This is a genomic window from Pandoraea sp. PE-S2R-1 (genome assembly GCF_002179865.1).
In the GTDB taxonomy this organism is placed as follows: Bacteria; Pseudomonadota; Gammaproteobacteria; order Burkholderiales; family Burkholderiaceae; genus Pandoraea.
This window is the reverse complement of the sequence record NZ_NGUR01000017.1, coordinates 57672-115342: the sequence shown is the minus strand read 5'-3', so window position 1 is coordinate 115342 and position 57671 is coordinate 57672. Positions and strand designations below refer to the sequence as shown.

Below are 57671 nucleotides of genomic sequence, written 5' to 3'. Positions count from 1 at the left end.
TCGCCATGTCGCTGCTCGTGAATGCGCGACACATTCTGATGGGTGCGGCGCTTGCGCCGCGTATGCGTCACGTACCGTTGCGGCGTGCGCTTGCCGCTCTCTTCCTGATGTGCGACGAGAGCTGGGCCATGGCGTTGGCCGATGCCGACGCGCGCGGCAAGGAGCGCATCAGCTTCGGGTATTACGTCGGCGCCGCGATCAATCTATGGCTGACGTGGGTGGCGTTCACGGCACTCGGTGCGGTGCTGGGTCCGGTGTTGGGCGATATCGAGAAGTACGGCTTCGACATGGCCTTCACGGCGGTGTTTGTGGTGCTGCTCAAGGGCATGTGGAAAGGCATGAAGGCCAGCCGTCCGTGGTTCGTGAGCCTCGTAGTGTCGGCGATCACGTATCTGCTGGTGCCCGGCGCTTGGTATGTCGCTGCGGGCACCTGTGCGGGGTTGATTGCGGCCGTCCTTCTGGAGAAGAAAGATGCTTGATGCGATGACGGTCCTGACCATCGTGTTGATGGCCGCGTCGACCTATGCGACGCGTATTGTCGGCTTTGTAGCGCTGCGTGATCGCACGTTGAGCCCGCGTATGCGAGCGATTATGGAGAGCGTGCCCGGCTGCGTGCTGATCTCGGTAATTGCGCCGGCCTTCGTGTCGCGTAACCCGGCCGATTTGGTCGCGCTCGCGGTGACGTTGCTGGTGGCGACGCGGTTTTCGTTGTTGCCGACGGTGGTGATCAGCGTGGTGGTGACTGGGGTGTTGCGGCAGGTGATTTGATTTCGTCGATTCGCGAGAGGTGCCTTTGACTTTGCTGACGTTGTCTCCGGGGGACTTGGACGGCCTGATCGTGCGGCCGCGCTGGCCTGCGCGTCAGGTGCATGTCGACGCACGGGCGCTGAGCAAGCTTCAGGCGATACAGCATGAATTACCGCCCGAGATCGCTTTGATTCTGACGCGAGGCTTTGAGCCGAAAGCTTCAAATCTCGGGTTCGCGCGGCGCCAGTTTCGTGCGTTGGGTATCGGTGTATTCCGCTTGCTCTACCCCGCACGACACAACGAACTCGCCGACATCTTTGGCAGCAACGGACATGATGTCGACGGCACACACGTCGACGTGTCTTTTCGTTTGCATGGCCGACGTGTACGAATGCTGCCGCTAGGTGTTTTTACACCGCCATCGTGGCAACGGCGTCGTATAGAACGTTGTGCTTCGGCGTTGGCGTTGGTGAAGTCAGCGCTCGTCAGCCAAGGGTTTTCGATTCATCACAATGAGACGGAGAGTCTGCAAATTCATTGTGATTTGGCTAGCTAGTGCTGGTCACGCTTCGGACCGCATTCACGAAGGCATCCAGCGCCGGCGTCTGTTGTGTCTCCGCGCGCGTCACTAATCCAACGGCTGGCATCGGCCACTCGTGTGACGCGTTCAGCATCGCAATGACGCCGAGCTTCGCATATTGAAGCGCAATTGGCCGAGGGAGGAATGCAAGCCAATCGGTGTCTTGCAGCATCTGTAGGTTCGCAAGCACCGACACGCATTCGACCTTGGGCACCGGCACTGGCATCGCAGCGTCGGTGAAGAATTGCCGGATCGATGTTCGCAACGGCGCATCGCCGCCCGGGAATATCCAGTCTGCCGATGCCAACATGGCCGCCGTGATGGTCTTGCGCCGAGCGATTGGATGACCGCTTCGCGCCACGATGCAAACGCTCTCGTCAAACAGCGCCTCTCTGCGAAAATGCGTCGCCGCTGTGCCGTCGCCCAGCCGGCAAATAACGCAATCGAGCTTGCCCTGCGCGAGCGCCCCCAGCATCCAGTCAAGCGATCCTTCATGAAACTCCGCCACCACGCGCGGGGCATCGTTTCCCAATTGCAGCAAGACCTTGCTCAACAGCGTCGGCATAGCGACCGGCATGATGCCGACGCGTACTTTGCCTAGCGCACCGTTGGCAATGAGTTCGAGATCGCTGCCGAGCTTCTGCATTTCTACCAACATGATGCGTGCCCGATCAATCACGATCTGGGTCGCCGCCGTCGGGCGCAAGCCACGTGGATGGCGCTCGAATAGTTGGGTGCCGAACAGCGTCTCCAATTCACGAAGCGATTTGCTCGCGGCGGGCTGCGTCATGTGAAGACGTGCCGCCGCGCGGTGAATGCTGAGCGTGTCCGCAAGCGTGACGAGCAACGCCAGATGCCGCGCCCGCAAGCGAGCGAGAAGATGTCCTTCTACGACTGATGGCATGGAATACCCCGATACCGGGAAGTTATCAGCACCTGAAAAGAAAGCATTACCGACGTACAGAAGCGCCGTGTAATTCTACCTACGCGAGATTTATCGACACATCAAAACGACCGGAGACCCGTATGAAGAACATGCTTCGAAAATGTGGAGCGATCGTAACGTTGCTATGCGCCGTTGGCTATGCACCATTGAGCACGGCAGCGATGAAGGTGACGCTTCTCGGCACGGGTACGCCGATTTTGAACATCGACCGGTTTGGTATCAGTGTGTTGGTCGAAGCGGGCTCGCAGAAACTGTTGTTCGATGCAGGACGTGGTGTCGCCATGCGCTTGCATCAGCAGCAGGTTCCGCTTCGCGACATCTCCGGCGTCTTCATCAGCTTACTGAATTCGGACCATATCACCGGACTGCCCGATCTCTATGCGACGGCACCACTGCCGACCGATGATGGCCGTTTAAAAACGCCCAGGCGTCTCTTTGGTCCAGCCGGGATAGAGAACGTCGCGCAAGGCATCGAACTCATGTTCAAGGATCAGAACCGGATGCGCATGCTGGAAGGTGAAGTAGTCGAACCGGCTACACACTTCACGACGACGCGGGTCGAGCCCGGGACCGTTTATGAAAAGGATGGGGTGAAGGTCACAGCCTTTTTGATCGAACACGGCCACGTCAAACCTGACTTCGGCTATCGCATCGAATACGACGGGCATGCGGTGGTCATTACCGATGACACGACGTATTCCGAAAACCTCGTCGTGCATTCGAAGCACGCAGACCTTATGGTGCAGAGTGTCGCAATCGGTAGTCGCGCTTTGGAGCGCGCAGCACCGGATTACGTCAATCACTTCTATGGCTATCTCGCCAGCCCGGAGAATGCTGGTCGAATTCTCGCGGAAACCCAGCCGAAACTCGCGGTCTTTGCTCACATCTCGCTTTATAGCCAACCGGGCATCCCGCGAGCAACCGTGGATGAATTGCGCGAGCGCGTTCAGGCAGCCTATCGCGGGAATTTTGTTATCGGTGAAGATTTGATGAGCTTCTCCATCGATGAGCGCGGCGTGACACAACTGCCCTACTCAGCGGAAATCCGGCACAAGGAGCCGGGCAGTCCCAATTTGCCGTAATTTCACGAAGCTCGTCGACATCGATCGATGCTTTGTGGTGCGCTTATCTCAATGGGTCGAAGTGTTTTCCGGCCCATTTTGATTGGGCGAACTCTGACTACGCGCCTTAAGCCACGCAATCAACTTCGCCGCCGGCATCGCTTTCGAGAAAAGCCAGCCTTGGCCGTATTCGACGCCCTTGCTCTTCAGGTACTCAACCTGAGCCTCGGTTTCGACACCTTCCGCCACGATGCCCAGGCCCAGTTCGTGTGCCATTTCAATGATGTGCGGCGCAACGACACTCGAAGCCGCCCCCTGCCCGATCGTGTCGACAAACGATTTGTCGATCTTCAGCACGTCGACGGTGAAGGATTGCAAGTAAGACAGGCTGGAATAGCCGGTGCCGAAGTCATCGATATACACAGGGTGACCGGCTTGCCGCAGCGCAGCGATGATCTTTCGTGCTGACTCGGCTTTGAGCAGACCGCGTTCGGTCGCCTCGATTCTGATTTGAGATGGATGGATGCCCGTGCCCGACAAGCTCGTATTCAGCTTTTTAATAAACCGGTCGGTTTGCAGATCCTCGCCTGCCACATTGATCGACACATAGAACGATGGCTGCGCTCGCAGCAATTCCTGAAGCTCCCGGACCGTCTTCTCGAGCACGAGATCCGTCAGCGGCTGGATAAGGTCGTTTTCCTCGGCGACGGCAACAAAAATATCCGGCGGGATATTCTGGCCGTTCAAATTCCAGCGAACGAGTGCTTCAGAACCGACGCAAACGCCGTCTTCAAGGCGCACGATCGGTTGGTAGTGCACCTCGATGTACCGGCGTGCGATGGCCCATTCGAGCGTGGCGGGGAATGAGACTTGGCGGGAGATTCGCTTATACGAAAGCCAGCCGATCAGTCCGCCTACGGCTACCCCAATAGCGAGCCAGACCGCGAGCAGCCCCGTCCAGTTGGCGATCAGCCCACTGCGAGGCGCTTTGACGACGACGCCAATGGGTCGCGACGACGAGCGGGCGACCGCGTAATGCCATGTGTCGCTCTTGATCTTGCCGCCACGCCGCCACGCGTTGAGCATGTCGTCGCTGTCGGCGCCATATGACATGGCGATGATGCTGTTGGTGTCGATGTTGACGGCGGCGATGGGACGTCGCGCGGGGTCGATGATGTCCACATACGATTGCGGATTGATCGACACGTAATTGCCGTCGCGCCCGAACTGAATGTCGTCGCGAACGTCGCTGATGGGGTTGCGCTGCCGGAGCCAGATGAGATATCCGTCGTTACTGCGCCAACTCGGTGCCGGTAGCACGTAGTGTTTGTCGCGCACGTCGCCAAGCAACGGGGAACAAAGGTATTGCGAGTCGCCGTAGGCGCCCGCGTCCTGAACATAGCCGTAGTTGAAGATGACGCGGGACGCTCGCGCAATGTAGGCGGGCGAACAGCGCGGTTCTATTCCCGAAGACAAATCGGCGATGGCGGCGAATGCCTGATAAGTGACCTGCTCGGCGCGCATGACCGCTTTCGCGGCAAACTGCTGGAGGTCTTCCTGCTCACGCTTTTGCGCGTCTTCACGCGCAATGTAGATGCTGGTCAGCACTGGCAGGACCGTGCCGACACAACCGAGCGCGATGGACGCCGAAATGAGCGACAGTCGTCTGAACATTCTGCAAGCCTCCCCCGAGATTCACACACCACCAGAAGCGGTATTCCCTCGAACGGCGACAAGGGTCAGGATGCCTGCTGCGACCCGTGACTTGGTCGCATACTAGCTGAAATTTGATAGGGGTGGGATTGCCGGATGTGGCGGGGAAATATTGCGGGAACGGAAACGGGCGCAGCAAAAGAAAAAGCCCTGACAAGTCAGGGCTTTTGAATTTTGGAGGCGGGAGTCGGAATCGAACCGGCGTTCACGGCTTTGCAGGCCGCTGCATGACCACTCTGCCATCCCGCCATCAGGTATGCCGCATTGTAACCACTCGCTGTCGCCATCGAGGGCGCCCTTCGGATCGATCGCCGTGGGCTTTTCGGCAAATAAAAAGGGAAGCCAGGCTTCCCTCTGGATTTGGAGCGGGAGACGAGTCTCGAACTCGCGACCTCAACCTTGGCAAGGTTGCGCTCTACCAACTGAGCTACTCCCGCATGACACCCGACATCAAGGATTCATTCACTCAATGTCCAGTGTGAAAACTGGAGCGGGAGACGAGTCTCGAACTCGCGACCTCAACCTTGGCAAGGTTGCGCTCTACCAACTGAGCTACTCCCGCATTTTCATGCGCACTACCAATCCACACTACTCAAAATTTCGCTGCCGGGCTAACGCCGTAGCAGCGAGAAGGAGATTATGTCCAAACGTCGATTCAGTGTCAAGCACCTGCACTGAAAATTTGTGAAGAATTTTCTCCCCCACCGCGCAAATCCCGCACTTTCAGTGATTTACGCTCACATCTCACCCCCGCCACGCTCCCGAATCTGCGGCCACGCGCGGCGCAAGTAATACAGCATCGACCACAAGGTGAGCACCGCCGCCACGTAAATCAGCCACGTACCCCAGAACCGCGAGTCGAAACGCAACCCGTTCCACACCACCGTGCCGTTGAACAGCAACAACGGAATCGCCACCATCTGCGCCGCCGTCTTGATCTTGCCCAACTGATGCACCGCCACGCTGCGCGACGCGCCAATCTGCGCCATCCACTCACGCAACGCCGAAATCGTGATCTCGCGGCCAATGATGATCAACGCCACCAACGCATTGATCCGCCCCATCTGCAACAACATCAACAGGGCCGCCGCCACCATCAGCTTGTCAGCCACCGGGTCCAGAAACGCCCCGAAGGCCGAGGTCTGGTTCCAGCGGCGCGCCAGAAACCCGTCAAACCAGTCGGTCAGCGCCGCCAGCACAAAGATCGCGCACGCCACCCAATTCATCTGGACCGGGGTCAGACAAGTCGTCGGCAAGTAGTAAACGCCAACCACAAGCGGGATCAGGACGATCCGAAGCCAGGTCAGGAATATGGGGACATTAAAAGGCATGGCAGCATGAGTTCGGCAAACGGCAGTCGACACACGGCGCACTCGGCAGCCGTACCAGACCCGCATTGTGCCGTGTATGCCCCGCAGCGACAAGGCCGAGGCACCGCTGCCCGGTTGACATATGCGTGACTGTGCCCCTATCTTGCTCGCAACCACCCGCCATTAGCTCCGATCTCGTGAAACTGCTCTGGTCGTCTCTGCCCACCCTGCGACGCCGTCTGCTGCCGCCGCACGTGATCATCAGCCTGCTGGTCGGCCTCAACGGGCTGCTGCTCGTCGCCTCCGTGCTGCTGCGCGTGCCCGGCAGCTTGCTCGTCGACCTTTTCGTGCGCGGCGATCTCTCGGCGCTGGAGCGCATCGAAGCCCGTCATCTGCCCCGCCTGCTCTTCGGCCTGAACGCCATCGAGCGCATCGACTTTTCTCACCTGCCCCGCGCGCTCGTCGGCCTCTCGCTCGTCGCCCTGGCCTGTGGGCTGGTCATCCGCGCACGCACCGCATGGGCTTTTTCGCTCGTGATGCTCACCCTCGCAGCGATCATCAACGTTCATCTCAACATCCGCTTCGATCTGACCTTCGCCCTGTCGATCGTCTGCGTCCTGCTGCTGCTCTGGTACTGGCGCGAATTCGATCGCGCAAGCTTCGCCGCCGCCACGCTCTACACGCTCGTCGCCGTGTTCGCCCTGATCGTGTATGCCACGTTCGGCACGATGTATCTCGGCGCCGAATTCGCCCCGCCCGTCACCGATCTGGCCACCGCCTTCTACTTCGCCATCGTCACGATGACGACCGTCGGGTACGGCGACATCGTGCCGCACTCAACCGACGCCCGGCTCTTCACGGCATCGGTCATCATCTTCGGGATCAGTGTGTTCGCGACGTCGCTCACGGTGGTCATCGGTCCGCTCGTCGGCGGCAATCTCAAGAAAATTCTCGCCGGGAGATTTACGCACGTGATCCGCAAACAACACTTCATCGTGGCCGGCGCGTCGCCGCTCGCCATCAACGTGCACCACGAACTCACCAAACGCGGCTGGCCCGTTACGGTCATCATCGCGAGCGGTGTGGATAATCCGTATCCGGAAGACGCCGACGTGATGCACGGCGACGCCAGCGACAACGCCGTGCTCACGCATGCCGGTATCGAACACGCGAAAGCCGTGCTCGCCCTGCGCGCCGACGACTCGGAGAACGCGTTCATCGTGCTCGCCGCCAAGGAAATCGCACCCACGGTGCGGACCATCGCGTCGGTCAACGACAGCAAGCACCTGAGCAAGCTCAAGCGCGTGCAGCCCGACATGATCTTCGCGCCCCCTGTCGTCGGCGGCGAGTTACTCGCGCGCACGCTCTCCGGCGAGACGGTCGACAACGATACGGTGATGCGCCTGCTGTTTCATGGCGATACCGATAAGTGAGGGGTGGCGATTGAAGCAGCGCCGCCGTCCGTGGACGCCCCCCGCGTCAGTGCAGTTGGCGGAATATCTGCTCGGCCAACGTCGTGGAAATGCCTTCCACGCTGGCGAGTTCGTCAACGCTTGCCGCGGCCACGCCTTGCAGACCGCCGAAACGCATCAGCAGGCGCTGACGGCGTTTTGCGCCAATGCCTTCGATCTCTTCGAGTCGTGACGTCTGGCGCGCCTTCGCCCGCTTGGCACGCATCCCCGTGATGGCGAAGCGGTGCGCCTCGTCGCGAATCTGCGCAATCAGCATCAACACCGCGCTCTCGCGCCCCAACTCCAGCGGTGCACGGCCATCGGCAAAGACCAGGGTCTCCAGCCCGACCTTGCGCCCTTCGCCCTTGGCAACACCGACCAGCCGGCCAATGTCGATACCCAACTCGACGAACACCTGCCGCGCCACTTCCACCTGTCCCTTGCCGCCGTCGATCAGTACCAGTTGCGGCAGATTGGCTTCAACATCGGAAACATCCGACGGTGCGGCCGCGTCTTTCACAATGGTGTCTGGCGTTACGCTGGTGTCTTGCGAATCAACAGACGACGACGTGTCGGGCATGACCGCCGTCTCGGCTTCGGCGCGTGCCACGTCGGCCGCAACGGACGACGGGTCCGCCGCATCGCTCACCTTCTCGGCAGCCGCTTCCATCAGACGGCCATAGCGCCGCGTGAGCACCTGACGCATCGCCGCGTAATCGTCACCCGGCGTAATCCCGGTGATGTTGTAGCGACGGTATTCGCTCGTTTGCATCTTGTGATGGTGGAACACCACGCACGACGCCTGCGTCGCCTCACCCTGTGTATGACTGATGTCGAAACACTCCACGCGCAGCAACGCCGCGTCGTCGATGTCGAGCCCGATCGTCTGCACCAGCTCACGCGTGCGCGCCTGCTGACTGCCCTGCTCGGTCAGCAAGCGCGTGAGCGCCAGTTGTGCGCCTTGCTCCGCCATGTCGAGCCATGCGCGGCGTTGGCCCTGCGGTTGACGCACCATGACGATACGGCGCCCGGCCTGCTCGGAAAGCACCGTCAGCAGTTCGTCGCTGGGTAACGCATGGCTCACGACCAGCACCGGCGGCACCGACTGCCCCAGATAGTGCTGCGCCACGAAGGCTTCCAGCAAACGTGATTCGAGCGATGCTGCCGGCGTGTCGGACGGCATGTCCGACACGATCTCCGGGGAGAGGGGCGATTCGGTGTTGGTGGCTTCGGTGCTGTCGCCCGCATCAACAGGTTGCGTCACTGCTTCTGGCACGACGTCGTCTTCGTCGAATTCGTCGGCGATGCCGCCCTCGACGCCTCGCTCCACGTGCGCCGGGAAGTACGCCTTGTCACCTAAATGACGGCCGCCGCGCACCATCGCGAGGTTCACACAAGCGCGGCCACCGGCGTAGGCGACGGCAAGAATATCGGCATCGACATCGCCCGCCGTTTCCACCGACTGTTGTTGCAATACGCCCGAAAGCGCCTGCATCTGATTACGTACGACGGCCGCCTGCTCGAACTTGAGCGCCTCGGCGTACGTCATCATCTTCGCTTCGAGAGCGCCGAGCACTTCCTTCTGGCGTCCGGAGAGGAACGCCGCGGCGTTGTTCACGTCGCGCGTGTAATCCTCGTCGTTGATCGCGCCAACGCACGGCGCGCTGCAACGCTCGATCTGATGCAACAGGCAGGGGCGCGTGCGGTTGGTGAACACCGAGTCTTCGCACGTGCGCAGTTGAAACACCTTTTGCAGAATCTGAATGCTCTCGCGCACCGCCCACGCGCTCGGGAACGGGCCGAAGTATTGCCCCCGGCGATCGACCGAACCCCGGTAGTACGCCATGCGCGGGTACTTATGCTGCGTGAGCTTGAGGAACGGATACGACTTGTCGTCGCGGAACAGGATGTTGTAACGCGGGTGCAGCGCCTTGATCAGGTTGTTTTCGAGCAGCAGCGCCTCGGCCTCGGACCGCGTGACCGTCGTTTCCAGCTTCGCAATGCGCGCCACCATCAACGCAATACGCGGCGAGAGCTGCGTCTTGTTGAAGTAGCTCGACACCCGCTTCTTCAGATTGCGCGCTTTGCCAACGTAGAGAACGTTGCCTGCGGCGTCGTAGTAACGATAAACGCCCGGCAGATTTGGCAACTGGGCGAGCACCTCGCGCGCGTCGAAAGCGGGAGTGTCATCGGCTTTAGCCTTCGAAACATCTTGCTCGGGCGCGGGCGCCTGCGCAGCCTTTGCCTCGGAGGCGGCTTTCGCTTTACGAGACTTGCGGGGTGGCGTGACGTCGTTGGCGTCTTCGGTCATGAACTCTGGGCATCTGAAGCGTCCTGCGAGCGAATCAAGCGGCGTTTGATTCGCCGTTGGCGTGAGCGCTGTCGCGGTGTCACGCGTCACAAGGACTAGAATCGCAAGTTTAGACCAATCCGCGTCGCCGCCTCGTAATGTCCCTGCCCACGCCTCACCTCGATTCGCCGCCCGCCGCTTTGCCCCTCGTGCCGCGCTGCGATCTCTTCTGTACCGTCGTCGACAATTTCGGCGACATCGGCGTGTGCTGGCGGCTCGCCCGGCAACTCGTACGCGAGCACGGCTGGTCGGTGCGGCTGTGGGTCGACGATCTGACGAGCTTCCGTTATCTGCGGCCCGACATCGATCCGACGCTGGCCCAGCAACGCTGTGACGGCGTCGACGTGCGGCATTGGGGTGCGGACTTCGGCCCCATCATCGAAGACAACGCCCCGGGCGATATCGTCATTGAAGCGTTTGCCTGCAACGTGCCCGACACCTACGTTCAGGCCATGCATGCGCGCAAACAAGGCGGACGCGCGCCCGTGTGGATCAATCTGGAATACCTTAGCGCCGAGGATTGGGTGGAAGACTGCCACTTGCAGCGCTCGATTCACCCGCAACTCGGCTTGATCAAGACGTTCTTCTTCCCCGGCTTCACGGCGCGCACTGGCGGCCTGGCGCGTGAGCGTGAGTTGTTCTCCCGGCGCGACGCTTTCTACGCTTCCCCCGAATTGCGGGACGGCTGGTGGCAACGCACGCTGGGGCGGGACGCCGCGCCGAAGGATGCCCTCGTCGTATCGCTATTTGCGTATGAGAATGCAGCACTTCCGGGCTTGCTGGCGCAATGGGCCGACAGCGCTACCCCAGTAGTGTGTCTGGTGCCACAAGGACGTATCGCCCCGGCGCTCGGCGCTTGGTTTGGGCGTGACGCGCTGGGCGCACGCGAGTCGGCTACCCGGGGTTCGTTGACGGTGTACGGTTTGCCGTTCGTCCCGCAGGCCGATTTCGATGCGCTGCTGTGGGCGTGCGATCTGAATTTTGTGCGGGGCGAAGACTCTTTCGTCCGGGCCCAATGGGCGGCGAAGCCGTTCGTCTGGCATATCTACCCGCAGGACGACAACGTTCACCACGTGAAGCTCGATGCGTTTCTGGGCCGATATCTGGCGGAGAACGCCGATCCAGCCACGGGCGACATTGCCCTGCCCCAGACTTCACGCGAAGCGCTGCGGACTTTCGTGCACCTCTGGAACGGCTATGCTCAGACGCCGCCCGACTGGCCCGCACTGGCCGCCGCCCTGCCGGCACTCACCGGCCATGCACGTGGCTGGGCGAGCCGGCAGGGGGCCCTGCCCGACCTTGCGCGACAGTTGGCAAGCTTCGTGGAAAATCAGGTAAAATAGCTGGTTTTTCAACGCTTTGCTGCTGAACCTGCTGCCCCGGACCATTCCGGGCGGGCGCGGGAATCAAGCGGCGAATGAGCGTATGGAAGCGCTCAACAAGCGGCAAATCGCTTATTTCGTCACAGGATCTCGTTTTTTATGAAAACCGCTCAAGAACTCCGCGTCGGCAACGTTGTCATGATCGATGGTCAGCCGAACGTCGTGCTGAAGACCGAATACGTCAAGTCGGGCCGGAACTCCAGCGTCGTGAAGTTGAAGTACAAGAAGCTGCTGGCCGAAGGCCGTGGCGAACTGTCGTACAAGGCTGACGACAAGTTCGACGTCGTCATGCTCGACAAGAAGGAAGTGACCTACTCGTACTTCGCCGACCCGATGTACGTGTTCATGGACACCGAATACAACCAGTACGAAGTCGAAGCCGAAAACATGGGCGACGCCATCAAGTATCTGGAAGACGGTCTGGCTTGCGAAATCGTGCTGTACGACGAAAAGGCCATCTCGGTCGAACTGCCGACCACGCTCGTGCGCAAGGTCGAGTACACCGAACCGGCCGTCAAGGGCGACACCTCGTCGGGCCGCGTGCTGAAGACCGCCAAGATCAACGATCTGCTCGAAATTCAAGTGCCGCTGTTCGTCAACACGGACGATCTGATCGAGATCGACACCCGTACCGACGAATACAAGAGCCGCGCTTAAGCGATTGCCACGCGCCTGTGCCATCTCCGGATGGCGCAGTGCGGTGTGCAACGCGGTAGCCACAAAAAAGCGCTCGCCCCTTCGGGGTCGAGCGCTTTTTGTTTGGGCGCGAAACTCGGACGCGGGAATTACCCGCCGAACGTCTCGGCAATCAGCCGCTTCGCCGCCTGATACTCCGGTTGCGCGAGCATCTTCTCCCAGCCATGCACCTTGCCGCGGCCCTTGAGATGCTTGATACGGCGTTGTGACACCGAGTCGATATCCGTCTTCATCTCGCGCAGCAAACGGTCGGCCTTCTCCGGGCTGTTGCAGATGAGCACCATGTCGCATCCGGCATCCAGCGCGGCGTGTGCGGCTGTGACGACGTCGCCTGCGGCGCTCGCGCCCTGCATCGACAAATCGTCACTGAAGATTACGCCGTCGAAGGCGTACTTGCCGCGCAAAATCTCCTTGAGCCACTTGGCGGAGAAGCCTGCCGGGTTCGGATCGACCTGCGGATAAATCACGTGCGCGGGCATCACCGCGGCGAGCGACATGCCGAGCCAATCGTAAGGTTGCGCATCGATCGAGAGAATCTCGTCGAGCGAGCGCTCGTCGACCGGAATCTCGTGGTGCGAGTCAGCCGCCACAAAACCATGCCCCGGGAAATGCTTGCCGCAGTTCGCCATGCCGGCGAGCAGCAGGCCGTGATTCAGACTCTTGGCGAGCATCGCCACGACACGCGGGTCGCTGTCGAAAGCCCGGTCGCCAATCACCTGCGACGTGCCGTAATCGAGATCGAGCACCGGCGTGAAACTCAGATCGATATCGCACGCGCGCAATTCGGCGGCGAGCACGTACCCGACCGCCGTCGTCACGCGCGTCGCCTTGAAGACGTCGTCGTGCCACAGCTTGCCGAGCTTGCCCATCGCGGGCAGATGCGTGAAGCCGTCAGTGCGAAAGCGCTGCACGCGCCCGCCTTCGTGGTCGACCGCAATCAGGATGTCGTCGCGCACTTCACGAATCTGCTGCGTGAGCGAGCACAGTTGCGCGCGGTCATCGAAATTGCGCGCGAACAGGATGACACCCCCGGTCAACGGGTGTTCGATGCGGCGAATGTCGTCTTGGCTAAGGGTCAATCCGACGACATCCAGCATCACCGGACCCGGCCTGCGCTTCGTCATTGCGTATTCTCCGATGCAATCTTGCGTGAAGCGATCGCGAACGCGACCGCATATTCTTTTTCGTCCGTGATCGAAATCTCGATCGACAGTTGCCGTGCGGCCAGCCACTCGGCCAGCTCGCCCGACGCCACCACCGCGGGCTTGCCCGAGGGTGCATTGAGCGTCTGCACGGCGCGCCACGTCATCGGCCAGCGCATGCCGAGGCCGATGGCCTTGGACACGGCTTCTTTCGCAGCAAAGCGCGTACACAAGTACGCGAGGCCGCGAACGGCAGACCGGTTCTGACGCGCGTGATAAACCTTGAGTTCCTCCGGTCCCAGCACTCGCTCGGCAAAGCGCCCGCCGGTGCGCTCCATCACGCCTACGACGCGGCTGATCTGGAGGATGTCGGTGCCCACGCCGTAGAGGGTGGTCGGCGTCGCTGGCGTCACTAACGTGGTTGCTGTGGCCGGTGCTGCGATCGATGGCGTCGGCGTAGCGTCTTGGCTAGCGCCGGGCGTATCGGATGCAGCGAGTCCGTCGGGCGGGGGCGTGTCCTGAATACTCATGGGAGCGGGTTAGGGTTCGCGTTTGCGTGAGTGTCGTAACCGTCAGCGAGCGCAGTCGTCCGGCCGCTCAGCCGCGCGCCGCGATGCGGCTGGCGACCATGATCGCTTTCATCTCGCGCACGGCATTTTCCCAACCGGCGAAGATGGCGTGCGCCACGATGGCATGCCCGATGTTCAACTCGCTGATGCCTTCGATGGCCGCAATGGGCTGCACGTTTTCGTAGTGCAGGCCGTGTCCGGCATTGACCCTCAAACCCAGCGATACACCGAGCGCGACCGCGCGTTCGATGCGGGCGAACTCGGCTTCCCGTTCGGTTTCGTCATGCGCTTCGGCGTAACGCCCGGTGTGCAGTTCGACCACCGGCGCGCCCATGCGAGCCGCCGCACGAATCGGTGCTTCCTCCGGATCGATGAACAACGACACGCGGCTGCCCGCCTCGCTGAGCCGTTGCGTGGCGGCCGCCACCTGATCGTAGAGCCCCACGACATCCAGCCCGCCTTCGGTGGTGAGCTCCTGACGGCTTTCGGGCACGAGGCACACATCGTGTGCCTTGACCTTGCAAGCGATGGCGAGCATTTCTTCCGTCACCGCGCATTCGAGGTTCATGCGCGTCTTGAGCAGACCGCGCAAATTCGTCACATCGTCGTCGCGAATATGACGACGGTCTTCGCGCAGGTGCAACGTGATGACATCCGCACCCGCCTCTTCGGCCAGCAACGCCGCCTTGATTGGGTCGGGATATGTCGTGCCACGCGCGTTGCGCACCGTTGCGACGTGATCGATATTCACCCCGAGGTCGATGGGGTTGCCGTGAAAGAAGAGGCTCATAGTTTTTGCAGGTCGAGCAGGATCTGCCGGGTATTGAGCGGCACGCCGCCCAAATGGTGGTTGAGAAGAAAGCGCATGAGCAGCTTGCTTTGCTGCACGGTCTGCGCACGCGTGTAATCGTCTTGCTCCATGTCGAGCAGCGTCTGGCCACTCACCACGGGCCAGTCAGACAACTCGTCGCCGCGCGCCGGCCGCACACCCCAGTCGGGGTGAAATACGTACTGACGCTCCGGCACCACTTTGCCGCGCGTCTGTGTGCATCGGTCGAACGCCACGGCATAACCGGTCTCACGCAACAGCACACGCTCGAAGGCGCGCAGGATGATGCCGGCCGGCTCGCCATGGGCGAGGTGGTGCAAGGTCGTCAGGTAATGCTGGAAGAGCTTGTCGTGCGGATCGTCACGCGCGCAAAACTTCACCAGGAGTTCGTTCAGGTAGAAACCGGAGAGCAGCGCGTCGCCTTCGAGCGGACGCAGCCCGCCCACCCATTCGGCCTTGGTCAGCGTGCGCAGTTCGCCCTTGCCAAGCCACGCCAGCGAGAGCGGTTGAAACGTTTGCAGCGCGCCACGCAGCGCCGAATGCGGACGCTTGGCCCCTTTGGCGACCAACGCGATACGGCCGTGATCACGCGTGAGCACGTCGATGATCAGGCTGGTTTCGCGATACGGGTAGCTGTGGAGCACGAAGCCCGGCTGCTCGGTGACACGACTTTGCTCGCGTTCCGCAGCACGCGCCGGTGAAGGCGCGCGGCGCACGCGTTTGGTGGCCTTGGCAGTCTTGTCAGTTTTGGCTGGCGGCGGGTCGGCATCGACCTTGCGCTTGCCAGTCACGTCGGCCTCGCGAAAGGCTTCCGACGCTTCGTCATCGACCACCCGCGTCGCGGCACTGGACGAGCGCGAGGAACGAGTAGGACGCGCCGGGCGGGCCGGCGGGGACGACTGAGACATCTGGGGCATCTGAGATGGGGATGCGGCCCGGGCAGCCGACGCCTTGCCGGCCGTCGGCGTCAGGTCGGCCGACGTAGCAATCTCGTCACGAGTCGTGTCGAGTTCACTCGTAGCCATACGCCCGCAGGCCGGCCTCATTGTCGGCCCAACCGCCCTTGACCTTGATCCAGACTTCCAGATACACGCGGCCGTCGAAGAGCTTCTCCATATCGATGCGCGCGTCGGTGGAAATCTGCTTGAGCTTCGCGCCCTTGTTGCCGATGATCATCGCCTTGTGGTTGTCGCGGTCGACCAGAATCGTCGCGAAAACGCGGCGCAGATTGCCTTCCGTTTCGAACTTGTCGATGATCACCGTGCTCGTGTACGGCAGTTCATCACCCGTCCAGCGGAACACTTTCTCGCGCAGGATTTCGGCCGCCATGAAGCGCTCGCTGCGATCGGTCAGATCGTCTTCACCGTAAATCGGCTCGCCTTCGAGCAGGTACGGACGAAGCACGCCGAGCAGACGCTTGATGTCGTCGGCACGCTTGGCCGAGAGCGGAATGATTTCACGGAAATCGCGCACGGCACCCACTTTTTGCAAGAACGGCAGCATCTCCGCGCGATCGGTAATACGGTCGAGCTTGTTGATGATCAGCAGCACCGGCACGTTGTCAGGCAGAAGCTTCATCACTTTCTCGTCGTCCGGGCCGAAATTGCCCGCTTCGATGACGAACAGCACGATATCCACGCTCGACAGCGTGGACGTGACCGCGCGGTTGAGCGAGCGGTTCAGTGCCGTGGCGTGACGTGTCTGGAAACCCGGGGTATCGACAAAGATGTACTGGGCGTCGTCCGTGGTGCAGATGCCGGTGATGCGGTGGCGCGTGGTCTGCGCCTTGCGTGAGGTGATGCTGATCTTTTGACCGACGAGGGCGTTAAGCAGCGTCGATTTGCCGACGTTCGGACGCCCGACGATCGCCACGGTCCCGCAGCGAAAATCCGTCTTATCGTTCATGTTTGGAAACTCTCGTGATAGGGGCGGCGCACTGCGCCCTCCCCTTGAATGGTACTCAGGCGGCTGCCGGTGGTTGCTTTGCAGCTTCGACCTTGTCTGCCGCTTTGTCTGCCGCTTTGTCTGCCGACTTGTCTGTCGCCTTGTCAGTCGCTTTATCTGTCGCTTTTTCCGCGGCCGGAATCGCGACACGCGCTGCACCATGACCATGCGCGGCGGTCATCGCCGGCACCGGAATGCTGGTGGCTTTCGCTTCCTTGGCATCCTTGGTGTCCTTGGCGTCTCTGGTGTCTTTCGGCACTTCCTTCGCCTGCGTCTCCGGCGATGGCGTACCCGCCGCCTGATCGGCCTTCTTCGCCTCCGACGCCGCGGCCTTCGCCGCACGTTTCTTGGCCGCCTTCGCGCTCTTCTCGGCCTTGGGCTTCGCGAGTGCCGGCATCTTCTGCACTTCTTCAAGCGCCTTCTTGGCCGCCGCTTGCTCGGCCGCACGGCGGCTCGCGCCTGCGCCACCCACCTTGATGTCGAGCTTCGGCACCGCGCATTCGACTTCGAATTGCTGGTTATGCGCCGCGCCGTGCGTGGCCGTCACCGTGTACTGAGGCAACGCGATCTTGTGACCTTGCAGGTACTCCTGCAATAACGTCTTCGCGTCCTTGCCGAGCGTTCTCGGATCGACGTGTTCGAGCACCGGCGTGTACAGACGTTCGATCACGGCGTACGCCGCTTCGAATCCGCCGTCGAGGTACATCGCGCCAAACAGGGCTTCAAGCGTGTCGGCCAGAATCGACGGACGGCGGAAACCACCGCTCTTGAGCTCACCCTCACCCAAGCGCAGAAATTCGGAAACGCCCAACACCTGCGCAATTTCGTACAACGACTGCTGCTTGACGAGATTGGCCCGCACACGCGACAGATCGCCTTCGTCGAGTTTGGGATAACGACGAAACAGAATGGCCGCAACGGAACAATTCAGAATGGAATCGCCGAGAAACTCCAGCCGCTCATTATTGGCGGCACTATGGCTACGATGCGTCAGTGCTTGGCAAAGCAATTCCGCATCGTGGAAGCGATACTGGAGGCGTTCTTCCAGTTGATTCAGTGATTGAGGCATGGCGCAAGTATAGCGCGACGCTCCCGCCCCGGCGCGCGTCGTCGCCAAGAAACGACGGGCGAAACCGCCGTCCGACGGGCTTTTCAGACTCGCGTGAGGACGGTGGCTCAGACAACGCCGGGGTGATTGCAGAGAGATTCCCCCGGCGACCCAAGCCAGCCGCATGATTAAATACAAAATCAGAAACAATAATGCGGAAATCAGCGATTTATCGCCAATTCCCGCATTAATACTTCAAGGCTTCCGGATCTCACCTCTCGGTGAATATCCGACGCACCTTCCAATTACTGGAAGCCGCCCAGACGCTTGAGGTTCGAGAAGTTCATCCAGATGAAGAACGCCCGGCCCACGATGTTCTGCTCGGGCACAAAGCCCCAGTAGCGGCTGTCCGCGCTGTTGTCGCGGTTATCGCCCATCATGAAGTAGTTGCCCGGCGGCACCTTGCAGATCACACCCTGACTGTTGTACTGGCAGTTCTGCTTGTTCGGGAAATCGTCGGCACCCATGATGTACGGCGGCACGTTCGGATCGTTCAGGATGCGATGCTTCACACCGCCCACCGTCTCTTCGAACTGCTTGTAGTAAGCAATGTGCTCGTCGTCGAAGAAGTCCGGCAGTGCCGTCTCCGGCACCGGCTCGCCGTTCACCGTGAGCTTCTTGTTCTCGTAGGCCACCACGTCGCCCGGCACACCGATCACACGCTTGATGTAGTCCATCGACTCATCTTTCGGGTAGCGGAACACGACCACGTCGCCACGCTTCGGCTCGCCCAGATCAATGACCTTCTTGTTGATCACCGGCAGGCGAATGCCGTAGTCGAACTTGTTCACGAGGATGAAGTCACCCACCAGCAGCGTCGGAATCATCGAGCCCGACGGGATCTTGAACGGCTCGACCACGAACGAGCGCAGCACGAACACCGCAAGAATCACCGGGAAGAAACTCGCCGAGTATTCGAGCCACCACGGCTGACGCAGCTTGTCGTCACGCACCTTGGCGCGCGCACTCGCGACTGCACCACCCTCCTGCACGCCAGAGCCCTGAATGCCGGACCCTTGCAATACAAGCTGCTGCTGATCGAATTGCGTCACCGCCTGCTGTGCTGCCCGGCGGCGCGCCGGTTGAAACACCAACTTGTCGGCCACCCAGGCCACCCCGGTAACCAGCACCAGGATCAAAAGAATCAGGGCGAAATTCATGCGGGACCTGTCGCTACGTTATTTGTCTTCGACTTGCAAAATGGCGAGGAACGCTTCCTGCGGAATTTCCACATTCCCCACCTGCTTCATACGCTTCTTACCAGCCTTCTGTTTCTCCAGCAGCTTCTTCTTACGCGAGATGTCGCCGCCATAACACTTGGCAAGCACGTTCTTGCGCAACGCCTTGATGTTCTCACGCGCAATGATGTTCGCGCCAATCGCGGCTTGAATTGCCACATCGTACATCTGACGCGGGATGATTTCGCGCATCTTCGCCGCGACCTGATTGCCACGACGACGGCTTTCCGAACGGTGCACGATGATCGACAGTGCGTCGACCTTGTCGCCGTTGATCAGCATGTCGACTTTGACCACGTCCGACGAGCGATATTCCTTGAATTCGTAATCCATCGACGCATAACCGCGCGACACCGACTTCAGACGATCAAAGAAGTCGAGCACGATTTCCGCCATCGGGATTTCGTAGATCAATTTGACCTGACGGCCGTGATATTGCATGTCGAGCTGCAAGCCGCGTTTCTGCTGGCACAACGTGACCACGGAGCCCACATACTCTTGCGGCATGTACAGGTTGACCGTGACGATCGGCTCGAGAATCTCTTCGATACGGCCCGGGTCCGGCATCTTCGACGGGTTCTCGACCGTGATCGTCGTACCGTCGCGCTGCACGACCTCATAAATCACGGTCGGTGCCGTGGTGATGAGGTCCATGTCGAATTCGCGCTCCAGACGCTCCTGCACGATTTCCATGTGCAGCAAGCCCAGGAAACCGCAGCGGAAGCCGAAGCCCAGCGCCTGCGAAACTTCCGGCTCGTATTGCAGCGAGGCGTCGTTGAGCTTGAGCTTCTCGAGCGATTCGCGCAGTGCGTCGTACTGGTTGGCTTCCACCGGATACAGACCCGCGAACACCTGCGGCTTCACTTCCTTGAAGCCCGGCAGCGGTTCGGCCGCCGGCTTGGTCGTCGTGGTCACGGCGTGCGTGACGGTGTCGCCGACCTTGGCCGCGTCCAGCTCCTTGATGCCCGAGATGATGAAGCCCACCTGACCGGCCGACAGCGACTCGCGCTGTTGCGAACGCGGCGTGAACACACCGACCTGCTCGACCGGATAGGTCGCGCCGGTGGCCATCAGCTGAATTTTTTCCTTCGGCTTGAGCGTGCCGTTGACCACGCGCACCAGCATCACGACGCCCACGTAGTTGTCGAACCACGAGTCGATGATCAATGCTTGCAGCGCGGCCGTCGCGTCGCCCTTGGGCGGCGGCACCTTGGCGATGAGGGCTTCGAGCACCTCTTCCACACCCAGGCCCGTCTTGGCCGAGCAGCGCACGGCGTCGGTCGCTTCGATGCCGATGACGTCTTCGATTTCCTGAATCGCGTTCTCGGGTTCGGCCGACGGCAAATCGATCTTGTTGAGCACCGGCACCACTTCCACGCCCAGTTCAATGGCGGTGTAGCAGTTGGCAACCGTTTGCGCTTCCACGCCTTGCGAGGCGTCGACCACGAGCAGCGCGCCTTCGCAAGCGGACAGCGAGCGGCTTACTTCATACGAAAAGTCGACGTGTCCCGGCGTGTCGATCAGGTTCAGGTTGTAGATTTTGCCGTCGCGCGCCTTGTATTGCAGCGCTGCGGTCTGTGCCTTGATGGTGATGCCACGCTCGCGCTCAAGGTCCATCGAGTCGAGAACTCGGGATTCCATTTCACGATCGGACAAACCGCCGCTCAGCTGGATGATGCGATCGGCCAGGGTCGATTTCCCATGGTCGATGTGGGCGATGATCGAAAAATTGCGGATATGGTCCATGAGGCGGGGCTAGAGAAAAGTCGGTGCCATGAAGATTCGGCTCGGCAGCGGCTTTCGAGAGAATCGGCTAACACGACATTTTAGCCGAAAGCGCGGTCATTCCGGCCGAAATCGCGTGCATCGCGGCGTTTCATCGGTGGGGTTGGGGGAGCTGCCCCCATATCGTCGGGGTGGCTCGGCGGATCGTTGACCTACGGTGCGCGCAACGCCGCTTGCACGGCGGCAGCGTCAAAACGATAACGGCACAATTCGCGCTCGCCTAACGCCAGTACTGGCACGATTTCGTCGTATTTCGCTTCCAGCGCCGGATCGCTGTCGACGTCCACGACCGTCACGGAGAAGTCCCACGCCGGGCGCATGGCCTCCAGTGCCGCAAGCATGTCATCGCACAGATGACACCATTTGCGGCCATAGAGGGTCAGCGCCGGCGCGGTCATTGCCGTCAAATCCGTCAATCGCGACCGGATTACTTGCCGGTGGCCGGTGCGCGCGGGCGCAACGGCACGAACTGCGTAGCATCGCCACGGCGCACGAGAATCGGCACCAGACGCTTCGGATCCAGCGCCTTGACCACCTCTTCGAACTGCTTCGCGCTTGTCACGTCGGTATCGCCCACACGCAGGATGATGTCACCCTGTTGCAGACCGGCGCGGCCGGCCGGACCTTCCGACAACTCGACCTGCACGCCACCGCGCAACTTCAAATCCTTCTTCTGCGCGTCGCTCAGATCGGATACCACCAGACCCAAGGCATTGGGGTGCGGGGTATCGGCGCTGCCGCTTTGTGCTTTCGACGCCTTCGGCGTGTCGACATCGGCCTCGGCGATCGTAATACGCAGATCCTGGTTCTTGCCCTTGCGCAGCACTTGCAGCGTCGCACTCGCGCCCGGCTTGGTGTCACCCACCATCCGCGGCAAGTCCGTCGCGTGATCGACAGGGCGGCCATCGAACTTCATGATGATGTCGCCCGGCTGCACACCCGCCTTTTCGGCCGGGCTGCCCGGTTCGATGCTGCGCACCAGCGCGCCCTGTGCACGCGGCAAGCCCAGCGAATCCGCCACATCCTTGCTGACCTCGCTGATCGCCACGCCGATACGGCCGCGCACGACCTTGCCGGTCTTCTTGAGCTGGTCGGCCACGCGCATCACTTCGTCGATCGGAATCGCGAACGAAATGCCCATGAAGCCGCCCGTCTGGCTGTAGATCATCGAATTGATACCGACGACCTCACCGCGCATATTGATCAGCGGACCACCCGAGTTACCGGGGTTCACGGCCACGTCGGTCTGGATGAACGGCAGGTAGTCGCCGGTGTCGCGGCCTTTCGCCGAGACGATCCCGGCCGTCACGGTGTTTTCCAGCCCGAACGGCGAACCGATGGCCACGACCCATTCACCGACGCGCAACTTGTTCGAGTCGCCGATCGGTACCGTCGGCAGATCCTTGGCTTCGACCTTGACCACCGCAACATCGGTGCGTTTGTCGGCCCCGACCAGCTTGGCCTTGAATTCGCGCTTGTCGGTCAGCGTGACGTAAATGCTGTCGGCACCATCGACCACGTGCGCGTTGGTCATGATGTAGCCGTCGGCGGACACGATGAAGCCCGAACCCACGCCACTGTTCTGCTCTTCGTCCGGCTGCGGCTGACCCCGCTTGGGCGCACCGCCCTTCGGGCCCGGCTGCGGCATCGGCACACCGAAGAAGCGCCGGAACAGCTCGGCCATGTCGTCGTCCATGCCCGGCGGCATGCCGCGCTGACTGCGGCTGACGCGCTCGGTCGTACGAATGTTCACGACGGCAGGGCCGACGCGATCGACAAGCTGAGTGAAATCGGGGAGGTTGGTCAGCGGCGCGAGGGCGGCCGGCGCTGCCGGTCCGCTGGCGGGTGCTGAGGCCGGCGCGGCAAAGGCGGCGGGAGCTCCCGCCAACGAGGCGGTCATAACGCCGCCGAGCATGACACGAAGCAGGAGAGTCTTCTTCATTGGAAGATCGTAGTGCGCGATAGTCTGGGAATCCCTGAGGGCAACGCTGTCATGCACACGGCTATCGCTGCCATGCGCACCTCGCTGCCCGGGCCGCTCCGTCACCGGTGGCGGCCCGCCCGGCAGCCGCTTACTTCGCCGGCTGCTTGAATTCGATACTTGCAGCGAACTGTTGCAGGGTGGCCTGCGGCACTTCGCCGAGCAAGGTCAGCCAATAGTCGCCGTGGCGCTTGATGAGGATGTTGGTCGCCCCAGCGCTGCCGTGGCCTTCCTTGCGGTCACGCGTGGCCGGCTCGATAAACACCGAAAGTCCTGCCATGCCGTCGGAATATACCACCTGCTGGACATCCAGCGGTTTGCCATCGGCCGTCGAGCGCATCGTGCGACGCACTTCGCGCACGGCCTTGAAGCCCGGCACCTTCTTGTCGACGTCGATGCTCCAGCCCGCATCGGACAGATGCGTCGGTGCAATTTGCGGCTTGATGACGTGCCAGCCGTGCGTTGCCTGAATGGCATGCACGATGCGCGCCTTCTCGCTCGGCACACCAATCGAGATTTGCGAGAACGCAGCCTGCTCGAGCATGTGGCCGTCCGCATCGATGGTCTGCGCACGCAACAGCAACCCCGTGTTGCGATCTGCCCACAGCCGGTAGCCGAAACGGTACTCGTCCTTCGGCGTGAGCTCGATCACCACGCAATCGAACCCGGCCATGCGCTCGTTCGGCAGCAGCTTCGGCGTGTAGAAATCGAGAACGTCGCGATTGGGCGTTGCGAGCAATGCCGGGAACGAATCCTTGCTCTCGCGCTTTTCCTGGAAGACGGTCTTCTGTTCAGGAATCAGCGTGTAGACGTCTTCGTTCTGACGGAGAATGCGGCGCTGGCGCCCATCGAGGGTTTCGAGTTCTTCGTACTCGTTACCCTTGTCGGCAAAGTGACTGATCTTCGACGATCGCATGGTCGAGCCACGCTGATAGACGAAGGTGCCGACGTAATTCTGGGTCTGCGCGGCGCGGTGGATCTTGTTGAGCCACGCGCTGACTTCGCGCCGCTCGACCAATGGGTCGGCGGACGGTGCCGACGCCTGTGCCCACGCCTGCGATTGCAGCGTGGAGACCAGCAGGAAGGCAAACAGGAAGAAAGTGCGCCCCAAGGGCGCACGCGGCAAGGATTCGATACTCAGGCGCTGCATTTATTCATCCGCTTGCGCCGAGGCTCGCATATAAGGAGACACGCTCTGGCCGATCGGCGCCGGAGCGTATTGCTGATGCGCGGCCAGGTATTGGTCCAGGCGCGCATCGCGCAGCACGATCAGATCGTTCGGACCTGCGCCGTTGGCGGCCGCGGCCACAGCCGCTTGCGGCTGCTGCGTGAGCGTCACACGGGTCAGGTTCGCACCACCCGTGGCAGCCGACGGCGCCGCCGTCTGTGCCAGCACCTGCGGTTGTGCACCGCCGGCCGGGTGATCCTGCAAACGCGGCACCACGACCCACGACAGCGCAGCGACCGCCGCAGCGGCCGCGGCCGTCGGCAGAACGCGACGCACACGCAGGAACGGATTGATACGGGTAATGCGCGAGCCGGCAGTGCGTGCCGCTTGCGCGGTGCTTGCCTGCACATCGGCCAGAGCGGCCGGTGCGAGCAGATGCGGCTCGGCTTCGAGGCGTGCGGCGAACGAGGCCATGAAGGCCGATTCCGAACGCGGTAGTGCCAATTCATCGGAACGCAGTGCGTCCCCGATCAGGTGGTAGTCGTCCCACAGAGGCCGGCCCGAAGTGTCAGCCTCATCCAGCAGGGCTGCCAACTCGTCCGCATCGAATTCCCCGTCAACCAACGCGGAAATCCGCTCGGCTTGCAGCCCCCGCTGCGTTTGCACCGTCGCTGATCCCATGATATCCCCCAACGAAAATAACTTCCCCGGCGGCGCGCTCACCAGCGCTTACCGTCAGGCGTGTCCAGCAGCGGCCTAAGCCGGCTGGCAATCGCTTCACGCGCCCGGAAAATTCGCGAACGGACCGTTCCGATCGGGCACCCCATGGCTTCGGCGATCTCTTCGTAGCTCAAACCCTCGATTTCTCGCAGGGTAATTGCCGTCCGAAGTTCATCGGGCAAAGCCTCCATCGCCGCGTTGACCGTTTGAGCAATCTGCTTGCTCATCAGCATCGACTCAGGCGTGTTGATATCCCTTAGTTGATCGGCCTCGGCAAAAGTTTCCGCTTCTTCAGCGTTTGCTTCAGTCGAAGTCGGTGCACGGCGCCCCTGCGTGGCCAGGTGGTTCTTCGCCGTGTTGACAGCAATACGATACAGCCAGGTATAGAACGCCGACTCGCCGCGAAACTGCGGCAAGGCGCGGTAGGCCTTGATAAAGGCCTCCTGCGTCACATCCTCGACCTCAGCGTGATCGCGCACGAGCCGCGATACGAGGCGGATGATCTTGCGGTGATATTTCGCAACCAGCAGCTCGAAGGCGGCTTTGTCGCCTTTTTGCACGCGCTCGACGAGCGCCTGGTCGATTTCTCGTTCACTCACCTGATATGGATCCGTTTTTTCTCTGGCTGCCAGATCCGGTCGGATCTGATTGCACCATGGCGGCACTTGCCGCCACGGTTGGATGTGTCTTGTACGCCGCACGCCCGGGCACACTCACCGGCGCGTGGGTAGCGGAACGGGACGCCTGCGCGGCGTCCCGCGAACTTAGACTCGCTGGAAGACCAGCGTGCCGTTAGTCCCGCCAAAACCGAAAGAGTTCTTCAATGCGACGTCAATTTTCATGTCTCGGGCCACGTTTGCGCAGTAATCCAGATCGCAAGCGGGGTCCTGATTGAAGATATTGATCGTCGGCGGCGACTTTTGATGGTGCACGGCCAACACGGTAAACACCGACTCCAGACCACCGGCGCCACCCAAAAGGTGACCGGTCATCGATTTGGTCGAATTCACCACGACTTGCTTGGCCGCATCGCCCATCAGGCGCTTCACAGCGACCGTTTCGGCGATATCGCCCAGCGGCGTCGACGTGCCGTGTGCGTTGACGTAGTTCACCACGTCGGCGTTGATACCGGCGTCGCGCAAGGCGTTCTTCATCGAACGCAGGGCGCCGTCGCCGTCTTCGCACGGTGCGGTCATGTGGTACGCGTCGGCGCTCATGCCGAAGCCAGTCAGCTCGGCGTAGATCTTCGCGCCGCGCGCCTTGGCGTGCTCGTACTCTTCGACCATCATCACGCCGGCGCCTTCGCCCAGCACGAAGCCGTCGCGATCGCGGTCCCACGGACGGCTCGCCGTCGCCGGATCGTCGTTACGCTCCGACAGGGCCTTCATCGCGGCAAAGCCACCGATGCCCAGCGGCGAAACGGTCGACTCGGCACCACCGGCGAGCACGGCGTCCGCATCGCCGTACTGGATCATGCGCGCGGCTTGACCAATACAGTGCAGACCCGTCGTGCAGGCCGTGACGATGGCAAGGTTCGGACCTTTCAGGCCGAACTTGATCGACAGGTGACCCGAGATCATGTTGATGATCGAACCCGGCACGAAGAACGGGGAAATCTTGCGCGGACCGCCTTCGATAAGCGACTTATCGGTGTCCTCGATCATCGGCAGACCGCCGATGCCCGAACCGACCAGCACACCAATACGCTCGGCATTGGCTTCGGTCACTGCGAGGCCACTGTCTTCGAACGCTTGAATGCCGGCAGCAAGCCCGTAATGGATAAACGTATCCATACGGCGGGCTTCCTTCGCGGAAATGTACTTCTCGGTCTCGAAGTTCTTGACTTCGCCCGCGAAGTGCACCCGATGGTTGGTCGAATCGAACTTCGTGATGTTGGCGATGCCCGAGCGGCCGGCGACCAGATTTTCCCAACCTTCAGCAACAGTATTGCCGACCGGCGAGATCAGGCCCAGACCAGTAATGACGACGCGACGACGACTCACGATACTCCCCTTCTTCTGCTGGGTCATACAAAACAAAAGCCACAGAGGCGACAGGGTCCGACCCCGTGCTCCCTGCGGCTGACAGGCATCCCTGGCGCCGGGAACCGGTCGGCACTCCGGCCGGCCAGGCGATCCGTAGGCCCTGTTTAGGCCTTGACGTGCGCGCTTGCGTAATCGATCGCTTGCTGCACGGTGGTGATCTTTTCGGCTTCTTCGTCCGGAATTTCCATGCCGAACTCTTCTTCCAGGGCCATCACCAGCTCGACCGTATCGAGCGAGTCGGCACCCAGGTCATTCACGAAGCTCGATTCGTTCTTGATTTCTGCTTCGGCAACGCCAAGTTGTTCCGCGACGATCTTCTTGACGCGTTGATCAATGTTTTCCATGCAAACTCTCCGGGGTAGTTAGTTCAGACAAGTGCGCGCATTTTAACAGGTTTGCCAAGCAAAGTTACCATGCGCCAAATAATGTTCAATGTCGCGCAAAATCACGTAATTCCACCGCTTTTTACGCGACCTGCCGTTAATTCATGAACATGCCGCCATTCACGTGCAGCGTGGTGCCGGTGATGTAACCGGCCTGCGGCGACGCGAGGAACGCTACGGCATTCGCGATATCTTCCGGTGCGCCCAGACGGCCCAACGGAATTCGCGACTTCAGGGCTTCGTGCTGGGCTTCGCCCAATGCCTTGGTCATATCGGTATCGATGAAACCCGGCGCCACGCAATTGACCGTGATGTTTCGGCTGCCGATCTCAGCGGCCAACGAACGCGACATGCCTGCCACACCCGCCTTGGCAGCGGCGTAGTTGGCCTGCCCCGGATTGCCGGCCGAGCCGACCACCGAGGTCACGTTGATGATGCGGCCGTTGCGGGCCTTCATCATCGGCTTGATCACGGCACGCGACAGACGGAAGATCGCCTTCAGATTCGTGTCGATGACGTCGTCCCACTCGTCGTCCTTCATGCGCATCGCGAGGTTGTCGCGCGTGATGCCGGCATTGTTGACGAGGATGTCGAGCTTTCCGTATTGCTTGAGAATGTCGTCGAGCGCCGCGGCCACGCCTTCAGCGTCGGTCACGTTCAGAACGATGCCTTTTCCCGAAATACCGGCTTCGGCGAAATACGCGTCAATGCCCTTCGCGCCGGCTTCGCTCGTGGCGGTACCGACGACGGTCGCACCCTGACGGGCCAGTTCGAGAGCGATGGCACGGCCGATGCCGCGCGAGGCACCAGTCACCAGCGCCACGTGATTGTCGAGTTGCTTGCTCATGAGAGGAATACCTTTGCCTGTTCTTGGCTGAGTGCTTACGAGAGCTGGCCGCGCACGTCGGCGAGCGATGCCGGATCGGTGATCGCCAGCCCCGTGAGGTTGCCGTCGATACGCTTGGTCAGACCGGTGAGCACCTTGCCCGGACCGCACTCGACCACTTGCGTCACACCTTGACCGGCGAGCCACTTGACCGACTCGACCCATCGCACCGGGGCAGCAGCCTGACGGACCAGCGCGTCCTTGATGCGGGCGACGTCGGTCTCGACGGCCACATCCACGTTATTGACCAGCGGGATTTGCGGTGCATTGAACGTCACGCCCGCCAGATACTCGCGCAGGCGATCCGACGCCGGCTTGAGCAGCGACGAGTGGAACGGTGCCGACACCGGCAGCACGAGTGCGCGCTTGGCGCCCGCGGCCTTGGCCAGTTCGCACGCCTTTTCGACGCCGGCCTTGGCACCCGCGATGACCACTTGCGCCGGGGCGTTGAAATTGACCGCCTCGACCACGCCGGCGGCCGACGCTTCGGCGCAAACATTGCGCACGGTGTCGTCGTCCAGACCCAGAATGGCGGCCATGCCACCCTGACCGACCGGCACGGCTTCCTGCATGGCTTGCGCGCGGAAACGCACGAGCGGCACGGCATCCTTGAAGGCGATCACACCGGCAGCCACAAGCGCGGTGTATTCACCAAGGCTGTGGCCTGCCACGAACGCCGGCACGGCACCGCCCTCGGCCAGCCACGCGCGGTACATCGCGTAGGCGGCAGTGAGCATGACCGGCTGGGTATTGGTGGTGAGGTTCAGATCTTCGGCGGGGCCAGCGGCGATCAGCTTGGCCATATCCCGCCCGAGGGCGTCCGAAGCTTCGGCGAGCGTCTCGCGCACAACGGTGTTGTCACCGAAGGCGTCCAGCATGCCCACCGATTGGGATCCTTGTCCCGGGAAAACGAAAGCGAATGTCATGGCGCTTGGGTTTGCAGTCAGATTCAGGAAATAACGCGGTGCATTGTCGCGCGTCGTCGTGACGCGCGAGGCGGCATCGCTGCGTGAGCGGCATTCCTCGACGGAATCACCGACACGCGCGCGACGCCACTGCGCCGGAGGGCTTTTACATGCGGAACAGCACCGCGCCCCAGGTAAAGCCGCCGCCAACGCCTTCGATCATGACGTTCTGGCCGGGCTTGATGCGGCCATCGCGAACCGCCACGTCAAGCGCGAGCGGAATCGAGGCGGCCGAGGTATTGCCATGCTGGTCGACGGTGACGACCATTTTTTCTTCGGGCAGACCCAGCTTGCGGGCCGTGCTCGTCATGATGCGCAGGTTGGCCTGATGCGGAATCAGCCAGTCGATCGCCGACTGCTCCAGTCCGGCCTTCTCCAGGGCCTCGTGGGCCACTTTCTCCAGCACCTTGACGGCCAGCTTGAACACCGCCTGGCCATCCATATAGAGGAACGCCTCACCCTGCACCGCACCGGCATTCACATTGCCCGGCACGCACAGAATGTTCGAGTGGCTGCCGTCGGCGTGCAGCGCACTCGACAGAATGCCCGGCTCGTTGGAGGCTTGCAGCACGACCGCGCCGGCACCATCGCCGAACAGCACGCAGGTGGTGCGATCGTTGAAATCGAGAATCCGCGAGAACGTCTCGGCACCGATCACCAGCACATTGCGGTGGGCACCGGCGCGAATGAAGTTATGCGCCGTGGCCATCGCGTAAGCGAAGCCCGAGCAAACAGCCTGCACATCGAACGCCGCACATCCATTGGTGATGCCGAGCTTGTTCTGCACGAGGCAGGCAGTGCTCGGAAACACGAAGTCGGGTGTGGAGGTGGCAACGATGATCAGATCGAGCTGGTTGGCGTCGAGTCCGGCCATGTCGAGCGCGCGCTTCGCGGCCTCGGTGGCCATGTCGCTGCTGCTCTGATCAGGCGCCGCGAAATGCCGGGCCTTGATACCGGTGCGCGCGACGATCCACTCGTCGCTCGTCTCGATGCCGCGCGTGGCAAGCTCGTCGGCCAGCTGCTGGTTGGTCACGCGTCGTGCCGGCAGATAGCTGCCGGTACCGATGACACGGGAATGAATCGCGGACTGGGTCATCTTAAGATCAGTTAGCGCGCCAGGGCAGGCCGTCGGCATCAAAGCGCCGGAATGGCGCTCGCCGGCTTGTTGTCCTGGAGCTTGGTTTGATTCTCCTGCATGGCGTGCGACAAGCGGTCGAGCACACCATTGCGAACTGCATCATAGCCGCGTTTGATAGCCCATTCAAACGAGTAGGCGTCGGCCGAGCCGTGGCTCTTGATGACAAGTGCACGCAACCCGAGCAACGCCGCACCGTTATAACGACGGTGATCGACGCGGTTCTTGAAGCGGGTGAGAATCGGCAGCGCGACAACAGCGATCACTTTGGCCCACCACGTACGGGTGAATTCCTCTCTGATCATGTCGCCGAGCATTTGCGCCAGGCCTTCGGAGGTCTTGAGCGCGACGTTACCGACGAAACCGTCGCAGACCACGATGTCGGTGGTGCCGCGATAGATATCGTTGCCTTCCACGTTGCCGTAGAAGTTCAGCGTGGAGGCGCGCAACAGCTCGCCTGCCTGCTTGATGACGTCGTTGCCCTTGATAACTTCTTCGCCGATGTTGAGCAGACCGATCGACGGATGGTCCTTCCCGTCGACCGCCGCGACGAGCGCGTGGCCCATTTCGGCGAATTGCAGCAGGTGGGTCGGCTCGCAGTCCACGTTGGCGCCCAGATCGAGCATCGTGGTGTAGCCGGCCTTCTGATTAGGCAGCACCGTGGCAATGGCGGGACGTTCGATACCCGGCAACGTCTTGAGCACGTAGCGCGAAACGGCCATCAGCGCACCGGTATTCCCGGCGGACACGCAAGCCTGCGCGCGCGCTTCCTTGACCAGATTCAACGCCACACGCATCGAAGAGTCTTTCTTCTTGCGAAGCGCGGTCTCGACCGAGTCGTCCATGGCGACAACTTCGGTCGCATTGACGACGGACAGGCGCGGGTGATCCGTCACGCGCAACTTTGCGAGCTGCGCGTTGATGGCGTCCTGCTGCCCGACCAGCACGAGCTCGACATCGTCGGTGGATTGTACGAAGTGAACCGCGGCCGGCACCGTCACCGATGGGCCATGGTCACCGCCCATACAATCGATCGTCAGGGTGACTGTCATGTCGACGTGATTGGCTTGCGGTACAGGTAACAAAAAAAGCGGCAGGATAAGTGCCGCTTTTGCCACATCGGACGATCAAACAGCGCCATGATGGGCGCGTGTCGTCTGTCGGGCCGAATTAGTCGTTCTTGGTCTTGATGACCTTACGACCACGGTAGAAACCGTTCGGCGAAATGTGGTGACGCAGATGCGTCTCACCCGACGTCGGTTCGACGGCGGTCGACGGTGCGGTCAGGAAATCGTGCGAACGGTGCATGCCGCGCTTCGACGGCGACTTCTTGTTCTGTTGAACGGCCATGATAACTCCTCAAAATATCGCGAAATTTTAACACAGTTCGAGCGCCGCCCTACGGTGTCGGCCTGTCGGCCCGACCTGTGCGACTAACGCAAACATGTACTTTGGTGAGCCGGAAACCCGGCCGCACTTTACTTTCCGTCCTTGTCCGGCGAGCGCTTGAGCGCTGCCAGCGCCGCGAACGGAGACGGCTTATCCTCTTCTTCGGGCTCGGGTTCCGGTTCGGTCAACCCGTCGCTGCCCGTGGCCAGCGCGTCGTGCACACTCGGACAAACCTCGTGTTTGGGCACAATCGGCAAAGCCAACAACAATTCTTCCTCGACCAGCTCGCGCAGATCGAAATGCTTCGAGCCGACCAGCGCTTCGAGTTCGTCTTCGTCGAGCGGACGGGCTTCAGCAGCCGCATCGTCGCGCACGACTTCAAACGTCGTCTCCGAGTCCAGCGGTTCCTGGTACGGCGCCAGGCAGCGTTGGCACTCCAGCCACATCGGGCCTTCGACCGACAGCGTCAGAAACTGCGCAACGGTGGGCTTGCCATCCGCACGCAACACCTGCTTTTCGCTGCCCTCGGCACGCCAATGGAACACGCCTTTCGTACGGGCGGCCTCCGAGACTTCAGGAGGCACTTCGGTTACCATGCGCGGCAAAGCCGCAAGTCGCACGTCACCTTCCGCCACCCGGCCGGTACGCGCGAATTCGAACAGATCGACGATATATTCGTTCATCACGCTCATCCTTGCCTTGGCGCATCTGACTGCTTTTCAACGTCCCTTGCCCTCGCAGCGCCTTGATCCGACGCCGTTTTCCGGTGTTCGAACCCTGATCGCGCAGACTGGCGGGACCGAGCGCCAGATTGCAAAAGCCGTGAATTCTAAATAGTTTTTCGTTTCTCGTCAAACACTTAAACCCGATGACCGCACAGCCCCTGCCACCGTTGATCCTGGCCTCCGGATCGCGCTATCGCCGTGAACTGCTTGAGCGCCTGCGCCTGCCGTTCACGGTCGTCGTCCCGAACATCGACGAAACCCCGGCACCTGGCGAAACCCCGCACGACACCTCCCTGCGCCTGTCGCGCGAGAAAGCTCAGGCTGTCGCCGCCCTTCACCCCGACGCCCTCATCATCGGCTCCGATCAGGTCGCCACCTTCGAAGGCCGCCAGATCGGCAAGCCCGGCAATTTCGAGAACGCCATGGCGCAGTTGCGCGACATGCGCGGCAAAGTCGTGGAATTTCACTCCGCACTCTGTCTGCACGATGCTCGCCACGACCGCAGCCAAGCCACAGACGTGGTAACCCGTGTGAAGTTCCGTGACTTGCCCGATGACGTGCTCGCCGCCTATCTTCACGCCGAAACGCCCTATGACTGCGCCGGGAGCGCCAAGTCCGAGGGGCTGGGCATCATGCTGCTCGAAACCATCGAGAACGACGATCCCACCGCCCTCATCGGCCTGCCGATGATCGCACTCACGACCATGTTGATGCAGGCGGGCGTATCAATCGTGCCGCAGACCGTGCATCAACAAGGTGCTTCGGGAGCCAAGGCATGAGCGGCACGCTGTACCTGATTCCGAACACCCTCGGCACCGACACGCGTGGCGGCTTGCCCGCCGTGCTGCCCGAAGAGGTCCGCACGGTGACGGCCGGCCTGACGTACTTCGTCGGCGAACAGGCCAAGAGCACGCGCGCCTTTCTGAAACTGGTCGGCGTGAGCACGCCGATTCAGGAAATCGAAATCCGCGAGTTGAACGTCAACACGCCGCCAGCCGCCATTGATGCTCTGCTGGCACCGATTCTGGCGGGTGCCGACGGCGGCCTCGTATCGGAGGCGGGCTGCCCGGCGGTGGCCGATCCGGGGGCCCTGCTGGTGCGGCGCGCCCACGAAAAAGGCGTCCGCGTGGTGCCTTTCGTCGGTCCGAGCTCGATTCTGCTTGCTCTGATGGCCAGCGGTCTGAACGGCCAGAGTTTTGCGTTTCACGGCTACTTGCCGACGGATGCGGGCGAGCGCGCCAAACGGCTGCGCGAACTCGAACAGCGCTCGCGTAAGGAAAAGCAGACGCAGATCTTCATCGAGACGCCCTACCGCAACAAGGCCATGCTCGATGCGCTGCTGCAAAATTGCGACGCATCGACGCTGCTGTGCGTGGCCGTCGATGTGACGCAGGATGCGGAGCAGATCGTCGCGCATCGCGTGAAAGGCTGGCCGCAGAACACCGTGGAGCTACACAAGCGCCCCGCGATTTTCCTGTTCCTCGCGCAGTAAAACGAAAACCCCACGAAAACGTCCGTTTCCGTGGGGTTTTTCATCGATTTCGCATCGAAAATCCAGTTTTACTTCAACGACAGCGACGAGCCCATCATCATCGTCTTCATGGCCGCAGTGCCGACCGCCGCACCGAATCGGCGCGCCATGCGCTCGGGCAGGTTTTCCTTGACGGTGTAGTCAACCAGATCAGGCGCTTTCAGCACATCGCGGGCGACTGAATCCACCGTGCCCGTGCCGTCGGCCAACCCCAATTCGATGGCACGCTGGCCCGTCCAGAACAGCCCACTGAACAGATCCGGGTCGTCCTTCAGGCGATTGCCGCGCCCCTTCTTGACCGCACCGATGAACTGCTGATGCACCTGCTCAAGCATGTCGAGCGCGTACGTCTTTTGCTGATCGGTCTGCGGCGAGAACGGATCGAGGAAGCCCTTGTTGCGCCCGGCCGTCAGCAAACGCCGCTCGACGCCGAGCTTGTCCATGAGCCCCGTGAAACCGAAACCGTCCATCAACACGCCGATGGACCCGACGATGCTCGCCTTGTCGACGTAAATCTTGTCGGCAGCCGCCGCCACGTAATAGCCGCCGGACGCACAAATTTCCTCGACCACGACGTACAACGGCTTCTTCGGATATTTCGCGCGCAAACGGGCGATATCGTCATAGATCATACCGGCCTGCACCGGACTGCCGCCCGGGCTGTTGATCCGCAGGATCACCCCCGCAGCCGAGGAATCCTCGAACGCCGATTCGAGTGCCGAGTTGATCTTTTCAGCACTGGCCTGACCATCCGGGGCAATTTCGCCGCTCAGCGTCACGAGTGCCGTGTGCTTGCCGGAACCGCCAGCAGACGATGTACTGCTGCTCCCATCGATATCGAAAATCGACCACACGACGAGCGCAACGATCGCGAGCATCAGCAGGCGAAAGAAGATTTTCCAGCGGCGCGCAGCCCGCTGCTCCTTGATGCCGGCCATCAGCACTTTTTCGAGCATCTCGCGCTCCCACGGCTTCACTTCGCGAGGGTCACGCGGACTCCCCCCACCTCCCGAAGGGGGACGCCCGCCGGGTGGCGGAAAACCGGGTTCGGTGCGGGGCGAATCGGGCGGGAGGGCGTCGGCCATACGTTGTCCAGAGAAGCTTTAGGAAAAGGCGGTAGAAGTTCGGCTGTCGTCGCGTTCAGGTCGCTTCGGTCATTCGCAGATCACGTCACGCGGCCGACGCCGGCGCATCGGGCACTTGTATATAGGCGTCCGGCCACCACACAACCGTCGTCGCGGCAGCAGCGCCACCCGACGGCGCCCCGTCAGTCAGGGCCGACTGTTCCTCGACCCGCACCGGCTGCAATGCACCGCCACGGCATGGGCCGCCGACGCAATGACCCGTATTGGGCTCGTACGTCGCGCCATGCGTAGCGCACATCAAGTATAAGCCGGACGTCTCGAAGAACTGCCCCTCGGACCAGTCCAGCTCCATGGGCACGTGGGCGCACTGATTGAGGTAGCCATACACCTGCCCGTCGTAGCGAATCACGAAGGCTGGCGTGCGATGTCCGCCGACCAGCACCTCGAAGCGCACGCCGAGTCCGCCGTCCACCAGCGCGGTACCGGCACAGATCGGCTGCGGCGCGACGGTTTCGCTCACACCCGCTCCAGCAGCCACTCGCGCAACTCCGCCACACTGCCTGCACAGAACGCAGGCGCAAGCGCCTCAAGCTGATCACGCGGATGCGCGCCACCATAGGCCACGGCCACGCTCGCGGCCCCGGCGCTGTGCGCCATCTGCAAGTCGTGCGTGGTGTCGCCGATCATGACCGTGCGGCGCAGGTCTTGCCCAAGCTCACGGGTGAGTTCCTGGAGCATGGCCGGATGGGGCTTCGAGAATGTCTCATCCGCGCAACGTGTCGCGTCGAACGTGCGCATCAGGCCTGCCGATTCGAGCGCGCGGTTCAGGCCAACGCGCGACTTACCGGTCGCCACTGCCAGGAATCGACCGCGCGAGCGCAGTTCTTCCAGCAATTCTCGTACGCCGGGAAACAACACGGTGGCTTTATCGCCTATCAAGTAATGAAAGCGATAGCGTTCAGAAAGACGCGGATAGTGCGCAGGGTCGAGCGTCGGAACCGCCATTTGCAGGGCGTCACGCAGCCCCAGACCGATGACATGGCTGGCCAGCTCGTCGGTCGGCACAGGCAACCCAAGATCGCGGCAAGCCGCCTGGATACAGCGGGTAATAGTGGGCGTCGAATCCATCAACGTCCCGTCCCAGTCGAAAACGACCAGGTCGAACTCAGGGCTTGGCATCGGCGGGAGCGCCTCGAAGTTGATTCAGGAATTGCTCACATTCTGGCGGCAACGCCGCTTCCAGTGCAATCGGCGTATCGAGCACGGGATGCGTGAACTTCAACCGCCAGGCGTGCAGGAACATGCGTTTGATACCGGGCTTGGCGCCGGGACGGGCGAGATTCTTGTTCAGCGTGAAGTCGCCGTACTTGTCGTCTCCCACGATCGGGGTGCCGCAGTGTGCCAGATGAACGCGTATCTGATGGGTTCGTCCCGTTTTCAGTTCCGCTTCCAGCAAGGTATAAGGCGGAAATGATTCCACCATGCGAAATACGGTGTGCGACTGCTGGCCGTCTTCCTGCACCCGGACGCGGCGCTCCCCCTCGGACGTGACGTATTTATATAGCGGCGCCTTGACCGCCCGCAGCTTGTCGCGCCATTCGCCGGTGACACAAGCCAGATAACGCTTGTCCATCCGGTTGTGGCGAATCTGCTCGTGCATGCCGACCAGCGCGGCGCGCTTCTTGGCGAGCAGCAGAATGCCCGAGGTATCCCGGTCGAGGCGGTGCACCAGTTCGAGAAACTTCAGTTGCGGCATGGCGCGGCGCAATTGCTCGATCACACCGAACGACACGCCGCTGCCACCGTGCACGGCCACGCCGGACGGTTTGTTGATGGCCAGCAGGTAGTCGTCTTCGAACAGGACGGGGAATGTGGCGGCGGGAACGTGGGTCTGGGGTTCGTTGGAACCGGCGGCCACGCGGACCGGGGGGATTCGGATGATATCGCCCAGGACAAGTCGATAGGCTGCGTCTACTCGCCCTTTGTTTACGCGGACTTCGCCGCTGCGAAGAATCCGATAAACGTGACTTTTCGGTACCCCTTTGCACTCACGCAGGAGGAAATTATCGATCCGCTGACCGGCCGAGCCGTCGTCGACTTCGACCAACCGCACCTGTGGTGCGGGTGCCGGCGCAACCATTTTGTGCCGACTTTTGCCTAACTCATTCATTATGAATATAATTTGTCCGACAGAGGTGGCGGTAGCGGGAATCGTGCCAAATCCACACCTCTGCTGGTGCATACCCCAAAACGGTATTTTACTTGCACCCCGGGCAGGCTGCTCGTCCGGTGACCCTGGAGCAGCGAGCGCACGCACGTCACGCAGCGTCGGCAGGAAGTCTGGCCCATAGGCCGCTTCGGTCGCAGCGCGCATGACGCGGATAGAGTTGGTGGTTATAGAATTTTTTGGCGGTCAGACTGGAGTCCATTCTTTCAGGCTGATCGCTTTGTGAATATCGTTCGCGCAAAAGTCGAGATTGAGGCGCCGCCACAATAAGAATAAGTGTCGGCAGGCGCCCCGAGAAAATGCTGATGAAGTTTCTCGTGTTACGGACTGCAAACCCGAAGTAATCCGCGCTGTGCCGGCGTTATATGGCACTTCGGCGGTTCCGGGCGAGCGCGTTAGCGTATTCGCAGGCGCCTTTGCGTCCGTGGGCCTCATCGCCCGGACCTCCCCGGCAATTCTTCCACCTCCGGCTCGAACCTCGCGTGTTGGATAACTCGAGTGATACGTGCCCGACGCTCTGCGCATTCGCATTAGCGGCGGGTGGGAGTCGTTTTCATGAAACGCATGTTGTTCAACGCCACGCAGCAGGAAGAACTGCGCGTGGCCATTGTCGATGGGCAAAAACTCATCGACATCGATATCGAGACGGCCGGACGCGAACAGCGTAAAGGCAACATCTACAAGGGTGTCATCACCCGTATCGAACCCTCCCTCGAAGCCTGCTTCGTCAATTACGGCGAAGGCCGCCACGGCTTCCTGCCGTTCAAGGAAGTCGCTCGCGCGTACTTCCGCGACGGCGCCGATGTGCGCAATGCGCGCATTCAGGATGCCCTGTCCGAAGGTCAGGAACTCATCGTTCAGGTGGAAAAGGAAGAGCGCGGTAACAAGGGCGCAGCCCTGACCACGTTCATCTCGTTGGCCGGCCGTTACCTCGTGCTGATGCCGAACAACCCCCGTGGCGGTGGCGTGTCGCGCCGCATCGAGGGTGAAGATCGTCAGGAACTGCGCGAGACGATGGGGCAGCTCGAACTGCCCGAAGGCATGAGCATCATCGCCCGCACGGCCGGTATCGGCCGCTCGGCGGAAGAGCTCCAGTGGGACCTGAACTACCTGCTGCAACTGTGGCACGCCGTCGAAGGCGCCGCCAACACCATCGAACTGCCGCGCGACTCGGCGCTGATCTATCTCGAATCGAGCCTGGTCATCCGCGCCATCCGTGACTATTTCCAACCGGATATCGGTGAAATTCTCATCGATACGGAAGAAATTTCCGAACAGGCCCGCAACTTCATGCAGGTGGTCATGCCCGACCATCTCAATCGCGTGAAGCAGTACCGCGACGACGTGCCCCTGTTCTCGCGTTTCCAGATCGAACACCAGATCGAAACGGCTTACTCGCGTCAGGTGCCGCTGCCCTCGGGTGGCGCCATCGTGATCGACCACACCGAAGCACTGGTGTCGATCGACGTGAACTCGGCACGCGCCACGAAGGGTGCGGACATCGAAGAAACCGCCCTGCGCACCAACCTGGAAGCTGCCGACGAAGTCGCGCGCCAGTTGCGTCTGCGTGACCTCGGCGGCCTGATCGTGATCGACTTCATCGACATGGAGTCGGCCAAGAGCCAGCGTGAAGTCGAACAACGTGTGAAGGATGCGCTCAAGCACGACCGTGCCCGCGTCCAGATGGGCAAGATCTCGCGTTTCGGCCTGATGGAACTCTCGCGTCAGCGCCTGCGTCCGTCGCTCTCGGAAGGCACGCACGTGACCTGCCCGCGTTGCAACGGCACCGGCCACATCCGCGACGCCGAATCGTCGGCACTGCAAGTCCTGCGCATCATCCAGGAAGAAGCGATGAAGGAGCACACGGCAGCGATTCACTGCCAGGTGCCGGTCGAAGTCGCCGCCTTCCTGCTCAATGAAAAGCGTCAGGAAATCAACAAGATCGAAGCGCGCTTCAAGGTTGGCGTGCTGCTGATCCCGAACAAGCACCTCGAGACGCCGCATTACAAGCTGGAGCGCCTGCGCTTCGACGACCCGCGTCTGGACGCGCCCAAGGCCAGCTACGCGCTCGCCGAGGAAGCCGCCCGCGCATCGGAAGACGATCCGGCCGGTTACAGCAAGAAGAAGGAAGACGTGCGTCCGCGTCAGGAAGCCGCAGTCAAGGGCATCACGCCCGAGCAGCCGGCCCCGGCAGCGCAGCCGCGCCCGGAACCGGTCGCCGCAACGCCTGCCCCGGCAGCCCCGGCAGCCCCGGTCCGCAGCGGTGGTTTCATCGGTTTCGTGAAGCGCTTGCTGGGCCTTGAGCCTGCCGCACCGGCACCGGTGAAGGACGAAGCCCCGGCCAAGCCGGCAGCACGTCCGCCGCGCGAGCGTCATGATCGTCCGCATCAGCAAAACCGTAATCGCCGCGGCAACGCCCGTGACGAGAACAAGACCGGCAAGGACAACGCGGGCCAACCGGCACGCGAAGGCCGCGCAGCGCGTCCGGAACGTGCCGAGCGCACGGACCGTAACGAGCAACGTGCCGATCGTAATGACCGCAATGATCGCAACGAACGCGGCGACCGTACGGAGCGCAATGAGCGCACCGAACGTAACGACCGCAATGAGCGTGGCGATCGTAACGAGCGTCAAGAAGGCCGCGACAAGCGCGAGCGCGACGATGCACAACGTCAACCGGCGCAGGAAGTGCGCGCTGAAGACGGTCGCGAACCGCGTGAAGGCCGCGAACGTGGCAACCGCCGCGATCGCAACCGCCGTCAGACCGAAGGTGCCGAGGGTCAACAAGCTGCGGCTCCGCAACGCGCGGCGCAAGTGGCTGCCCCGCTGAGCGCTGGTGAAGACGCCGAGTACGATCAGCACGACCGTTTGGCAGCACAAGGTGCGCAAGCCGAAGGCGCCCAAGGCGTGGCCGGTGACGAGAGCGAACAGGCGAACGAAGAGCGTCGCCGCAGCCGTCGTCGTGGTCGTCGTGGTGGCCGTCGTGAACGCGAAGCCGGTGAGCAGCAACTGCATGCTGACGGCGAGCAAGGCGAAGGTTCGGAAAACGTGGGCAATGCTGGTGATGCAGGTCATGCAGGCAGCGCAGCATCGGAATACGCTGCGACGCCGGCAGTGACGGAAGAGCGCGCTGAGCATGTGGCACCGCAAGCCGTTGCACCGGCAGTCGTAGCGGCCGCCGCCACGGTTGCTGCCGCACAGGTTCACGCCGAACCTGCGCAGGCACCCGCTCAGACGTTCCAACCGGTTGAAACCAAACCCGCCGTCGCAACGCCGACGCTGGAGCAGGTGCAAACCCAAGCGGCCCCGGTCGCCCCCGCAGCGCCGGCAGTGGCCGTCGCAACGGTGAGCGAAGCCGCCCCGGTGGCAACGCCGGAAGTGCCGGTGCAAGTCGTGACGCAACCGGTCACGCCGGTCGCTCCGGCCGCCCCTGTCGTGCCCGTGAACGTTGCGCCGCTGCCCGCCGTGGAAGCTGCCGCACCGATCGTGCCGCCGGTCAGCACGCCGCTGCCGGCAGCAACGCCGGCCCCGGCACAACCGACGGTACCGGCCGAAGCACTGACCGAAATCGCCGCAACGGCCGCCAGCGCCAGCGCGCCGGTGGAACCGGTGCCGGTGCAAGTGGCCCCGGTGGAAACTGCCAAGCCGGTAGAAGTAACCACGCAAGCGCCCGCCTACGTGGCACCGACCGCCCCGGCACAGCCGGAAGCGGCCGCTGCGGTCACGGAAGTCGTGACGCAGAAGCCTGTGTCGGTCAGCGCGACGCCGGTTGTGGAGCAAGGTGCGTTGGAAAGCACGCTCCAGAGCGTGGGTCTGGTGTGGGTCCACACCGACGCCGACAAGCATCGCGCAGCCAAGGAAGCCGCGGCGCAAGCCGCACCGGCACCGCGCGTGCAACGTCAGCGTCGTACGGCAGCACCGGTCAACACCGGCCCGATGGAGCAAGTGGAAACGCAGACTTCGTCGGATCACGGTGCCTGAGATCGCATGACGTTGTCCTGACGAGGGCGATACTGCATCGGGTAACGGAAGCAATATCGGCCAACGTCAGGCAACTGCCGTGACGCCAAAAAAGGGGGCTTCGGCCCCCTTTTCCATTGGTGACGCCCACAAACGCAAAGACATAGCGTGGCAGCGACTCACGCGAATATCGGGACATCCTCGTGTTGTCCCGACTTGTGCGTGCGACGCACTGCCCGTATCGTGATGCCTGACACTGGCTTGATGTCCCGCATCGAACTGGTTGCTGCCCGAACGCCGGCGCGACGGTAATTCCGTCCAAAAATCCCGGTTTCGGCGGCGAACATGCCAATTCGCTAGAATGGAGACGCAAGCCAAGGCCCCACCATGACCGAAACGATTATCCGACTCACCGATCTGCGCACCGACGCGCGATATGCGACGCATACGCCGCAGATCCCCGCACAAGTGCGCACAGCCACCGGCCATCTTCAGGATGCGCTGGCCAGGCCGCTGCACGATCTGCGGATTTCGGTGACCGATCGTTGCAACTTCCGCTGTGTGTATTGCATGCCGAAGGACGTGTTCGACAAGGACTACACCTTCCTGCCGCAATCCTCCCTGCTTTCCTTTGAAGAAATCGAGCGTGCTGCGCGCCTGTTCGTCGAACATGGCGTGGAAAAGCTGCGTCTGACGGGCGGCGAGCCGCTGCTGCGCAAGCATCTGGAGCGTCTCATCGAGATGCTCGCCCGCCTGCGCACGCCCTCGGGCAAGCCGCTCGACATCACGCTCACGACCAACGGCTCGTTGCTCAAGCGCCGGGCCCAGTCGCTCAAGGATGCGGGGCTGACGCGTGTGACGGTCAGTCTGGACAGCCTTGACGACACGATCTTCCGCCAGATGAACGACGTCGACTTCCCGGTCGTCAATGTGCTCGAAGGCATTGCCGAAGCGCAGCACGTCGGTTTGGGGCCGGTGAAGGTCAACATGGTCGTCAAACGCGGCACTAACGACGGCGATATCGTGCCGATGGCGCGCCATTTCCACGGCAGCGGCGTCGTACTGCGCTTTATCGAATACATGGACGTGGGCACCTCGAACGGCTGGCGCATGGATGAAGTGCTGCCGTCGGCCGAAGTGATTGCCCGCCTGAACGAAGCCTTACCGGTCGAACCGCTCGAAGCGAACTATCCCGGCGAAACCGCCCAACGTTGGCAATATCGCGATGGTGGCGGCGAAGTCGGCGTCATTTCGTCAGTGACGCGTGCGTTTTGCGGCACTTGTTCGCGTGCGCGACTGTCTACGGAAGGCAAGTTGTACCTGTGCCTGTTCGCGAGTTCGGGTTACGACCTGCGCACGCTGTTGCGCAACGGCGCGAGCGACGCGCAGATTTCGACCGCCATCGGCGATATCTGGCACGATCGTACCGACCGCTACTCGGCCTTGCGCACGGCCGCGACGGGCTTGCCCGAAGATGCGCCGCCGAAAGTGGAAATGTCCTATATCGGCGGATGATCACCGGCAGCGGGTGTGGTGCCCCCGATGCGCAACATGCGTCGAATGCCCCCGACACCACGAGATACCCCGAGACACCACGCCACGCTGCCCGAATCCGAATTCCTGAACTCAACTCATGATTGCTGCTGCCCCGGACGCTAGTTGCGCCCGAGACTCTTTCGCTTTGCCTGCACGTGTGGGCGCAACGTCGCGCCGTACGACGACACCCCCGGCGACACGCCCACGCCGCCTTCGCCTGCGCACGGTGGCCATCGGACTCGCCACGCTGGCGATGCTTTGCGTGGTGTGGATGCCATCGCTGGCCCATGCCGATTGCGACCCGTCGGAGCGCGAGATCGCGAACCATCTCATCACCTATAGCGGTCAACTCGGCGAGCGCAATCCACTGCGGCTCGTACTGCGCACGTCCTCGGGCGGCAAGCTCGAAGGCCGTTACGCGAACGCCTCGTCGCAGAGCGACACCGTGCTTACCGGCAAGCTCGAGAACAAGTCACGCCTGCACCTGACGGAATTCGACGCGGGCGGCATGCCGCGTGCCACGTTCGAGGGCGAATTCGCCTCGCACGACGACATCAACCGCCAGCGCGGTGGCGCCTCGGGCAGCTGCGAAGTGATCTCCGGCCAATGGAAAGACCTGCGCAACGGGCGTACGGTGCCTTTCGAGCTGGCGATGTCGAACATTCAGACCGGCAAGATCGATCACCTGTACGGCGCGGCCGGTGCCAACGACGACGAGACGATCAATCGCGCGGCGGGCATGTTCCGCAAGGGCGTGCTCGACGATCGACGCGATGTCGTTGCTCAATCGATTCGCTATCCCGTGCGCGTGTCGCTGCGCGGCAAGACGCTGATTCTGCGTAATCCGAAGTCGCTGCTGGCGCGCTACAACGAAATCTTCACCGACAGCTACGTGCGCGCCATCGGCGCCGCCGTTCCTCGCCTGATGTTTGCGCGCGACCAAGGCGTGATGCTCGGCGACGGCGCCGTCTGGTTTGACGCCACCGGACGCGTCATCGCACTCAACCGTTCATAACGGAAATCTCATGCCTAACCCGCCCATTGCCCGCGACGCCATTACCGGCCTGATTCTCGCGGGCGGGCGTGGGCAGCGCATGGGCGGACGAGATAAAGGGTTGCAGCTTTTCGACGGACAGCCGTTGGCAGCGCACGTGCTTGCGCGATTGCAGCCGCAAGTCGGCACGCTGCTGATCAGTGCCAATCGGAATCACGCAGCGTATGCAGCGCTGGGGGCCGACGTCGTCTCCGACGAGACGCAGGATTTCGCGGGGCCGCTGGCCGGCATGCTCGCCGGGCTGCGCGCCGCCAAAACTGAGTACGTGCTGACAGCACCGTGCGATTCACCACTGTTGCCGGACGATCTGGCGGCACGCCTTGCCGCAGCGCTTGTTGCTCCCGGTGCTCCCGACATCCCCGCCTCTGCCGATCCGGCCGTCGATTCGCTATCCGCAGAGGACATTCCGCCCCAAGCGGCGCCATCGCAAACCTCGTCAGCCCCCGTATCCTCACCGCTTGCCCTTGCCGCCTACGCCGTGACCTCGGAAGGTCCGCATCCGGTTTTCGCGTTATTGCATCGTTCGCTGGCCGACGATCTGGCCGCGACACTGGCCGCGGGCGAGCATCGCGTGAGAGCGTGGCTGGCACGCCACAAGGCCGTACAAGTTCACTTCGGCGATGAGCGTCCGTTTTACAATGTGAACACGCTTGATGAGCTCCATACCGATACGCCGCGCGCCCCCCGGGATTCCGGGCACTGACTGACGGGCACAGATGCGGCCCGACCCGCCGCCATCGCCCGATGTCCGATGACGACGCCATACCGATGACAACACTGAACGAAGCCCTGGCCGGCTTGCCGGCGTACGACCCTGACGACATGACAGTCGAGTTGGCGCGCACGATCATTGCGCGTACCGCCCAGCCCGTCGCCGCTATCGAACAAATTGCCGTACGCAGCGCACTGGGTCGCGTGCTCGGCCGCGATGTCATCTCCCCGCTCGACGTTCCCGCTTTCGAAAATGCCGCGATGGATGGCTACGCCTTCTCCGGCACCGCGCTGGCCGCGGGCGGCAAGGTGCGTTTGCGCGTCGCGGGCCGCTCGTTTGCCGGACGCCCTTTCGACGGTGTCGCAGGCGCGGGCGAATGCGTGCGCATCATGACGGGCGCGCTGCTGCCTGCCGGTTGCGACACCGTCATTCCTCAAGAACAGGTGCAACGCGAAGGCGACACGGAAATCGTGACTTTCGCGGCCGACGCCGTCACGCCGGGCCGCCATGTCCGCCATGTCGGGGAAGATCTTGCGACCGGTCAACCGGCATTGCTCGCGGGCAAGCGCCTGCGCCCTGCCGCGCTCGGTTTGCTCGCCTCGCTCGGCATCGCCGAAGTACCGGTGCGTCGACGCATTCGTGTCGCGTTCTTCTCGACCGGCGACGAACTGCGCTCGGTAGGCGAACCGCTCGTGCCGGGCAATCTCTACGACAGCAATCGCTACACGCTGTACGGCATGCTCCAGCGCCTCGGTGTCGAGATTCTCGATCTGGGCGTGGTGCGGGACGATCCGCAAGCCATTGAAGACACGTTGCGCACCGCTTGCCGTGACGCCGACGCGGTGATCACCTCGGGCGGCGTGTCCGTCGGTGAGGCCGACTACACGCGCGAAATGATGACGCGTCTGGGCAATGTCGTTTTCTGGAAGATGGCCATGCGCCCGGGCCGTCCGTTTGCGTTTGGCGAACTGGAAAGCGACGGTCATCGCGCCCTGCTTTTCGGGCTGCCGGGCAACCCCGCAGCCGTGATGGCGTCGTTCTACCACCTGGTGCGCGACGGACTCTTCAGCCTGATGGGTGCCGAGCCGCAAGCCACGCCGCGCCTGCCCGTGCCGACGACAAGCGCCATTGCCAAGCGCCCGGGCCGCACCGAATTCCTGCGCGGCATTCTGGCCGCCGATGCGCAAGGCCGCTGGCAGGTCACGGTGGCCGACGCGCAAAGCGCCGGCATCCTGCGCACGATGAGCGAAGCCAACTGCTTCGTCACGTTAGACACGTCACGCGGCAATGTCGCAGCGGGCGAACTGGTCGACGTGATCGTATTCGACGGACTGGTCTAGGGTCCGGGTCGACGCGAGTTTCGAAAGACAACACACCGAAATACCCGCACGCAGGCTGCACATCGACAGCCTGCTTTACACAACAAACCTGCAAACACACACGCGCAATGACAATCCGCAAACAGATCACTTACATCAGTCCCGGTCAGACGGCCAAAGCGCTGGTACTGGTCTACCTCACCTTCAGTATTCCGCTGGTGCTGCTCGCGTTTCTGGCGGCATTCCTGCGCTACGGCGATCTGCCGGGCCTCGCGTTCATTTCCGCCTTGGTCCTGAACGCCATCCTCGGCTTCGTGCTGCTCTGGATCGCCTGCCATGCTTACAACTGGGTGGCCGAGCGTTTCGGCGGCATTGAGATCGCGCTCGGCGACGTGCCCGACGAAGAAGACGAGTGACGTCCTGCGCACGCCGAAATCCCCGAACATTCCGACTGACGAGATTCCCACTATGTCCTTGAACCTGCGTGCGGCCACCCCGAACGACGTCGATGCCATTCATGGCTTGATGCGGGAATTGGCCGTCTTCGAGAAGCTGCTCGATATTTTCGAAGCGACACCGGCCAGCGTGCATGACGCCTTGTTCGGCGCCACGCCGGCGGCGGAATGTCTGATGGCGGAATGGGATGGCAAGCCGGTTGGCTATGCGCTGTTCTTCCACAACTTCTCGACGTTTCTCGGACGCCGTGGTCTGTATCTGGAAGATGTCTACGTGCAGCCGACGATGCGCGGCAAGGGTGTCGGACAAGCCTTGCTTCGACGCCTGGCCCGCATCGCGGTGCAGCGCGGCTGTGGACGCTTCGAATGGACGGTGCTCGACTGGAACCAGCCGGCGATTGATTTCTATACCGCGCAGGGCGCGACGGTACTGCCGGAATGGCGTGTCGTTCGCATGGCGGGTGACTCGCTCACGCAGTTTGCCGAAGGCGACGCCTGACGCGCCTCCGGCCCGGGGCTTTCGAACCTATGGGCTTGATGTGAGCTGATGGGCTTACGGCCCAGAAGCTCACTCCTCGTCAGCCCCGATCTCCACACCCAGCAACTGCGTCGCCTCTTCACCCGGTAACGCTTCGACAGTTTTGAGCTTGCGCGCCATCTGACGCGTACGCACTTCCGCCTGATCGATCGAACGCGTCACCGTCTCCAGCTGTGACTTGGTTCGGGCCAGCACATCACCGAACTTGGTGAATTCGGTCTTCACCGCGCCCAATACCTGCCAGACCTCGCTCGAACGTCGCTCGATGGCGAGCGTGCGGAAACCCATTTGCAAACTGTTGAGCAACGCCGTCAGCGTGGTCGGTCCCGCGACCGTTACGCGGTACTCGCGCTGGAGCAGGTCCGACAGCCCCGGACGGCGCAAGACTTCTGCGTAGAGTCCTTCGGTCGGCAGGAACAGCAAGGCGAAGTCCGTCGTGTGCGGCGGCGCCAGATACTTCTCGGCAATGGTCTTGGCCTCCAGACGAATGCGCGTCTCAAGGGCCTTGGACGCTTCTTCCACCGCGACCGGATCTGCCCGTTCCTGTGCGTCGAGCAGACGCTCGTAGTCCTCGCGCGGAAACTTGGCATCGATCGGCAGGTACACCGGCGTGCCGCTGTCGCCGTTCTGGCCCGGCAGCGCGATGGCGAATTCCACGCGCTCGCTGCTGCCCGGTTTCGTGGCCACGTTTTTGGCAAACTGATCCGCCGTCAGCAACTGTTCAAGCAGCGCCTGCAACTGCACTTCGCCCCAGATACCGCGCGTCTTCACGTTCGTCAGCACGCGCTTGAGATCGCCCACACCGGCCGCGAGCGTCTGCATCTCGCCGAGTCCGCGGTGCACCTGTTCCAGTCGATCCGACACCAGCTTGAACGACTCGCCAAGCCGCTGCTCCAGCGTCGCGTGCAGCTTCTCGTCCACCGTGCGGCGCATCTCTTCGAGCTTCGTCGAATTGTTGACCTCGATGTCCTTGAGCTTTTGTTCGAGCGTCGCGCGCACTTCACCAAGACGCCGCTCGTTACCCTCGGCCAGTTGCGTCAGTTGCTGATGCTGTGCCTCGCCAAAGCGACGCAGCGCCGAGGTCTGTTCTTCGCGCATCTGCTGGCCATTGAGCACAAGGCTCTGGCGCACCGCGTCGAGTTGGGCTGCGTTCGATTCGGTCAACTTCGCCAACTGCTGCGCAAAGCCATCGATCTGATTGTTCTGCACCGTCGCCACGCTCGTCATCTGCGCGGCAAGCGTCTGCTGAAACTGCGCCATCTGCGCGCTCTGCTCGCCTCGCCCGGCACGTGCCGTCTCCGCAAACTCCTGACGCAGGCCGCGCTCACTACGTTCGGCCGCGCGCAGAATGTCATCACGCGCGTTCGTGAGCGAATCGACGAGCGTCGCGCGCAGGCCGGCATCGCCATTGCGTTGCCACACCTTCACGGCGATCACGATCATCACCAGCAGATTTAGCGCTGCCAGCGCTACCAACACCATCTCCACACTTGCCTCCTTAGGCCTTACGCGCGGCGGGGTTGAGCAGGCAGGGCGGTTTGCCCGGCGCCGATCCGAACCCCAACGCGGCAATCAGGTTATCTGCTGCCAGACTCGCCATTCCACGGCGGGTTGCGGCCGATGCGCTCGCGATATGCGGCGTCAGCACGACATTCGGTACGTTGAGCAACTCGGGATGCACACTCGGCTCACCTTCGAACACGTCGAGCCCTGCCGCCGCAATTCGCTTGCTGGCCAGTGCCTGCGCCAGTGCCGCATCGTCGACGATGCCGCCCCGCGCCAGATTCACAAGCGTGGCCGTCGGTTTCATGGCGGCGAGCTCCGCCGCGCCGATCGTGTGGTGCGTTGCCGCTGAATAGGGCAGCACGAGAATGACGTGATCCGCCGTCGCCAGCAGCGTGTTCTTGTCGACGTATGACGCCTTGCACGCGGCCTCGGTGGCGGCATCGAGACGCGAGCGGTTGTGATACACCACCCGCATATTGAAGCCCATTGCACGACGCGCAATCGCCTGTCCGATGCGTCCCATGCCGATGATCCCGAGCGTGCTGCCGTGCAGGTCGGCCCCCAGGAACATGTCGTAGGCCCACTTGTTCCAGTGGCCCTCACGCAGCCAGCGCTCCGACTCCGTGACACGCCGAGCGGTGGCCATCAACAGCGCCCAACCGAAGTCCGCCGTCGTCTCGTTGAGCACGTCGGGCGTATTGGTCGCCATCACGCCAGCGGCGGTCATCGCTTCGATGTCGAAGTTGTTGTAACCCACCGCCATATTGGCGACCACCCGCAAATGCGGTGCCCCCGCGAGCACCGACGCATCGATACGCTCGCTCGCGGTCGTGATCGCGCCCGCCTTGTCGGCCAGGCGCGCGCGCAACTCGTCGCTTGAATACACGGTGTCGGCGTCGTTGCGCTCGACCTCAAAGTACTGCGCCAACCGTTCGATCACGTCCGGAAAAATGGCGCGGGCCACCAGAATCTTCGGTTTCACCTATCGTCTCGCAGGAGTTGGCCGCTCATCACATGACAACGCTACGGCGCCTTGGCGTCATAGCGTTATTGCGTTGCGGCTCAGAAGAAAATCAAGGTCATCAGCACGAAAAGCGGCAGCAAAATCGCGCCCGACCACAGCATATAACCAAAGAAGCTTGGCATGCGAATGCCGCGTTGCTCTGCAATGGCCTTGACCATGAAGTTGGGCGCATTGCCGATGTACGTGTTCGCCCCCATGAATACGGCACCCGCGGAAATGGCCGCCAGTGTGGCCGCCCCCGACGTCATGAGCGTTGCGGCGTCGCCACCCGCCGTATTGAAGAACACGAGGTATGTCGGCGCATTGTCGAGGAACGACGACAGGATGCCCGTCGCCCAGAAGTACATGACGTTGTCCGGTGCACCGCCCGGACCGGTCACCAGCCGGATCACCCAGCCGAGCGCTCCGGCTTCACCGGCACGCAGAATCGCCACCACCGGAATAATCGTCAGGAAGATGCCCGCGAAGAGCTTACCGACCTCTTTCATCGGCTCCCAGTTGAAGTCGTTGCCGACGCGCGCCGTGCGCGGCGTGATGACGAGCGAAATCACCGTCACGACGAGAAGTCCCACATCCCGCGCCAGATTCTCGAGCGTCAGCGGTGTGCCGAATACGTCGAACACAACGCCCGGCTTCCAGATGCCGCTCATCAGCACCAGGCCCACGGCGACCGCGAGCAGCACGAAGTTGCGCTTGCCTTCGAGACGAAGCGGCGCGGCATGCGGCGTCGGATCGAGTTCCTCGATCTTTGCCTCCACCTTCTGGCGGAAGTAGTACGAATCGATCAGGAAGAAAAGCACCAGCAGGATGGCGCAGGCCATCAGCGTTTCGGGCCAGAGGTGGCGCGTCGTCCAGAAAAACTCGACGCCTTGCAGAAAACCGAGGAACAACGGCGGATCGCCCAGCGGCGTGAGTGAGCCGCCCGCGTTCGCCACCAGGAAGATGAAGAACACCACCACGTGAACGTTGTGCTTGCGGTTGTCGTTTGCGCGAATCAGCGGGCGGATGAGCAGCATGGCCGCCCCGGTCGTGCCCATGATGCTGGCGAGCACCGTGCCCAGCCCCAGCAGCCCCGTGTTGAGCCACGGCCCGCCACGCAGGTTGCCGTGCAGGCAAATACCGCCGGCGGTCGTGAAGAGTGCCGTCAGCAGTACGACAAAGGGAATGTATTCGGCGATCAGCGCGTGTACCGCGCCGTGCCAGGCCGCACCTGCGCCATACACCAGCGCAAACGGCAGCAGAAATGCTGCGCCCCAGAACGCTGCGATCTTGCCGAAGTGGTGATGCCAGAACGCCGGTGCGATCAACGGGCCGAGCGCGATCGACAGCAGCAAGCCTGCGAACGGCAAGCCCCACCACGCGACGAGTTGTGCACCGTCCGGGCCGCCTCCTGCGGCAAGCGCGGCAGGACTGATCAACGTCAGCCCCACGGCGGCGACTACTCCCCAAATGCCCTTCTGCATGGTTTCTGGTTCCTGTTGTTTGATGGACGATCTATTACGAGTCGCCCCTCTCGAAGGAGTGCCCGAAGCGGCAAAAGCTTGGGATATTTCCTATTTGGATCCGAATCAACCGCTCGAAAAGCCCAATACGACAAGCCTGAAGCGGCCTTCGTGAGCAATTCGACTGTTGTCTCACACCCCTTGTACGAAAAAACGAGATCGGAAAGCGTGGTCTCGGCGGGTGCCTCAGTCAGCGCCCCATTCAGGCGCCGTCGACGATGATGACGTGAACGCGGTAGGGCCCGTGGGCACCCAGCACCAGCGTCTGTTCGATGTCGGCCGTCCGCGACGGCCCGGCGATGAAATTGGTCGCACGCGAGAGTTGTCTGCGTTCGGTGCGCATCAGCCCGAAGGCATCTTCATGCCCCGCGACGATGCGCGAGGCCGGTACGACAGCGATGTGCGTCTCGGGCAGCAACGTCGCCGAAGCAAACGTCTCGGGACCGGACATCATCATCAGTGCGCCCGTTTCCGCCACTGCGCAGAAGCAGCCGGTAATGCCGACGAGATCTTCGCCGAGCGGCTTGCGATATTCGACGTGGCAACCGACGCCCGCCCAATCCAGTGCTCGCAACGTCGGCCACGCCACCGCTTGCGTCACGAGCCCGTTCGCTTGCAGGTACTGCGCGGCAGCGGCCGGCACATCCTGCATCGCCGGCACGCGGGCAATCGTGGTCGAGAGCGCTTCGGCCTTGCCGATGAACGTGGCCACGAGATCGTCCGGCATCGCCGGGCGCGGTCCTTGCGGATGACGCGCCAGATAGTCCTCGGCCGCCGCCTGCTCGTTCTCGCGCGCCGCATCAGGGCGATGCTGGGCGTTGCGAATGCGGGCGAAGATGCGATTGCGGGCGTCGGTGGTATCCATGGCTGCGTCCTGAGAGGCCGGCACACCGGTACATGGCCGGCGTCGTGTCGTTTGTTTCGTGGGTGTCGTGTGGCCGCTGGCACGAGTCCAGCGGGCGATGCGCAATTATAGCGGCACGCGATGCCCGCGCACCGGGCATTCGCGCACTATCGGAATGGTCTGTCCCCGCGCTCGGACGAGGCCCAAATCAACGCCGATGCGCCACTCGCCACGCGATTCAGCCCCGGCTGGGCGCCGGCTCCGGTGCAATCTCGAACACCTGGCGCAGATAGGCCAGATACGCATCGTCGTCGCACATATTCTTGCCCGGCGAATCCGACAGTTTGGCCACCGGCTGGCCATTGCAGCGCACCATCTTGATGACGATCTGCAACGGCTGATAACCGAGGTCGTTGGTGAGATTCGTGCCGACGCCGAACGCCAGCTTGCAGCGATCGCGAAAGCGCTCGAATAGTTGCAGCACCTTGGGAATGTCGAGCCCGTCCGAGAAGATCATCGTCTTGGTATGCGCATCGACGCGGTTCTCGCTGTAGTGCTGCAACAGGCGCTCGCCCCAGGCGAACGGATCGCCCGAATCGTGACGCGCCCCATCGAAAAGCTTGCAGAAGTACATGTCGAAATCGCGCAGAAACGCCGACATGCCGTACACGTCGGAGAGCGCAATGCCGAGGTCGCCGCGATATTCCTTGGCCCACGTCTCGAAGCCGAAGATCTGCGAGTCGCGCAAGCGCGGCCCCAACGCCTGACACGCCTGAAGATACTCGTGCGCCATCGTGCCCAGCGGCGTCAGCCCCAATTTCGACGCGTAGTAGACGTTGCTCGTGCCCGCGAACTGTTCGCCCAATTCCTCGCGCAACGTGAGAATGACTTCCTCGTGCCACTCCTTCGAGAAGCGGCGGCGCGTGCCGTAATCGGCGATCTTGCAATCGCGATAGTCCACCGGCTCGGCGAGCATGCGAATCTTGTCGCGCAGCCGCTGACGCCCTTCTTCATAGGCCGGCACGCGTTGGGTATTGCGGAAATACACCTCGTTGACGATCGCGAGCACCGGAATTTCAAACAGGATCGTGTGCAGCCACGGCCCCTGAATCGTGATGTCGATCTCACCGTTGCCCTTGGACGAGGGCTGCACAGTGACGTACTTCTCGTTGAGATGGAAGAGATCGAGGAAGTCGATGAAGTCGCTCTTGATGAAGCGCATGGCGCCGAGATAGCTCAGCTCCGACTCCGTGAACCGCAGGCCGCACAGCAGCCGGATTTCGTCGCGAATCTCGTCGACGTAGGGCGTGAGATCGACGCCTTCCGTGCGGCATTTGAAGCGGTATTCCACCTGCGCCGCAGGAAAGTGATGCAGCACTACCTGCATCATCGTGAATTTGTAGAGATCGGTATCGAGCAGCGACGTGATGATCATGACGACAGGCCCCGGCGGGAGCACGCACAGAAGCAGCGAACGCTGCATATCGGCGATGGGTGCACGACGCATGGGAGTCATCTCCCACATCGCGCACCGCACGCGAGCGAATTTCCGTCCTTGCAAGGCAGATGAGACGTCACCGGCCTAGCAAGGGCACGCTCGATGGTACCGCAAAGCCGCGGCCCATATGACGCCGGCAACACCTGTCACAAGTCGCCGGGCAGCCTCACCCACGACCCCGGGCTGCGCTACAATACGCGTTTTAACGGCCGATCGAAGCCGTTGCGCCCTACGTTCTGGAGTTGGCATGACCCACGTTGTCACCGAAAACTGCATCAAGTGTCGATACACGGATTGTGTCGACGTTTGTCCCGTCGATTGCTTCCGCGAAGGTCCGAACTTTCTGGCCATCGATCCGGACGAGTGCATCGATTGCGCGGTCTGTGTGGCCGAGTGTCCGGCGAACGCCATCTATGCCGAAGAGGACGTCCCGGGCGATCAACAGGAATTCATCGCGTTGAACGCCGAACTCTCGCCGCTGTGGCCGAGCATCACGAAGACCAAGGCCCCGCTGGCCGACGCCGATCAGTGGAAAGACGTGGCCGACAAGCTCAAGCTGCTGGAGCGCTGATTCCAGCGGTGGCAGCCACATTCGATGCAGAAAAAGTGCATTTCGAGTGTTGACAGTGTCTGAAAATCGCCACTATAATCGCTTTCTCTTTTGATCCCCGATAGCTCAGTTGGTAGAGCGCCGGACTGTTAATCCGTAGGTCCCTGGTTCGAGCCCAGGTCGGGGAGCCAAGAATTACCGAAGCGATGGCCTCGCGCACGCGAGGCTTTTGTTTTAGTCGATGCACCGTTACAGCGATGCATGACACCCCAGTTTGATCCTCGATAGCTCAGTTGGTAGAGCGCCGGACTGTTAATCCGTAGGTCCCTGGTTCGAGCCCAGGTCGAGGAGCCAAAGACGCAGAAAGCCTCGCCAATCGGCGAGGCTTTTTTGTTTGCGGCAACGACATTCGCGTTCGCCACCTCCCCCGCTTTCCCCTCTCGAGCACCACCGAACGCCGTCGCTCGTCCGCTCAATACTGCCGCCCCAACGCGACACCCAATAAAAAACGGGGCACCGTTTCCGGTACCCCGTCCTTGTCAGTCACACCAGCACGGACTTACTCGCTGGCGGGTGCCCCGATCGGCGGCACGTGCGAACTGAGCGTTTCCGGACTGTTCACGCTCTCGATCCAGCGACGGCGCATCGGCTGGAGCAGGAACTTCGCCGCAATGGCGGCCGCGATGCTGATCACGGCTGCGGCGATGAACACACGGTCCCAGTGACCACCCACGGCGAGCACCGACGCGAGCGGCACCAGCAGCGCTGCCGTTCCCTTTGCGGTGTACAGCGTACCGGCGTTCGACGCGGCATTCTTGCCACCGAACGTGTCGGCACACAGCGCCGGGAAGATCGAGAAGATCTCGCCCCAGCACAGGAACGTCATCGCAGCGAAGAACACGAACATGTACGGGTTCTGACCGAAGTGCATCAGGCCCAGCATCGCCACCCCTTCGCCAAGGAAGATGATGAACATCGCGTTTTCACGACCGATCTTGTCCGACACGAAACCACACAGCGGACGCGTAAAGCCGTTGCACAGGTTGTCGATCGACAGCGTCATCGTGAGCAGCGGCAGAGTCGCACCGAAGAGCGTCATCGGCATCGAAGCAATGCCGTAGTCCTTCGCGATCGGGCCGATCTGCGCCGTGGCCATCAGGCCGCCTGCGGCCACCGCCACGAAGCACACATAGATCACCCAGAACACCGGCGTGCGAATCATCTGACCCGAGGTGTAGTCGACCTTGGTCGCCAGATTGCGGCGCGACACGGTGACACCCTTCGGCGCACGCGGCTTGACCATCAGCAGCGCGAGGATGAAGATCGCCACGCCCTGCACGATGCCGAAGTTGAAGAACGCCGCTTCGTAGCCCGACTCGCGAATCATGTTCGCAATCGGAATCACCGTCAGCGCCGCCCCTGCACCGAAACCGGCCGCCGTGAGGCCAGCCGCGAGACCGCGCTTGTCCGGGAACCACTTGAGGGCGTTACCCACGCAGGTGCCGTACACGCAACCGGCACCGATACCGGCGATGACGGCTGCCGTATAAAGCACGGTCAGCGTCGTGGCGTACGAATACATGATCCACGAGAGCGCCACGCAGATAGCGCCGCCCGCAACGACCGGACGGGGCCCGAAGCGATCGACGAGCCAGCCTTCGATCGGCACGAGCCAGGTTTCCACCACGATGAAGATCGAGAATGCGACCTGAATCGCCGCGATGCCCCAATGATTCTTGGCCTCCATCGGCTCGACGAACAGCGTCCACGAATATTGCAGATTGGCCACCAGGCCCATACAGATGATGCCGATCACCAGTTGTGACCAGCGCCCTCCCAGAAAAGAGGTTTTCTCCTCCGGTTGCGCAGCTGCTTGCATGACTTGCCTCCTGTTCCTGTCAGACGATTGCCGGCGGCCCGCCCGATCGCACGCACCTGCGCGCTGTGAAGGGGGTACCACCGTCATCGCGTGTCGTCGCGCGTCACGGCTTGGGTGACAGCGCGTACGGCACGCCTCCTGGCGTTGCATGCGGCTCATGGTTGGCCGCTTGATCCTGGAGCGTCGCCTGGCGGCGCGCTCGCGGGGCTCGGGCCCCGGCTGACTGACTTGCGGAAGCGCCAAAGGACACTTCCGGCCCCCGCTTCGGCGCGGCGGCACAGGCGTTTGGCCCGTGCCGGCAAGTTGCCGACTGCCGAAGGGTGGCTACGGTGAAGAATTCGAGTGCGGGTCGCGGGTCTGCGGTGCTGTCGGTTTGCCGACGTCACCTGACAGGCCGCCCCCCGTCACTCAGGCGGGCGCGCCTCGCGGACGCGTGATCGCCGAATCGCCTGCCCACGACGGGCGGCAGGGAGATGAGGACCGCCGGGTGCCCCACGGCCATCGTGAGGACATGGGCGACGGATACGACTGGCCAGCCAGTGCGGTGCAAACGCCGCACTGAGGCTGCCCGAAAGGAAAGGTGTGCTTACCCAACTTGTGTCTCCGACTTGTGCCGCGGCCTGTCCAAACGCCTTCCGGTTCACTCCGGAGGGTCTCGCTGCGTCCGGATTTCCCCGGATTTTTGCGAAACTTTGGTGGCCGCTCCGACAAATTGAATCTGATATACAAGATTCAATATATCGAATTAAGTATTTTTATGGTTCCAAAAGTAGTCGATGCCTGAAGCACTGTCAACCCGAGTGCGCCCGCTTTCGGGTGTCGGTCAGCCCGTGAACGGGGGTTTGCGTAGGCGTGCGACGTGAGCACTTGATAACCGCGAAACGCACGGCAGCCTTACGGGGATGGGGTCACAGGTGGACTGAGACGCGTGTCCCCGTGCCGTCGCGGCGTGGCGACGCACAGCACAAGGTCAGGGAAAACGATGACGTTTTGACAGGTGATGCGAGCGTTCGAAAGACGCTCGTTTGGCGTGGCCGGTGACGCCCGAGGCGACCCGCTGTGGTCAGTCGTGGCGGGTGGTGGCTAGTTGCGGCCGATGGCGGACGACATTGGCGATGTCACCCGCCGCCCAGTCGGTCAGACGACGCCGGTGTCGCCCGAGTTGTCGCGGATGAAAGCGAGGTGTTCGCGCAGCGAGCGCTGCGCGCTGGCGGCATCATGCGACGCCACGGCATTGAAGATGCGGCGATGCTGATCGATCAGTTCGGCCAGATCGGCGCCGTGACCGACGATGGCGCGGTAGTTGTCCACGACCGAGCCGCGCAGCAATTCGAAGATGGCGTGCATCAGGTGAACCAGCACGAGGTTGTGCGTAGCTTCCGCAAGCGCCAGATGGAAATGGGCGTCGAGTTCCGGCACCCGGGTCAGCAACGATGCGCCACGGGCGTCACCGTCTTGACCATCGAGTCCATCACGTCCATCACGCCCATCACGCCCGGCCGCATAAGCCGCCTCCAGCGCCTCGAGCGCCTGCGCCAGCCGGGCAATGTCCTCGGGCGTGGCACGCTCGGCCGCCAGTTCGACGGCCTTGGCTTCGAGCACTTCCCGCATTTCCAGCACGTCGTCGACCGTCTTGCTGTGGCGCGACATCAGTTGCGAGAGCGGTTCGGCGAGCAGTGGCTGACTGGCATTGGCGACCAGATACCCGCCGCCGGCGCGTCCGACGATCAGGCCGCGCGACTCCAACCGCAGCAACGCCTCACGCAACGAGGGCCGCGATACGCCCATCTGCTGGGCCAGATCGCGCTCCGACGGCAGCGCCGAACCGGGGGCCAGACGCCCTTCGACGACCATCGTCTCCAGTTGCTCGTAGACCATGTCGGACAGCCGCAGACGCGGCGGCGGCGTGACCGGCGCAAAGCTCGCGACGGCACCCGGAATATCGCTGGTGGATACAGTGGACATAGGCAGAGACGGCTCGGTAGACGACATGTCGGCTGGGGTTCTCGACGAAAAATACTCAGAGACGCAACGATACAGGATGGCACTCGCGCCGGGGCAGGCCAGCGCCGCCCCGGACGTCCTCGCTTAGCGGTCGACTGGGAATTGCCCTCAAACCAAGGGTTAACCCGGTAGTCGAAATAAGACCATTCCCTTTAGGATGACGTCATCGGACAACTGGTCGACCAGTCTACCAGTAGAC

The 57671-nt window shown here is 62.2% G+C and carries 53 protein-coding genes and 5 tRNA genes (1 of these 58 only partly in view); 19 read left to right on the top strand and 39 right to left on the bottom strand.

What is annotated here, in order from left to right:
- The 3 genes in view from CDV44_RS24470 to CDV44_RS24460 are tightly spaced (at most 25 nt apart) and all read left to right on the top strand, a layout consistent with a single transcriptional unit that may run on beyond the window.
- A protein-coding gene (locus CDV44_RS24470) for an AzlC family ABC transporter permease (RefSeq protein WP_087691277.1) crosses the window boundary here: on the top strand, window positions 1-479 show its 3' portion. The gene continues 253 nt to the left of window position 1, outside the view; only the last 479 of its 732 coding nucleotides appear in the window; its start codon lies beyond the left edge, outside the window; it ends in the stop codon at window positions 477-479.
- On the top strand, window positions 472-768 hold the full coding sequence (locus tag CDV44_RS24465) for an AzlD family protein (protein ID WP_087691276.1): 297 nt from the start codon (window positions 472-474) through the stop codon (window positions 766-768). Before CDV44_RS24470 ends, CDV44_RS24465 begins: the two co-directional genes overlap by 8 nt.
- Before the next feature lie 25 nt (window positions 769-793).
- Window positions 794-1303, top strand: coding sequence for a hypothetical protein (locus CDV44_RS24460; protein ID WP_249277704.1), 510 nt, complete (start codon window positions 794-796; stop codon window positions 1301-1303).
- Here CDV44_RS24460 and CDV44_RS24455 read toward each other — a convergent pair.
- Window positions 1296-2231 (bottom strand): LysR family transcriptional regulator, encoded by a 936-nt coding sequence (locus CDV44_RS24455; protein ID WP_087691275.1) that lies wholly within the window; start codon window positions 2229-2231, stop codon window positions 1296-1298. The two genes, CDV44_RS24460 and CDV44_RS24455, sit on opposite strands and share 8 nt — an antisense overlap.
- Window positions 2232-2353: 122 nt before the next feature.
- Here CDV44_RS24455 and CDV44_RS24450 point away from each other — a divergent pair, with 122 nt between their 5' ends.
- The gene (locus tag CDV44_RS24450) at window positions 2354-3355 is read left to right on the top strand and encodes an MBL fold metallo-hydrolase (protein ID WP_087691274.1); all 1002 of its coding nucleotides are present in this window, start codon (window positions 2354-2356) and stop codon (window positions 3353-3355) included.
- A 48-nt stretch (window positions 3356-3403) separates the two neighbouring features.
- Here the strand turns inward: CDV44_RS24450 and CDV44_RS24445 are convergent, their stop codons facing one another.
- The 5 genes from CDV44_RS24445 to pgsA form a co-directional block, all read right to left on the bottom strand.
- Window positions 3404-5008: an EAL domain-containing protein gene (locus CDV44_RS24445; RefSeq protein ID WP_087691273.1), complete on the bottom strand. Its 1605-nt coding sequence runs from the start codon at window positions 5006-5008 to the stop codon at window positions 3404-3406.
- A gap of 214 nt (window positions 5009-5222) precedes the next feature.
- Window positions 5223-5296 (bottom strand) — tRNA-Cys (locus CDV44_RS24440).
- Between the two features lie 112 nt (window positions 5297-5408).
- Window positions 5409-5484 (bottom strand) — tRNA-Gly (locus CDV44_RS24435).
- A 49-nt stretch (window positions 5485-5533) separates the two neighbouring features.
- Window positions 5534-5609: transfer RNA gene (locus CDV44_RS24430), tRNA-Gly, on the bottom strand.
- Between the two features lie 175 nt (window positions 5610-5784).
- Window positions 5785-6378 (bottom strand): CDP-diacylglycerol--glycerol-3-phosphate 3-phosphatidyltransferase, encoded by a 594-nt coding sequence (gene pgsA, locus CDV44_RS24425; protein ID WP_058375934.1) that lies wholly within the window; start codon window positions 6376-6378, stop codon window positions 5785-5787.
- A gap of 176 nt (window positions 6379-6554) precedes the next feature.
- Here pgsA and kch point away from each other — a divergent pair, with 176 nt between their 5' ends.
- Window positions 6555-7790 carry a voltage-gated potassium channel protein gene (gene kch / locus CDV44_RS24420; protein ID WP_249277702.1) on the top strand — a complete coding sequence of 412 codons (1236 nt, stop codon included), beginning with the start codon at window positions 6555-6557 and terminating at the stop codon, window positions 7788-7790.
- Window positions 7791-7836: 46 nt separating this feature from the next.
- On the opposite strand, the gene uvrC is transcribed toward kch, so the two are convergent.
- On the bottom strand, window positions 7837-9969 hold the full coding sequence (gene uvrC, locus CDV44_RS24415) for an excinuclease ABC subunit UvrC (RefSeq protein WP_371328818.1): 2133 nt from the start codon (window positions 9967-9969) through the stop codon (window positions 7837-7839).
- A 287-nt stretch (window positions 9970-10256) separates the two neighbouring features.
- On the opposite strand from uvrC, the gene earP reads away from it, so the two are divergent.
- Both earP and efp read left to right on the top strand, forming a co-directional pair.
- On the top strand, window positions 10257-11501 hold the full coding sequence (gene earP, locus CDV44_RS24410; protein WP_087691271.1) for an elongation factor P maturation arginine rhamnosyltransferase EarP: 1245 nt from the start codon (window positions 10257-10259) through the stop codon (window positions 11499-11501).
- Window positions 11502-11639: 138 nt separating this feature from the next.
- The gene (gene efp / locus CDV44_RS24405; protein ID WP_087691270.1) at window positions 11640-12197 is read left to right on the top strand and encodes an elongation factor P; all 558 of its coding nucleotides are present in this window, start codon (window positions 11640-11642) and stop codon (window positions 12195-12197) included.
- Window positions 12198-12325: 128 nt separating this feature from the next.
- Here the strand turns inward: efp and nagZ are convergent, their stop codons facing one another.
- The 21 genes from nagZ to CDV44_RS24300 all read right to left on the bottom strand — a co-directional run bounded on the left by nagZ (window position 12326) and on the right by CDV44_RS24300 (window position 32206).
- Window positions 12326-13360 (bottom strand): beta-N-acetylhexosaminidase, encoded by a 1035-nt coding sequence (gene nagZ / locus CDV44_RS24400; RefSeq protein WP_087691269.1) that lies wholly within the window; start codon window positions 13358-13360, stop codon window positions 12326-12328.
- Entirely contained in the window at window positions 13357-13791 is a 435-nt protein-coding gene (acpS, locus tag CDV44_RS24395) for a holo-ACP synthase (RefSeq protein WP_087691516.1), read from the bottom strand. Before acpS ends, nagZ begins: the two co-directional genes overlap by 4 nt.
- Before the next feature lie 184 nt (window positions 13792-13975).
- Window positions 13976-14737, bottom strand: a complete 762-nt coding sequence (gene pdxJ, locus CDV44_RS24390) for a pyridoxine 5'-phosphate synthase (protein WP_087691268.1) — start codon at window positions 14735-14737, stop codon at window positions 13976-13978.
- Window positions 14734-15693 carry a DNA repair protein RecO gene (recO, locus tag CDV44_RS24385; protein ID WP_249277728.1) on the bottom strand — a complete coding sequence of 320 codons (960 nt, stop codon included), beginning with the start codon at window positions 15691-15693 and terminating at the stop codon, window positions 14734-14736. Before recO ends, pdxJ begins: the two co-directional genes overlap by 4 nt.
- Before the next feature lie 94 nt (window positions 15694-15787).
- Entirely contained in the window at window positions 15788-16681 is an 894-nt protein-coding gene (gene era, locus CDV44_RS24380) for a GTPase Era (RefSeq protein ID WP_058375940.1), read from the bottom strand.
- Between the two features lie 55 nt (window positions 16682-16736).
- Window positions 16737-17789, bottom strand: coding sequence for a ribonuclease III (rnc, locus tag CDV44_RS24375; RefSeq protein ID WP_087691267.1), 1053 nt, complete (start codon window positions 17787-17789; stop codon window positions 16737-16739).
- Window positions 17790-18073: 284 nt separating this feature from the next.
- On the bottom strand, window positions 18074-18988 hold the full coding sequence (gene lepB, locus CDV44_RS24370) for a signal peptidase I (protein ID WP_058375941.1): 915 nt from the start codon (window positions 18986-18988) through the stop codon (window positions 18074-18076).
- Between the two features lie 18 nt (window positions 18989-19006).
- The gene (gene lepA, locus CDV44_RS24365) at window positions 19007-20812 is read right to left on the bottom strand and encodes a translation elongation factor 4 (RefSeq protein WP_058375942.1); all 1806 of its coding nucleotides are present in this window, start codon (window positions 20810-20812) and stop codon (window positions 19007-19009) included.
- 191 nt (window positions 20813-21003) lie between these two features.
- A complete protein-coding gene (locus CDV44_RS24360; RefSeq protein WP_087691266.1) occupies window positions 21004-21249 on the bottom strand; it encodes a glutaredoxin family protein in 246 nt (81 codons plus the stop codon).
- A gap of 29 nt (window positions 21250-21278) precedes the next feature.
- Window positions 21279-22766 carry a DegQ family serine endoprotease gene (locus CDV44_RS24355; RefSeq protein WP_371328817.1) on the bottom strand — a complete coding sequence of 496 codons (1488 nt, stop codon included), beginning with the start codon at window positions 22764-22766 and terminating at the stop codon, window positions 21279-21281.
- Between the two features lie 157 nt (window positions 22767-22923).
- On the bottom strand, window positions 22924-23982 hold the full coding sequence (locus CDV44_RS24350; RefSeq protein ID WP_087691265.1) for a MucB/RseB C-terminal domain-containing protein: 1059 nt from the start codon (window positions 23980-23982) through the stop codon (window positions 22924-22926).
- Complete coding sequence (locus tag CDV44_RS24345; RefSeq protein ID WP_087691264.1) at window positions 23983-24681, bottom strand: sigma-E factor negative regulatory protein; 699 nt, start codon at window positions 24679-24681, stop codon at window positions 23983-23985.
- Between the two features lie 38 nt (window positions 24682-24719).
- Window positions 24720-25319 (bottom strand): RNA polymerase sigma factor RpoE, encoded by a 600-nt coding sequence (gene rpoE / locus CDV44_RS24340; RefSeq protein WP_058375946.1) that lies wholly within the window; start codon window positions 25317-25319, stop codon window positions 24720-24722.
- Window positions 25320-25484: 165 nt separating this feature from the next.
- Entirely contained in the window at window positions 25485-26723 is a 1239-nt protein-coding gene (fabF, locus tag CDV44_RS24335; protein WP_087691513.1) for a beta-ketoacyl-ACP synthase II, read from the bottom strand.
- 146 nt (window positions 26724-26869) lie between these two features.
- Window positions 26870-27109 carry an acyl carrier protein gene (gene acpP / locus CDV44_RS24330; protein ID WP_058375947.1) on the bottom strand — a complete coding sequence of 80 codons (240 nt, stop codon included), beginning with the start codon at window positions 27107-27109 and terminating at the stop codon, window positions 26870-26872.
- Between the two features lie 136 nt (window positions 27110-27245).
- On the bottom strand, window positions 27246-27995 hold the full coding sequence (gene fabG / locus CDV44_RS24325) for a 3-oxoacyl-ACP reductase FabG (protein WP_058375948.1): 750 nt from the start codon (window positions 27993-27995) through the stop codon (window positions 27246-27248).
- 35 nt (window positions 27996-28030) lie between these two features.
- A complete protein-coding gene (fabD, locus tag CDV44_RS24320) occupies window positions 28031-28960 on the bottom strand; it encodes an ACP S-malonyltransferase (protein ID WP_087691263.1) in 930 nt (309 codons plus the stop codon).
- 145 nt (window positions 28961-29105) lie between these two features.
- Entirely contained in the window at window positions 29106-30095 is a 990-nt protein-coding gene (locus CDV44_RS24315) for a beta-ketoacyl-ACP synthase III (RefSeq protein ID WP_087691262.1), read from the bottom strand.
- A 38-nt stretch (window positions 30096-30133) separates the two neighbouring features.
- On the bottom strand, window positions 30134-31186 hold the full coding sequence (plsX, locus tag CDV44_RS24310) for a phosphate acyltransferase PlsX (protein WP_058375950.1): 1053 nt from the start codon (window positions 31184-31186) through the stop codon (window positions 30134-30136).
- 118 nt (window positions 31187-31304) lie between these two features.
- Window positions 31305-31484 (bottom strand): 50S ribosomal protein L32, encoded by a 180-nt coding sequence (gene rpmF / locus CDV44_RS24305; protein WP_023594409.1) that lies wholly within the window; start codon window positions 31482-31484, stop codon window positions 31305-31307.
- Between the two features lie 128 nt (window positions 31485-31612).
- A complete protein-coding gene (locus CDV44_RS24300; RefSeq protein WP_371328812.1) occupies window positions 31613-32206 on the bottom strand; it encodes a DUF177 domain-containing protein in 594 nt (197 codons plus the stop codon).
- A gap of 185 nt (window positions 32207-32391) precedes the next feature.
- Between CDV44_RS24300 and CDV44_RS24295 the strand changes: the two genes are divergently transcribed.
- Together CDV44_RS24295 and CDV44_RS24290 are read left to right on the top strand one after the other, a co-directional pair.
- Window positions 32392-33027 (top strand): Maf-like protein, encoded by a 636-nt coding sequence (locus tag CDV44_RS24295; protein ID WP_087691260.1) that lies wholly within the window; start codon window positions 32392-32394, stop codon window positions 33025-33027.
- Entirely contained in the window at window positions 33024-33740 is a 717-nt protein-coding gene (locus CDV44_RS24290; protein WP_087691259.1) for an SAM-dependent methyltransferase, read from the top strand. The genes CDV44_RS24295 and CDV44_RS24290 overlap by 4 nt, the downstream gene beginning before the upstream one ends.
- A 68-nt stretch (window positions 33741-33808) precedes the next feature.
- On the opposite strand, the gene CDV44_RS24285 is transcribed toward CDV44_RS24290, so the two are convergent.
- The 4 genes from CDV44_RS24285 to CDV44_RS24270 form a co-directional block, all read right to left on the bottom strand.
- The gene (locus CDV44_RS24285) at window positions 33809-34864 is read right to left on the bottom strand and encodes a S49 family peptidase (RefSeq protein WP_087691258.1); all 1056 of its coding nucleotides are present in this window, start codon (window positions 34862-34864) and stop codon (window positions 33809-33811) included.
- An 85-nt stretch (window positions 34865-34949) separates the two neighbouring features.
- The gene (locus CDV44_RS24280) at window positions 34950-35384 is read right to left on the bottom strand and encodes a Rieske 2Fe-2S domain-containing protein (protein ID WP_087691257.1); all 435 of its coding nucleotides are present in this window, start codon (window positions 35382-35384) and stop codon (window positions 34950-34952) included.
- Entirely contained in the window at window positions 35381-36043 is a 663-nt protein-coding gene (locus CDV44_RS24275) for an HAD-IA family hydrolase (protein WP_058375956.1), read from the bottom strand. Before CDV44_RS24275 ends, CDV44_RS24280 begins: the two co-directional genes overlap by 4 nt.
- Window positions 36030-37034 carry an RluA family pseudouridine synthase gene (locus tag CDV44_RS24270; protein WP_087691256.1) on the bottom strand — a complete coding sequence of 335 codons (1005 nt, stop codon included), beginning with the start codon at window positions 37032-37034 and terminating at the stop codon, window positions 36030-36032. Before CDV44_RS24270 ends, CDV44_RS24275 begins: the two co-directional genes overlap by 14 nt.
- Window positions 37035-37646: 612 nt before the next feature.
- Between CDV44_RS24270 and CDV44_RS24265 the strand changes: the two genes are divergently transcribed.
- The 7 genes from CDV44_RS24265 (at window position 37647) to CDV44_RS24235 (ending at window position 46626) form a co-directional block, all read left to right on the top strand.
- On the top strand, window positions 37647-41072 hold the full coding sequence (locus CDV44_RS24265; RefSeq protein WP_087691255.1) for an Rne/Rng family ribonuclease: 3426 nt from the start codon (window positions 37647-37649) through the stop codon (window positions 41070-41072).
- A gap of 366 nt (window positions 41073-41438) precedes the next feature.
- On the top strand, window positions 41439-42566 hold the full coding sequence (gene moaA / locus CDV44_RS24260) for a GTP 3',8-cyclase MoaA (RefSeq protein WP_087691254.1): 1128 nt from the start codon (window positions 41439-41441) through the stop codon (window positions 42564-42566).
- A gap of 166 nt (window positions 42567-42732) precedes the next feature.
- Entirely contained in the window at window positions 42733-43602 is an 870-nt protein-coding gene (locus tag CDV44_RS24255) for a hypothetical protein (RefSeq protein WP_141118803.1), read from the top strand.
- Window positions 43603-43612: 10 nt separating this feature from the next.
- Window positions 43613-44344: a molybdenum cofactor guanylyltransferase MobA gene (mobA, locus tag CDV44_RS24250; RefSeq protein WP_087691252.1), complete on the top strand. Its 732-nt coding sequence runs from the start codon at window positions 43613-43615 to the stop codon at window positions 44342-44344.
- A 65-nt stretch (window positions 44345-44409) separates the two neighbouring features.
- Window positions 44410-45693, top strand: coding sequence for a gephyrin-like molybdotransferase Glp (gene glp, locus CDV44_RS24245; protein WP_087691251.1), 1284 nt, complete (start codon window positions 44410-44412; stop codon window positions 45691-45693).
- Window positions 45694-45806: 113 nt separating this feature from the next.
- On the top strand, window positions 45807-46088 hold the full coding sequence (locus CDV44_RS24240; RefSeq protein ID WP_170936111.1) for a hypothetical protein: 282 nt from the start codon (window positions 45807-45809) through the stop codon (window positions 46086-46088).
- A gap of 52 nt (window positions 46089-46140) precedes the next feature.
- Window positions 46141-46626 carry a GNAT family N-acetyltransferase gene (locus CDV44_RS24235; RefSeq protein ID WP_087691249.1) on the top strand — a complete coding sequence of 162 codons (486 nt, stop codon included), beginning with the start codon at window positions 46141-46143 and terminating at the stop codon, window positions 46624-46626.
- Between the two features lie 69 nt (window positions 46627-46695).
- Here CDV44_RS24235 and rmuC read toward each other — a convergent pair whose 3' ends face one another.
- The 5 genes from rmuC to pncB all read right to left on the bottom strand — a co-directional run bounded on the left by rmuC (window position 46696) and on the right by pncB (window position 52976).
- Window positions 46696-48147, bottom strand: a complete 1452-nt coding sequence (rmuC, locus tag CDV44_RS24230) for a DNA recombination protein RmuC (protein WP_087691248.1) — start codon at window positions 48145-48147, stop codon at window positions 46696-46698.
- Between the two features lie 16 nt (window positions 48148-48163).
- Window positions 48164-49153, bottom strand: coding sequence for a D-glycerate dehydrogenase (locus CDV44_RS24225; protein ID WP_087691247.1), 990 nt, complete (start codon window positions 49151-49153; stop codon window positions 48164-48166).
- Between the two features lie 80 nt (window positions 49154-49233).
- Window positions 49234-50658, bottom strand: coding sequence for a sodium:proton antiporter (locus CDV44_RS24220; protein ID WP_087691246.1), 1425 nt, complete (start codon window positions 50656-50658; stop codon window positions 49234-49236).
- Between the two features lie 241 nt (window positions 50659-50899).
- On the bottom strand, window positions 50900-51562 hold the full coding sequence (locus CDV44_RS24215; RefSeq protein ID WP_087691245.1) for a lactate utilization protein C: 663 nt from the start codon (window positions 51560-51562) through the stop codon (window positions 50900-50902).
- A gap of 217 nt (window positions 51563-51779) precedes the next feature.
- Window positions 51780-52976: a nicotinate phosphoribosyltransferase gene (gene pncB, locus CDV44_RS24210; protein WP_087691512.1), complete on the bottom strand. Its 1197-nt coding sequence runs from the start codon at window positions 52974-52976 to the stop codon at window positions 51780-51782.
- Between the two features lie 310 nt (window positions 52977-53286).
- Here pncB and fdxA point away from each other — a divergent pair, with 310 nt between their 5' ends.
- The 3 genes from fdxA (at window position 53287) to CDV44_RS24195 (ending at window position 53943) form a co-directional block, all read left to right on the top strand.
- On the top strand, window positions 53287-53610 hold the full coding sequence (fdxA, locus tag CDV44_RS24205) for a ferredoxin FdxA (protein ID WP_058375967.1): 324 nt from the start codon (window positions 53287-53289) through the stop codon (window positions 53608-53610).
- A gap of 94 nt (window positions 53611-53704) precedes the next feature.
- Window positions 53705-53780 (top strand) — tRNA-Asn (locus tag CDV44_RS24200).
- Between the two features lie 87 nt (window positions 53781-53867).
- Window positions 53868-53943, top strand: a tRNA-Asn gene (locus CDV44_RS24195).
- Between the two features lie 205 nt (window positions 53944-54148).
- Here CDV44_RS24195 and oxlT read toward each other — a convergent pair.
- Entirely contained in the window at window positions 54149-55468 is a 1320-nt protein-coding gene (gene oxlT, locus CDV44_RS24190) for an oxalate/formate MFS antiporter (protein WP_058375968.1), read from the bottom strand.
- Between the two features lie 1137 nt (window positions 55469-56605).
- Entirely contained in the window at window positions 56606-57433 is an 828-nt protein-coding gene (locus tag CDV44_RS24185) for a FadR/GntR family transcriptional regulator (protein WP_170936093.1), read from the bottom strand.
- Between the last annotated feature and the right edge of the window lie 238 nt (window positions 57434-57671).

Coding starts and splice junctions, on each gene's coding strand:
- CDV44_RS24465 (WP_087691276.1), top strand. CDS start 472: ATGCTTGATGCGATGACGGTCCTGACCATCGTGTTGATGGCCGCGTCG.
- CDV44_RS24455 (WP_087691275.1), bottom strand. CDS start 2,231: ATGCCATCAGTCGTAGAAGGACATCTTCTCGCTCGCTTGCGGGCGCGG.
- CDV44_RS24450 (WP_087691274.1), top strand. CDS start 2,354: ATGAAGAACATGCTTCGAAAATGTGGAGCGATCGTAACGTTGCTATGC.
- CDV44_RS24445 (WP_087691273.1), bottom strand. CDS start 5,008: ATGTTCAGACGACTGTCGCTCATTTCGGCGTCCATCGCGCTCGGTTGT.
- pgsA (WP_058375934.1), bottom strand. CDS start 6,378: ATGCCTTTTAATGTCCCCATATTCCTGACCTGGCTTCGGATCGTCCTG.
- earP (WP_087691271.1), top strand. CDS start 10,257: ATGTCCCTGCCCACGCCTCACCTCGATTCGCCGCCCGCCGCTTTGCCC.
- efp (WP_087691270.1), top strand. CDS start 11,640: ATGAAAACCGCTCAAGAACTCCGCGTCGGCAACGTTGTCATGATCGAT.
- nagZ (WP_087691269.1), bottom strand. CDS start 13,360: ATGACGAAGCGCAGGCCGGGTCCGGTGATGCTGGATGTCGTCGGATTG.
- pdxJ (WP_087691268.1), bottom strand. CDS start 14,737: ATGAGCCTCTTCTTTCACGGCAACCCCATCGACCTCGGGGTGAATATC.
- recO (WP_249277728.1), bottom strand. CDS start 15,693: ATGCCCCAGATGTCTCAGTCGTCCCCGCCGGCCCGCCCGGCGCGTCCT.
- era (WP_058375940.1), bottom strand. CDS start 16,681: ATGAACGATAAGACGGATTTTCGCTGCGGGACCGTGGCGATCGTCGGG.
- rnc (WP_087691267.1), bottom strand. CDS start 17,789: ATGCCTCAATCACTGAATCAACTGGAAGAACGCCTCCAGTATCGCTTC.
- lepB (WP_058375941.1), bottom strand. CDS start 18,988: ATGAATTTCGCCCTGATTCTTTTGATCCTGGTGCTGGTTACCGGGGTG.
- lepA (WP_058375942.1), bottom strand. CDS start 20,812: ATGGACCATATCCGCAATTTTTCGATCATCGCCCACATCGACCATGGG.
- CDV44_RS24360 (WP_087691266.1), bottom strand. CDS start 21,249: ATGACCGCGCCGGCGCTGACCCTCTATGGCCGCAAATGGTGTCATCTG.
- CDV44_RS24355 (WP_371328817.1), bottom strand. CDS start 22,766: ATGCTCGGCGGCGTTATGACCGCCTCGTTGGCGGGAGCTCCCGCCGCC.
- CDV44_RS24350 (WP_087691265.1), bottom strand. CDS start 23,982: ATGCAGCGCCTGAGTATCGAATCCTTGCCGCGTGCGCCCTTGGGGCGC.
- CDV44_RS24345 (WP_087691264.1), bottom strand. CDS start 24,681: ATGGGATCAGCGACGGTGCAAACGCAGCGGGGGCTGCAAGCCGAGCGG.
- acpP (WP_058375947.1), bottom strand. CDS start 27,109: ATGGAAAACATTGATCAACGCGTCAAGAAGATCGTCGCGGAACAACTT.
- fabG (WP_058375948.1), bottom strand. CDS start 27,995: ATGAGCAAGCAACTCGACAATCACGTGGCGCTGGTGACTGGTGCCTCG.
- fabD (WP_087691263.1), bottom strand. CDS start 28,960: ATGACATTCGCTTTCGTTTTCCCGGGACAAGGATCCCAATCGGTGGGC.
- CDV44_RS24315 (WP_087691262.1), bottom strand. CDS start 30,095: ATGACCCAGTCCGCGATTCATTCCCGTGTCATCGGTACCGGCAGCTAT.
- plsX (WP_058375950.1), bottom strand. CDS start 31,186: ATGACAGTCACCCTGACGATCGATTGTATGGGCGGTGACCATGGCCCA.
- rpmF (WP_023594409.1), bottom strand. CDS start 31,484: ATGGCCGTTCAACAGAACAAGAAGTCGCCGTCGAAGCGCGGCATGCAC.
- CDV44_RS24300 (WP_371328812.1), bottom strand. CDS start 32,206: ATGAACGAATATATCGTCGATCTGTTCGAATTCGCGCGTACCGGCCGG.
- CDV44_RS24295 (WP_087691260.1), top strand. CDS start 32,392: ATGACCGCACAGCCCCTGCCACCGTTGATCCTGGCCTCCGGATCGCGC.
- CDV44_RS24290 (WP_087691259.1), top strand. CDS start 33,024: ATGAGCGGCACGCTGTACCTGATTCCGAACACCCTCGGCACCGACACG.
- CDV44_RS24285 (WP_087691258.1), bottom strand. CDS start 34,864: ATGGCCGACGCCCTCCCGCCCGATTCGCCCCGCACCGAACCCGGTTTT.
- CDV44_RS24275 (WP_058375956.1), bottom strand. CDS start 36,043: ATGCCAAGCCCTGAGTTCGACCTGGTCGTTTTCGACTGGGACGGGACG.
- CDV44_RS24270 (WP_087691256.1), bottom strand. CDS start 37,034: ATGAATGAGTTAGGCAAAAGTCGGCACAAAATGGTTGCGCCGGCACCC.
- CDV44_RS24265 (WP_087691255.1), top strand. CDS start 37,647: ATGAAACGCATGTTGTTCAACGCCACGCAGCAGGAAGAACTGCGCGTG.
- moaA (WP_087691254.1), top strand. CDS start 41,439: ATGACCGAAACGATTATCCGACTCACCGATCTGCGCACCGACGCGCGA.
- mobA (WP_087691252.1), top strand. CDS start 43,613: ATGCCTAACCCGCCCATTGCCCGCGACGCCATTACCGGCCTGATTCTC.
- glp (WP_087691251.1), top strand. CDS start 44,410: ATGACAACACTGAACGAAGCCCTGGCCGGCTTGCCGGCGTACGACCCT.
- CDV44_RS24235 (WP_087691249.1), top strand. CDS start 46,141: ATGTCCTTGAACCTGCGTGCGGCCACCCCGAACGACGTCGATGCCATT.
- rmuC (WP_087691248.1), bottom strand. CDS start 48,147: ATGGTGTTGGTAGCGCTGGCAGCGCTAAATCTGCTGGTGATGATCGTG.
- CDV44_RS24220 (WP_087691246.1), bottom strand. CDS start 50,658: ATGCAGAAGGGCATTTGGGGAGTAGTCGCCGCCGTGGGGCTGACGTTG.
- CDV44_RS24215 (WP_087691245.1), bottom strand. CDS start 51,562: ATGGATACCACCGACGCCCGCAATCGCATCTTCGCCCGCATTCGCAAC.
- pncB (WP_087691512.1), bottom strand. CDS start 52,976: ATGATCATCACGTCGCTGCTCGATACCGATCTCTACAAATTCACGATG.
- fdxA (WP_058375967.1), top strand. CDS start 53,287: ATGACCCACGTTGTCACCGAAAACTGCATCAAGTGTCGATACACGGAT.
- oxlT (WP_058375968.1), bottom strand. CDS start 55,468: ATGCAAGCAGCTGCGCAACCGGAGGAGAAAACCTCTTTTCTGGGAGGG.
- CDV44_RS24185 (WP_170936093.1), bottom strand. CDS start 57,433: ATGTCCACTGTATCCACCAGCGATATTCCGGGTGCCGTCGCGAGCTTT.